This is a genomic window from Rhizobium sp. P1_B8, from assembly GCF_056406515.1.
The window spans coordinates 115,344-171,320 of sequence record NZ_JBFTZZ010000009.1 but is presented as its reverse complement, the minus strand read 5'-3'; the positions used below and the strand labels follow the sequence as shown (position 1 = coordinate 171,320).

Annotated in this window: 55 protein-coding genes and 1 tRNA gene (2 of these 56 running past the window's edge); 33 read left to right on the top strand and 23 right to left on the bottom strand. The window is 61.1% G+C overall.

The window, feature by feature from the left end; genetic code table 11:
• Together AC1D2N_RS13875 and ppx are read left to right on the top strand one after the other, a co-directional pair.
• Positions 1-1,342: the 3' portion of an RNA degradosome polyphosphate kinase gene (locus AC1D2N_RS13875; RefSeq protein WP_018241493.1), read on the top strand. The gene continues 863 nt to the left of window position 1, outside the view; 1,342 of the gene's 2,205 nt are visible here — the last part of the coding sequence; its start codon lies off the left edge, out of view; it ends in the stop codon at positions 1,340-1,342.
• Between the two features lie 12 nt (positions 1,343-1,354).
• The gene (gene ppx / locus AC1D2N_RS13870) at positions 1,355-2,875 is read left to right on the top strand and encodes an exopolyphosphatase (RefSeq protein WP_018241494.1); all 1,521 of its coding nucleotides are present in this window, start codon (positions 1,355-1,357) and stop codon (positions 2,873-2,875) included.
• A 102-nt stretch (positions 2,876-2,977) separates the two neighbouring features.
• On the opposite strand, the gene AC1D2N_RS13865 is transcribed toward ppx, so the two are convergent.
• Positions 2,978-4,336 carry an esterase-like activity of phytase family protein gene (locus AC1D2N_RS13865; protein WP_130652146.1) on the bottom strand — a complete coding sequence of 453 codons (1,359 nt, stop codon included), beginning with the start codon at positions 4,334-4,336 and terminating at the stop codon, positions 2,978-2,980.
• 208 nt (positions 4,337-4,544) lie between these two features.
• The gene (locus AC1D2N_RS13860) at positions 4,545-5,606 is read right to left on the bottom strand and encodes an adenylate/guanylate cyclase domain-containing protein (RefSeq protein ID WP_130652147.1); all 1,062 of its coding nucleotides are present in this window, start codon (positions 5,604-5,606) and stop codon (positions 4,545-4,547) included.
• 255 nt (positions 5,607-5,861) lie between these two features.
• Here AC1D2N_RS13860 and AC1D2N_RS13855 point away from each other — a divergent pair, with 255 nt between their 5' ends.
• Positions 5,862-6,974 carry a hypothetical protein gene (locus tag AC1D2N_RS13855; protein ID WP_425375833.1) on the top strand — a complete coding sequence of 371 codons (1,113 nt, stop codon included), beginning with the start codon at positions 5,862-5,864 and terminating at the stop codon, positions 6,972-6,974.
• Between the two features lie 72 nt (positions 6,975-7,046).
• On the opposite strand, the gene rnd is transcribed toward AC1D2N_RS13855, so the two are convergent.
• Both rnd and AC1D2N_RS13845 read right to left on the bottom strand, forming a co-directional pair.
• The gene (gene rnd / locus AC1D2N_RS13850; protein ID WP_018241497.1) at positions 7,047-8,192 is read right to left on the bottom strand and encodes a ribonuclease D; all 1,146 of its coding nucleotides are present in this window, start codon (positions 8,190-8,192) and stop codon (positions 7,047-7,049) included.
• Positions 8,193-8,367: 175 nt separating this feature from the next.
• Complete coding sequence (locus AC1D2N_RS13845) at positions 8,368-9,759, bottom strand: multicopper oxidase family protein (protein ID WP_130652149.1); 1,392 nt, start codon at positions 9,757-9,759, stop codon at positions 8,368-8,370.
• Between the two features lie 253 nt (positions 9,760-10,012).
• Between AC1D2N_RS13845 and aspS the strand changes: the two genes are divergently transcribed.
• Positions 10,013-11,803 (top strand): aspartate--tRNA ligase, encoded by a 1,791-nt coding sequence (aspS, locus tag AC1D2N_RS13840; RefSeq protein WP_130652150.1) that lies wholly within the window; start codon positions 10,013-10,015, stop codon positions 11,801-11,803.
• Positions 11,804-11,866: 63 nt separating this feature from the next.
• Here the strand turns inward: aspS and AC1D2N_RS13835 are convergent, their stop codons facing one another.
• On the bottom strand, positions 11,867-13,036 hold the full coding sequence (locus tag AC1D2N_RS13835) for a serine hydrolase domain-containing protein (protein WP_130652151.1): 1,170 nt from the start codon (positions 13,034-13,036) through the stop codon (positions 11,867-11,869).
• 66 nt (positions 13,037-13,102) lie between these two features.
• Here AC1D2N_RS13835 and AC1D2N_RS13830 point away from each other — a divergent pair, with 66 nt between their 5' ends.
• Positions 13,103-13,744 carry a TetR/AcrR family transcriptional regulator gene (locus AC1D2N_RS13830; protein ID WP_130652152.1) on the top strand — a complete coding sequence of 214 codons (642 nt, stop codon included), beginning with the start codon at positions 13,103-13,105 and terminating at the stop codon, positions 13,742-13,744.
• A gap of 104 nt (positions 13,745-13,848) precedes the next feature.
• On the opposite strand, the gene AC1D2N_RS13825 is transcribed toward AC1D2N_RS13830, so the two are convergent.
• Complete coding sequence (locus AC1D2N_RS13825) at positions 13,849-15,036, bottom strand: YdgA family protein (protein WP_018241503.1); 1,188 nt, start codon at positions 15,034-15,036, stop codon at positions 13,849-13,851.
• Positions 15,037-15,271: 235 nt separating this feature from the next.
• Between AC1D2N_RS13825 and parC the strand changes: the two genes are divergently transcribed.
• Both parC and AC1D2N_RS13815 read left to right on the top strand, forming a co-directional pair.
• Positions 15,272-17,527: a DNA topoisomerase IV subunit A gene (gene parC / locus AC1D2N_RS13820; RefSeq protein ID WP_018241504.1), complete on the top strand. Its 2,256-nt coding sequence runs from the start codon at positions 15,272-15,274 to the stop codon at positions 17,525-17,527.
• A gap of 211 nt (positions 17,528-17,738) precedes the next feature.
• A complete protein-coding gene (locus AC1D2N_RS13815; protein ID WP_018241505.1) occupies positions 17,739-18,197 on the top strand; it encodes an SRPBCC family protein in 459 nt (152 codons plus the stop codon).
• On the opposite strand, the gene AC1D2N_RS13810 is transcribed toward AC1D2N_RS13815, so the two are convergent.
• The 6 genes from AC1D2N_RS13810 to hemB form a co-directional block, all read right to left on the bottom strand.
• On the bottom strand, positions 18,181-18,522 hold the full coding sequence (locus tag AC1D2N_RS13810) for a type II toxin-antitoxin system death-on-curing family toxin (protein WP_245484457.1): 342 nt from the start codon (positions 18,520-18,522) through the stop codon (positions 18,181-18,183). The genes AC1D2N_RS13815 and AC1D2N_RS13810 overlap by 17 nt on opposite strands.
• Positions 18,523-18,558: 36 nt before the next feature.
• Entirely contained in the window at positions 18,559-18,780 is a 222-nt protein-coding gene (locus tag AC1D2N_RS13805; protein WP_018241507.1) for an AbrB/MazE/SpoVT family DNA-binding domain-containing protein, read from the bottom strand.
• 57 nt (positions 18,781-18,837) lie between these two features.
• The gene (locus AC1D2N_RS13800; protein ID WP_130652154.1) at positions 18,838-19,725 is read right to left on the bottom strand and encodes a DMT family transporter; all 888 of its coding nucleotides are present in this window, start codon (positions 19,723-19,725) and stop codon (positions 18,838-18,840) included.
• A complete protein-coding gene (locus AC1D2N_RS13795; RefSeq protein ID WP_018241509.1) occupies positions 19,726-20,502 on the bottom strand; it encodes an arginyltransferase in 777 nt (258 codons plus the stop codon).
• 206 nt (positions 20,503-20,708) lie between these two features.
• Positions 20,709-21,167 (bottom strand): RDD family protein, encoded by a 459-nt coding sequence (locus tag AC1D2N_RS13790; RefSeq protein WP_018241510.1) that lies wholly within the window; start codon positions 21,165-21,167, stop codon positions 20,709-20,711.
• 281 nt (positions 21,168-21,448) lie between these two features.
• Positions 21,449-22,462 carry a porphobilinogen synthase gene (hemB, locus tag AC1D2N_RS13785; protein ID WP_018447467.1) on the bottom strand — a complete coding sequence of 338 codons (1,014 nt, stop codon included), beginning with the start codon at positions 22,460-22,462 and terminating at the stop codon, positions 21,449-21,451.
• A 148-nt stretch (positions 22,463-22,610) separates the two neighbouring features.
• Between hemB and AC1D2N_RS13780 the strand changes: the two genes are divergently transcribed.
• The 7 genes from AC1D2N_RS13780 to AC1D2N_RS13750 all read left to right on the top strand — a co-directional run bounded on the left by AC1D2N_RS13780 (position 22,611) and on the right by AC1D2N_RS13750 (position 29,171).
• The gene (locus AC1D2N_RS13780) at positions 22,611-23,048 is read left to right on the top strand and encodes a DUF6163 family protein (protein WP_018447468.1); all 438 of its coding nucleotides are present in this window, start codon (positions 22,611-22,613) and stop codon (positions 23,046-23,048) included.
• 128 nt (positions 23,049-23,176) lie between these two features.
• Entirely contained in the window at positions 23,177-23,692 is a 516-nt protein-coding gene (gene ldtR / locus AC1D2N_RS13775; protein WP_018241512.1) for a transcriptional regulator LdtR, read from the top strand.
• A gap of 441 nt (positions 23,693-24,133) precedes the next feature.
• Entirely contained in the window at positions 24,134-25,435 is a 1,302-nt protein-coding gene (locus AC1D2N_RS13770) for a L,D-transpeptidase family protein (RefSeq protein ID WP_018241513.1), read from the top strand.
• A gap of 215 nt (positions 25,436-25,650) precedes the next feature.
• Positions 25,651-26,949, top strand: coding sequence for a serine hydroxymethyltransferase (gene glyA, locus AC1D2N_RS13765; protein ID WP_003547182.1), 1,299 nt, complete (start codon positions 25,651-25,653; stop codon positions 26,947-26,949).
• Between the two features lie 9 nt (positions 26,950-26,958).
• Complete coding sequence (nrdR, locus tag AC1D2N_RS13760) at positions 26,959-27,435, top strand: transcriptional regulator NrdR (RefSeq protein WP_003547190.1); 477 nt, start codon at positions 26,959-26,961, stop codon at positions 27,433-27,435.
• Between the two features lie 3 nt (positions 27,436-27,438).
• On the top strand, positions 27,439-28,560 hold the full coding sequence (ribD, locus tag AC1D2N_RS13755) for a bifunctional diaminohydroxyphosphoribosylaminopyrimidine deaminase/5-amino-6-(5-phosphoribosylamino)uracil reductase RibD (protein WP_018241514.1): 1,122 nt from the start codon (positions 27,439-27,441) through the stop codon (positions 28,558-28,560).
• Complete coding sequence (locus AC1D2N_RS13750; RefSeq protein WP_026188350.1) at positions 28,560-29,171, top strand: riboflavin synthase; 612 nt, start codon at positions 28,560-28,562, stop codon at positions 29,169-29,171. Before ribD ends, AC1D2N_RS13750 begins: the two co-directional genes overlap by 1 nt.
• A 31-nt stretch (positions 29,172-29,202) precedes the next feature.
• Here AC1D2N_RS13750 and AC1D2N_RS13745 read toward each other — a convergent pair whose 3' ends face one another.
• The 3 genes from AC1D2N_RS13745 to AC1D2N_RS13735 form a co-directional block, all read right to left on the bottom strand.
• Positions 29,203-29,718: a GNAT family N-acetyltransferase gene (locus AC1D2N_RS13745; protein WP_028733637.1), complete on the bottom strand. Its 516-nt coding sequence runs from the start codon at positions 29,716-29,718 to the stop codon at positions 29,203-29,205.
• A 27-nt stretch (positions 29,719-29,745) separates the two neighbouring features.
• A complete protein-coding gene (locus AC1D2N_RS13740) occupies positions 29,746-30,267 on the bottom strand; it encodes a cupin domain-containing protein (protein ID WP_130652155.1) in 522 nt (173 codons plus the stop codon).
• Positions 30,268-30,475: 208 nt separating this feature from the next.
• Positions 30,476-30,835 carry a hypothetical protein gene (locus tag AC1D2N_RS13735; RefSeq protein ID WP_028733638.1) on the bottom strand — a complete coding sequence of 120 codons (360 nt, stop codon included), beginning with the start codon at positions 30,833-30,835 and terminating at the stop codon, positions 30,476-30,478.
• Between the two features lie 347 nt (positions 30,836-31,182).
• Here AC1D2N_RS13735 and ribH point away from each other — a divergent pair, with 347 nt between their 5' ends.
• The 3 genes from ribH to AC1D2N_RS13720 all read left to right on the top strand — a co-directional run bounded on the left by ribH (position 31,183) and on the right by AC1D2N_RS13720 (position 34,461).
• Positions 31,183-31,638, top strand: a complete 456-nt coding sequence (gene ribH, locus AC1D2N_RS13730; RefSeq protein WP_018241519.1) for a 6,7-dimethyl-8-ribityllumazine synthase — start codon at positions 31,183-31,185, stop codon at positions 31,636-31,638.
• 3 nt (positions 31,639-31,641) lie between these two features.
• Positions 31,642-32,124 (top strand): transcription antitermination factor NusB, encoded by a 483-nt coding sequence (gene nusB, locus AC1D2N_RS13725; RefSeq protein ID WP_018241520.1) that lies wholly within the window; start codon positions 31,642-31,644, stop codon positions 32,122-32,124.
• Positions 32,125-32,322: 198 nt separating this feature from the next.
• Positions 32,323-34,461 (top strand): sodium-translocating pyrophosphatase, encoded by a 2,139-nt coding sequence (locus AC1D2N_RS13720; protein ID WP_130652156.1) that lies wholly within the window; start codon positions 32,323-32,325, stop codon positions 34,459-34,461.
• Positions 34,462-34,663: 202 nt separating this feature from the next.
• Here AC1D2N_RS13720 and AC1D2N_RS13715 read toward each other — a convergent pair whose 3' ends face one another.
• Positions 34,664-35,197: an outer membrane protein assembly factor BamE gene (locus AC1D2N_RS13715; protein ID WP_003547220.1), complete on the bottom strand. Its 534-nt coding sequence runs from the start codon at positions 35,195-35,197 to the stop codon at positions 34,664-34,666.
• Between the two features lie 136 nt (positions 35,198-35,333).
• Between AC1D2N_RS13715 and AC1D2N_RS13710 the strand changes: the two genes are divergently transcribed.
• The 6 genes from AC1D2N_RS13710 (at position 35,334) to AC1D2N_RS13685 (ending at position 39,812) form a co-directional block, all read left to right on the top strand.
• Positions 35,334-35,975, top strand: coding sequence for a ubiquinol-cytochrome C chaperone family protein (locus AC1D2N_RS13710; protein ID WP_018241524.1), 642 nt, complete (start codon positions 35,334-35,336; stop codon positions 35,973-35,975).
• 11 nt (positions 35,976-35,986) lie between these two features.
• Positions 35,987-36,541, top strand: coding sequence for a YceD family protein (locus AC1D2N_RS13705; RefSeq protein WP_018241525.1), 555 nt, complete (start codon positions 35,987-35,989; stop codon positions 36,539-36,541).
• 98 nt (positions 36,542-36,639) lie between these two features.
• Positions 36,640-37,686, top strand: a complete 1,047-nt coding sequence (plsX, locus tag AC1D2N_RS13700; protein ID WP_020397442.1) for a phosphate acyltransferase PlsX — start codon at positions 36,640-36,642, stop codon at positions 37,684-37,686.
• Positions 37,687-37,706: 20 nt separating this feature from the next.
• Positions 37,707-38,678, top strand: coding sequence for a beta-ketoacyl-ACP synthase III (locus tag AC1D2N_RS13695; protein ID WP_047621648.1), 972 nt, complete (start codon positions 37,707-37,709; stop codon positions 38,676-38,678).
• 105 nt (positions 38,679-38,783) lie between these two features.
• Positions 38,784-39,122, top strand: coding sequence for an integration host factor subunit alpha (locus AC1D2N_RS13690; RefSeq protein WP_018241528.1), 339 nt, complete (start codon positions 38,784-38,786; stop codon positions 39,120-39,122).
• A gap of 150 nt (positions 39,123-39,272) precedes the next feature.
• Positions 39,273-39,812, top strand: coding sequence for a MerR family transcriptional regulator (locus AC1D2N_RS13685; RefSeq protein ID WP_130652158.1), 540 nt, complete (start codon positions 39,273-39,275; stop codon positions 39,810-39,812).
• Between the two features lie 8 nt (positions 39,813-39,820).
• Here the strand turns inward: AC1D2N_RS13685 and AC1D2N_RS13680 are convergent, their stop codons facing one another.
• Entirely contained in the window at positions 39,821-40,168 is a 348-nt protein-coding gene (locus AC1D2N_RS13680; protein WP_018447482.1) for a response regulator, read from the bottom strand.
• 273 nt (positions 40,169-40,441) lie between these two features.
• On the opposite strand from AC1D2N_RS13680, the gene AC1D2N_RS13675 reads away from it, so the two are divergent.
• Positions 40,442-42,088: an ATP-binding protein gene (locus AC1D2N_RS13675; RefSeq protein WP_018447483.1), complete on the top strand. Its 1,647-nt coding sequence runs from the start codon at positions 40,442-40,444 to the stop codon at positions 42,086-42,088.
• A 39-nt stretch (positions 42,089-42,127) separates the two neighbouring features.
• Here the strand turns inward: AC1D2N_RS13675 and AC1D2N_RS13670 are convergent, their stop codons facing one another.
• Positions 42,128-42,442, bottom strand: coding sequence for a DUF1236 domain-containing protein (locus AC1D2N_RS13670; RefSeq protein WP_018070485.1), 315 nt, complete (start codon positions 42,440-42,442; stop codon positions 42,128-42,130).
• A gap of 323 nt (positions 42,443-42,765) precedes the next feature.
• On the opposite strand from AC1D2N_RS13670, the gene bcsN reads away from it, so the two are divergent.
• The 7 genes from bcsN (at position 42,766) to AC1D2N_RS13635 (ending at position 52,815) form a co-directional block, all read left to right on the top strand.
• Positions 42,766-43,746, top strand: a complete 981-nt coding sequence (bcsN, locus tag AC1D2N_RS13665; RefSeq protein ID WP_047621649.1) for a cellulose biosynthesis protein BcsN — start codon at positions 42,766-42,768, stop codon at positions 43,744-43,746.
• 60 nt (positions 43,747-43,806) lie between these two features.
• Positions 43,807-45,999 carry a UDP-forming cellulose synthase catalytic subunit gene (bcsA, locus tag AC1D2N_RS13660; RefSeq protein ID WP_130652159.1) on the top strand — a complete coding sequence of 731 codons (2,193 nt, stop codon included), beginning with the start codon at positions 43,807-43,809 and terminating at the stop codon, positions 45,997-45,999.
• The gene (locus tag AC1D2N_RS13655) at positions 45,996-48,446 is read left to right on the top strand and encodes a cellulose biosynthesis cyclic di-GMP-binding regulatory protein BcsB (RefSeq protein WP_130652160.1); all 2,451 of its coding nucleotides are present in this window, start codon (positions 45,996-45,998) and stop codon (positions 48,444-48,446) included. The genes bcsA and AC1D2N_RS13655 overlap by 4 nt, the downstream gene beginning before the upstream one ends.
• On the top strand, positions 48,443-49,489 hold the full coding sequence (locus AC1D2N_RS13650) for a family 8 glycosyl hydrolase (protein ID WP_130652161.1): 1,047 nt from the start codon (positions 48,443-48,445) through the stop codon (positions 49,487-49,489). The genes AC1D2N_RS13655 and AC1D2N_RS13650 overlap by 4 nt, the downstream gene beginning before the upstream one ends.
• Complete coding sequence (locus tag AC1D2N_RS13645; RefSeq protein WP_130652162.1) at positions 49,486-51,858, top strand: cellulose synthase; 2,373 nt, start codon at positions 49,486-49,488, stop codon at positions 51,856-51,858. Before AC1D2N_RS13650 ends, AC1D2N_RS13645 begins: the two co-directional genes overlap by 4 nt.
• 113 nt (positions 51,859-51,971) lie before the next feature.
• Positions 51,972-52,640 (top strand): HAD family hydrolase, encoded by a 669-nt coding sequence (locus AC1D2N_RS13640; RefSeq protein WP_130652163.1) that lies wholly within the window; start codon positions 51,972-51,974, stop codon positions 52,638-52,640.
• 98 nt (positions 52,641-52,738) lie between these two features.
• Positions 52,739-52,815, top strand: a tRNA-Pro gene (locus AC1D2N_RS13635).
• Between the two features lie 187 nt (positions 52,816-53,002).
• Here AC1D2N_RS13635 and AC1D2N_RS13630 read toward each other — a convergent pair.
• Positions 53,003-53,635: a class I SAM-dependent methyltransferase gene (locus AC1D2N_RS13630; protein ID WP_018241538.1), complete on the bottom strand. Its 633-nt coding sequence runs from the start codon at positions 53,633-53,635 to the stop codon at positions 53,003-53,005.
• Between the two features lie 550 nt (positions 53,636-54,185).
• On the opposite strand from AC1D2N_RS13630, the gene AC1D2N_RS13625 reads away from it, so the two are divergent.
• Positions 54,186-54,404, top strand: a complete 219-nt coding sequence (locus AC1D2N_RS13625; protein WP_018447490.1) for a hypothetical protein — start codon at positions 54,186-54,188, stop codon at positions 54,402-54,404.
• A 6-nt stretch (positions 54,405-54,410) separates the two neighbouring features.
• Here the strand turns inward: AC1D2N_RS13625 and AC1D2N_RS13620 are convergent, their stop codons facing one another.
• Positions 54,411-54,656, bottom strand: coding sequence for a DUF982 domain-containing protein (locus tag AC1D2N_RS13620; RefSeq protein WP_018241540.1), 246 nt, complete (start codon positions 54,654-54,656; stop codon positions 54,411-54,413).
• Between the two features lie 179 nt (positions 54,657-54,835).
• Between AC1D2N_RS13620 and AC1D2N_RS13615 the strand changes: the two genes are divergently transcribed.
• Entirely contained in the window at positions 54,836-55,051 is a 216-nt protein-coding gene (locus AC1D2N_RS13615; protein WP_018069423.1) for a hypothetical protein, read from the top strand.
• 3 nt (positions 55,052-55,054) lie between these two features.
• Here AC1D2N_RS13615 and AC1D2N_RS13610 read toward each other — a convergent pair whose 3' ends face one another.
• From AC1D2N_RS13610 to AC1D2N_RS13600, 3 genes are all read right to left on the bottom strand, one after another.
• Positions 55,055-55,204, bottom strand: coding sequence for a hypothetical protein (locus tag AC1D2N_RS13610; RefSeq protein WP_018241541.1), 150 nt, complete (start codon positions 55,202-55,204; stop codon positions 55,055-55,057).
• 58 nt (positions 55,205-55,262) lie between these two features.
• Complete coding sequence (locus tag AC1D2N_RS13605) at positions 55,263-55,556, bottom strand: helix-turn-helix domain-containing protein (RefSeq protein ID WP_130652164.1); 294 nt, start codon at positions 55,554-55,556, stop codon at positions 55,263-55,265.
• Positions 55,557-55,641: 85 nt separating this feature from the next.
• On the bottom strand, positions 55,642-55,977 hold the end of the coding sequence (locus AC1D2N_RS13600; protein ID WP_018241543.1) for an ROK family transcriptional regulator. Its footprint extends 846 nt past the window's final position; only the last 336 of its 1,182 coding nucleotides appear in the window; the start codon falls outside the window, past its right edge — the gene reads right to left on this strand; the stop codon is at positions 55,642-55,644.

The window sequence follows — 55,977 nt, the reverse complement described above, 5'->3', positions numbered from 1 at the left end:
AATGCCGGCCTCGCTGCGTCAGTTCGTCGTTCAGGCGCTCAATATCCCTGATAATCGCGTCGCCGTTCTGCCGGGCCTTCTGGCGTTGAACACCCTGTCCGAGATCACCAAGGCGCCGCGCGAAGATCTCAGGTTTGCCCCCTACAATGCGCGATTTCCCGAGCGCGTCCGCGAACATGCCGGCGACTGCTTCGCCGCCATCCGCGAAAAGGACATGGTCGTCCATCACCCCTACGAATCTTTCGACGTCGTGGTCCAGTTTCTTCTCCAGGCTGCGCGCGATCCTGACGTCCTGGCGATAAAGCAGACGCTTTACCGCACCTCCAACGACAGCCCGATCGTCCGCGCGCTGATCGACGCCGCCGAAGCCGGCAAGTCGGTGACGGCGCTGGTCGAGCTCAAGGCCCGCTTCGACGAAGAGGCGAACATCCGCTGGGCCCGCGATCTCGAGCGCGCCGGCGTGCAGGTCGTCTTTGGCTTCATCGAGCTCAAGACCCACGCCAAGATGTCGATGGTCGTTCGGCGCGAGGAAGGCAAGCTGCGAACCTATTGCCACCTCGGAACGGGCAACTACCACCCGATCACCGCGAAGATCTATACAGACCTGTCCTATTTCACCTGCAATCCCGTCATCGCCCACGACATGGCGAACATCTTCAACTTCATTACCGGCTACGGCGAACCGGAGCAGGGCATGCAGCTCGCGATCTCGCCCTATACGATGCGCCCGCGCATCCTGCGCCACATCGAGGAAGAGATTCAGCATGCCAGGAACGGCGCGCCGGCCGCGATCTGGATGAAGATGAATTCGCTTGTCGACCCCGACATCATCGACGCGCTCTATCGCGCCAGCCATGCCGGCGTCGAGATCGACCTCGTCGTGCGCGGCATCTGCTGCCTGCGTCCGCAGGTGCCCGGCCTTTCGGAAAAGATCCGCGTCAAGTCGATCGTCGGCCGCTTCCTCGAGCACAGCCGCATCTTCTGCTTCGGCAATGGCCACGGCCTGCCGTCCGACAAGGCGCTGGTTTACATCGGCTCGGCCGACATGATGCCGAGAAACCTCGATCGCCGTGTCGAAACCATGGTTCCGCTGACGAATCCGACCGTTCACGAGCAGGTCTTGTCACAGATTATGCTCGGCAACGTGATTGACAATCAACAAAGCTACGAGATATTGCCCGACGGTACGTCGCGACGCATGGAAGTGCGCAGGGGCGAAGAACCGTTCAATGCGCAGCAGTATTTCATGACCAATCCGAGCCTGTCGGGCCGTGGTGAAGCTCTGAAGTCCAGTGCGCCGAAGCTGATCGCCGGCCTGCTCGAAGGCCGTAACAACAAGTAAAACTGGACCTAAATGGTTGAATCTGAAGCCCAGGGGCGCCTTCCGGGGATCGCCCCGGTCTCCGTCGTCGATATTGGATCGAATTCGATTCGTCTTGTCGTCTACGAAGGCATGTCCCGTTCGCCAACCGTCCTGTTCAACGAAAAGGTCCTCTGCGGCCTCGGCAAGGGCGTCGCCCTTACCGGCAAGATGGATGAAGACAGCGTCGCGCGGGCTCTGGCGGCGCTGCACCGTTTCAAGGCTCTGTCCGACCAGGCGCGCGCTGCCACCATGTATGTGCTGGCGACGGCGGCCGCGCGCGAGGCGAGCAACGGTCCCGATTTCATCCATCAGGCAGAAACCATCCTTAAGCGCAAGGTCCGCGTACTCTCGGGTGAGGAGGAGGCGAAATTCGCCTCGCTCGGCATCATCAGCGGTTTCTACAATCCTGACGGCATTGCGGGCGACCTCGGTGGCGGCTCGCTGGAACTGATCGATATCAAGGGCAAGGAGTTCGGCAAGGGCATCACGTTGCCGCTCGGCGGCCTGCGCCTGTCGGAATATGCTGGCGGATCGCTCTCCAAGGCCCAGACCTTTGCCCGCAAGCAGTTGAAGACGGCAAAGCTGCTGTCGAAAGGCGAGGGGCGCACCTTCTACGCCGTCGGCGGCACCTGGCGAAACATCGCCAAGCTGCACATGGAAATCACCCACTATCCGCTGCACATGATGCAGGGCTATGAGGTGTCGTTCGAAGGAATGATGCAGTTCCTCGACCAGGTGGTGACCGCGCGCGACTCCAGGGAGCCAGCACTGCAGGCCGTTTCCAAGCACCGCCGTTCGCTGCTGCCTTTCGGCGCCGTCGCCATGAAGGAAGTGCTGAGTGCAATGAAGCCGTCGCTGATTTCCTTCTCGGCGCAGGGTGTGCGCGAGGGATATCTCTATTCGCTGCTGTCGGAGGCCGAGCGCCGCGCCGATCCGCTGCTTGCCGCCGCCGGAGAACTGGCAATTCTGCGTGCCCGTTCGCCGGAGCATGCCCGCGAGTTGGCGGAATGGACCGGCCGCATGATGCCCCTTTTCGGCATCCAGGAAACTGAAGAGGAAAGCCGCTACCGCCAGGCCGCCTGTCTGCTTGCCGATATCAGCTGGCGCGCCCATCCTGACTATCGCGGCCTGCAGGCGCTGAACGTCATCGCCCACTCTTCCTTCGTCGGCATCAGTCATCCCGGCCGCGCCTTTATCGCGCTTTCCAACTATTACCGTTTCGAAGGCCTGCATGACGACGGCGCCACCGGTCCGCTGGCGCAGATTGCCACGCCCCAGCTCATCGAGCGCGCCAAGCTGCTCGGCGGCATGCTGCGCGTCGTCTACCTCTTCTCTGCCTCGATGCCCGGCATCGTCAAGAACCTGACCTTCCGCAAATCGTCGAGCCCGGACCTCGACCTCGAATTCGTCGTGCCTCCCGAATATCGCGATTTCGCCGGCGAGCGCCTTGACGGCCGCCTGCAGCAGCTGTCGAGGCTGACAAACAAGCGGTTGGCGTTTCGGTTTGAATAGGTCTGTGCCACGGCACGTCGTCAGGAACGCAACCTAAGCAGCCAAGAACAAAAAGGGCGGCGCCTTCGCGCCACCCTCTGCATTTCACACCAGAACGCCGAATTACTTCGCGTTCAGGAACTCGCCGACTTCGAGCAGGCTGAACTCGTTATTGTCAGCCTTGTCGACGGCGCGGCCGGCCGAGAAGGGCAGGTTGTTGTCGTTGCCGATGATGATGTGCGTGGCGTCGACGCGGTCGACGTTTTCGATCGTCACGAATGGCATGTCGTAGACGCCGTCCTTGCTGCCGGCCTTCTTCTTGTTGTCGGGGTCCTGGATGTTCAGGAGGTCGATATAGCCGATCTTGCGGACCGCCTTGCCGACATTGGCATCGTTGTACTCGATCTTGTAGACGCGCTTCAGCACGGCCGGAGCTTCGAAACAATCCGGCTTCGGCTGCTTCGGATCGGCGCAGGCCTTGTCCGTCGTGCCGGCGCCGTTATCGCGCTCGATGACGAGAGCGGTGGTGTCGTCGAGCATGTTGAAGTCGCCGATCGATACCCCCTTGTCTTCGAACGGATAAAGCCAGCTGCGGCCGGTCCACTTCTTGGAGGCGACATCGAATTCGATGACGCGGATGGCGGTGTGGCCATCGATGGTTTCCACAGTGCCGTCATCCTTGTAGATGGCCCCTTCGAGCAGGCCGTAGAGCTTGGCGCCGTCCTTCGACATAGCGAGGCCTTCGAAGCCGCCGGAGCGCTTCAGGTTGAAGACCGGCATCTTGGCGGCCGGGTTTGATGGAACCGAGAGAAGCGGATTGTCGGGCGAAAGCACCGGCTTGCCGTCGAGCGTCGTCGGAATGACGTCGGTGAGGCGGCCAGCGGTGTCGAACTTCAGGATGTAGGGACCGAATTCGTCGCCGAGCCAGAAGCCGTCGGCAACCGGCTGGATCGATTCGATGTCGAAGTCGGCACCGGTGAGATAGCGCGTGTCAGTACCTTCAAGCACGATCGGGAACGGAGCAATCTTGTTGGGGTCGGAGAGGAAGAGGTTCTTGACGACCTCAGCCTTGTTGCCGGCCCAGTCAAACTTCATCTGGTGCAGGAAAAGCATGGAGTCCGACGAGTTGGACTTCGCGCCGAAGCCGTTGTCGGAGAGCGTCCAGAACGTGCCGTCGGTCATCGTCTTGACGCCGGAGAATCCCTGGATCGGCTGGCCGTCGAAGGGAAGCTTCAGATCGGTGACACGGGCGCCGTCCTTACCGGGAACGGTGCCGAGCGCTTCGGTGCGCTTGCGGTCAGGCGTCGTAAACTTGCCGGCATGCTTGAGGAATTCGGGGGCATCGGCCGGTGCCAGAACCATGGTGTTGGCAGGCAGGATCGCCTGGCCGGCGAGCTTGGCCGGGAACTGCTGCTGGTCGGCCGAAGCGGAGCCGGCGACCAGGATGAAAAGCGATACGGAAGCAAAAAGGACGTTCTTCATAATATCCCCGTGGAACGGATTGCAAAGGCCTTCCGCTTAGCAGGGCTTTAATGTCAGCGAATTGACGGTTGGGTGAAGCTTTGGTGACGTACTTACAGCGCAGCGCGTCTCCTCTGACGCGCAAAGGACGCTGCAACACTTTCAATTCTCGCATCGTGCTTTCCGAAAATCGATTCCGATTTTCGGGCCGATGCGGCAGAGCCCTTGCTCAGCCGTGCAGAATGACCGCCGGCGTGTTCAACACGGTGACTGCGCGCGAGGAAAGCGCCATCACGCCGAGCGCCTGGCCGCGCCCCTTCACGGCGTGAGTGCCGAGATCCTCGCAGCTGACGTCGTCGGGAAAGTTCATGCGCCGGGCAAGCTCAGTGGAGATCAGCACCGGCCGGTTCAGGCTGCGGCAGAGCGTCTCCAGCCGGGCAGTGGTGTTCACCGTGTCGCCGAAATAGCTGATCTTGTGATGGTCGACGCCGATTTCGGCGGTGATGATTTCGCCTCCATGAAGGGCGGCGCGGAGCTTCGGCACCTGCCCATAGCTTTTCCGCCAGCCGGCGGCATTGGCTTCGATATCGCCGAGGATATCGAAGATGCAGCGCACGCAGCGCGCATTTTTGACGCCGCGGGCAAGCGGCCAAGTGATGATCGCCGCATCGCCGACATAGTCGTTGATCATGCCCTTGTGGCGCCTGACCGGTTCGGCGAAAGTCGCAAACAGCGAGCTCAGCAGCTGCTGCGCCCGGAGGTCGCCGTGCTTTTCGGCAAAGGCCGTCGAATCGACGAGATCGATGAACAGGAAGACACGCTCTTCCCTAACCGGGTTGCGGTAGCGGCTAATGAGCATGCTGAGGAAAACCTCGCGGCCGAGCAGCTCTCGCACGCGCAAGACGAAGATCAGCAGCGCGCAGACCGCCAACGCATAGAGGAAGACCTCGAACGGCATGATGACGAGATCGAGGAGCGATGCCGGCTTCAGCATGGCGAACGACCAGAGCAGCAGGCCGGCGCAGGCAAAGCCGATGCTCATCAGGATCTCGTAGATCACCAGCTCGGTAATGATGAAGGCGAAAGTCGGCAGCTTCTGGATGCGCCGGTAGAGCGTGCGCAGCAGCACTTTGCGCTCGAAGGCCAGGATCGGCATTCCAATGAAGAGCGCGAAGATCGCCCCGATAACGGGCGTCTGATTGGAGTAGAACATCAGATCATAGATGACGCCGCTGGCCGCAAGGACGATCGCGATCAGGATCCAATTCTGCGTCGGAGATATTTCCCGCATGCCGCCTCTTCGTCATGATGTTTCCGCCGGCCATTGTTTCAGGCCGGAAAAAAGCGTCAAGCGAATTCGAATCTACAGCGCCGCGCGTCTTTTAGAGGCGGCGGCGCTTGTTCCGAAGCCAATTCGCCGACTTTGTTGGGCCACGTGATTGCCTCTGCAACACCTTGTCAATCTCAGGCCTCCGCCTTATTGCTATCAATAGTTGTGGGCGCCTTCCTGCACAGGAGTATCATGTACAGATTGATAGTTTTCTCAGTGATCACGATCGCGGCTGGCTCCGCAAATGCGAGCGGGGTTCCGTTTTTCACCAGTCCTGATGTGCCCGATTATTCCGCAAAGATGATCGTGCGTGATACCTATAATGACAAAGGGGGCCGCCAACGGGTCGTCCAACATCACAACGGCTGGACGCATGTTGAAGAGGACAGACGCGAAGAAACGAACATTTATTACGGACACTTCTTCAAGAACGTTGTTCTGAGGGCAACCAGGAAGAATGGTGAGATCTCGTCAATCGAGGTCAGGCAGGTCGAACCGTCTCAGGACCATAACGGCATCACGGAGGTCAAGGAAACCGATGATGTCGAGGCCATCGGCGGTGAGCAGTGTCGTTGGCGGGAGATTGTTCGGAAAATGAATGAGGACGGGTCCGGGCCTGTTTGGTTAACTTGCCTGACCGGCGACGGAATAGAGGTCGCGACGAAAGTACTTTTCTCCACTCGAGAGGTGATGTCCGAGACGCGGTTGGTTGAACTGCAGCGCGGGCCTGTGCCGGGGGCGGCGGTACGACCACCTATGCAGCTTTTTGAAGCCGGTACCTGGCTCAAACCATTGCCAAGCTATGACGATTACACTCCAAATGCTGGAGACTTTGAGGCGAAGCTGGTCAGCCACAGATCCGAAGAGAGGCTGTTGCGTCATTATCCCTGGTGGCTCCGACAGCGTGACGGCGAGGATGGATCAATCCTGATCACCGTCTGGAACGAACTCGAAGACCAAGGGCTCCAATATTCCGCATCCAAGGGTGAGCGCAGGTTCGAAGCTATCCGCTCCTCCTCGAATCCCGGGCCGTTCTCCAAGAGATTCGACAGGGTGTCTGGGATGGTCGACATGAGAAAACAGGATCGGCTGCTCGGCGAAGACTGCGCATGGTATAACCGGACACCAGATTCCGCTGATGCAGGTCTGATGCAGTGTCTGACTTCGGACGGTATACCGCTGATCGATGAACACTGGTCCGGCTGGGGTGACGGCGAGATATTCAAAATAGTGGCGTTAACGCGCCGGCCTGTGAGCATGGATGAAATGCAACCACCTCGTGATTACCTCGAGCCTGCTGCCTGGGGATTTATCAAGCCCCAATACTAGAGAGATAAGGTAGTAGCCTAAAACAAGGCAATGGCTTAGCCGCGAACGGCTAAGCTTTGATATACAGCCGTCTCAGAGGCTGACGGTTTCGACCTTCCGGTCGACGAAACGCAAGGCGATTGCGCCCTGGATCAGCTGCAGTGCCGGCTCTCCGAAAAGATCGCGCCGCCAGCCGTGCAGGGCAGCAACTTCGGCCTTCTCGCCCTCGGCGGCGATCCTGTCGAGATCCTCGCTGTTGGCGATCACCTTCGGCGCCACGCCGTGTTTTTCCGAAATCAGCTTCAGCAGCACCTTCAACAATTCGACGGCAGCAGCGGCCCCTTCGGGCGCCTGCGCCTGGCGTGGCACATGCGGCATATCGGCCTTCGGAAGAGCAAGCGCCGTGTTGACGGCCTCGATGACCGCTGCGCCGGAAGTCGAGCGCTCCCAACCCTTCGGAATGGTGCGCAGACGGCCGAGCGCCTCGGTATCCTTCGGCTGCTGCTGGGCGATCTCGTAGATCGCATCATCCTTCAGCACCCGCGAACGCGGCACGTTGCGGGCCCTCGCCTCGCGTTCGCGCCAGGCGGCGACATATTTCAGGATCGCCAGCTCCTGCGGCTTGCGCAGACGCATCTTCAGCCGCTGCCAAGCATCGTCGGGATGCATGTCGTAGGTTTCGCGCGACTCGAGAATGTCCATTTCCTCGGAGAGCCAGGAGGTGCGGCCCTCGCGATCGAGTTCCGCCTTCAGCGACAGGTAGACGTCGCGCAGGTGGGTGACGTCAGCCAGCGCATAATCCAGCTGTTTGTCCGAGAGCGGCCGGCGGCTCCAGTCGGTGAAGCGTGACGACTTGTCGATATGGACGTTCTTGATGCGGCTGACCAACTGGTCATAGGAGACGCTGTCGCCGAAGCCGCAGACCATGGCGGCGACCTGCGTGTCGAAGATCGGATGCGGAATGAGATTGCCGCGATTGAAGATGATTTCGATGTCCTGGCGCGCCGCGTGAAAGACCTTCAGCACCTTCGGATCGGCCATCAGCTCGAAGAAGGGGGCGAGATCGATGCCCTTGGCCAGCGGATCGACGAGAACTTCCGTCGTCGGGCTTGCCATCTGGATCAGGCAGAGCTCCGGCCAGAAGGTCGTTTCGCGCAGGAATTCGGTGTCGATGGTGATGAAGTCGGACTTGGCCAGCTCTTTGCAGGCGGCCGCCAAATCGGCGGTGGTTTCGATCATATCATTTCATTCGCAAGGAAAAGGTCGGTAAACCTTCCTTCTCCTTTCGGTTCGATATGTCAATACAACAGCATACGCTTCGAGCATTGCTGGCGAAGAATCACGTCTAAACTGAGGCATGGCGCCAACGCCGGCGCGAAGCAAAGCTGCAATCGCGGCGAAAGCGCGGGCTGTCTCAGCTTACCCTGAGATAGCTCGTCATCCCCGTCTTCTGATGCTCGATGATATGGCAATGCAGCAGCCAGTCGCCGGGATTGTCGGCGACGAAGGCAAGCTGCACCTTCTCGTCCGGCTGAATGAGATAGGTATCGGACACCAGCGGCATCACCTCGCGCGTCGAGGAGGAGACCACCGTGAAGCTCATCCCGTGCAGATGAATCGGATGGGCATGCGGCGTAGTATTCTCCAGATTGAAGACATAGCTCTTGCCGAGCTTCAATTCCGCAAGCGGCGCCGTCGGATCGGGCGTATCGCCTGGCCACGGCACCTTGTTGATTGCCCAGAAACTGTAGCCCAGCGTGCCGCAGATGCTTTCGACCGCGGCATTCTCGGCGGTGGCGCTCAGTATCAACGGGATCTGCTCGGCAGCGGTTAGATCGGCCTTCGGGACGGGATTCTCGACAAGCGGCCCGAGATCGCCGATATCGCGCTTCAGCGATGATCCGACCGCGCGCAGGCTGGCGATCGTCTTCGGCGTCGTGCCGCGGATATCCTCGAGCGTTGCGACCGCACCTTCACCATCCGGCATGCGCACGGCAAGATCGAGCCGTTGACCCGGTCCGATCTGCAGGAGGTCGAGGGAAAAACGCGTCGGCACCGGATTGCCGTCGATCGCAATCACGGTCGCATCGGCGCCTTCCATCTTCAGCGAGAAGATCCGCGTCACGTCGGTCACGGCAATGCGCAGCCGCACCAGCCCGCCGGCCGGCGCGTCATATCGCGGTTCCTGGTGCCAGTTGGCGGTGCGCACCGTGCCGTAGGTGCCGGTCTTGGCAGCATCGCGTGGCCGGAAGGGAGCGATGAATTGCCCGTCGCCGCCGAGCCGCCAGTCACGCAGGTTCAGCACCACCTCGGTATCGAACTTCGGATCGGCTGGGTCCTCGACGACGATGATGCCGGTCATGCCGTGCCCCATCTGTGTCAGCGTGTTGCAATGCGGATGATACCAGAAGGTGCCGGCATCGGGCGGCGTGAAGGCATAATCGAAGCTGTCGCCGGTATAGATGTAGGGCTGCGTCATGAACGGCACGCCGTCCATGCGGTTATCGATGCGAAGCCCGTGCCAGTGGATCGTCGTCGGTTCGTCGAGCCCGTTTTTCAGCCGCGCCGCATAGGGTCGCCCCTTTGTAATCCTCAGAACCGGCGGCATGCCGTCATGACCCCAGCTCATGATATCCCTGGTCGGTCCCGCCTCGGTCAGCATGGCTTCGGTCTTCACTGCCGTCAGCAGCTGCGGCTCGGGAGCTGCCTCGGCAAGCCCGAATTTACCGGCAATGCCGATGCCGACGCCATAAGCACCCGCGACAGCGGATGCCTTGAGAAGGTTGCGGCGGCTAAGGAGAGGCATGCGGAGGCTCCACGATGAGAATGCCGATCCTTGTAAAGTTGACCGACATCTTCATCAATACAGGAAACGCGGCCAAACTGCCGCAGCATACCGGTCGCAGCCTCGCCATAAACGCGTGCCAAACGCCCGGCCGCGTGCGCCAAGCCTTGACAAATCGGAGCGTCCATGCGCTTTTCCGCCCGATTTTCTTGTCGGCGCTTGAGGGTCGTGGAACCCTTGTGCCGTCTTAAGCCACATGCCAGGATTTGAGATCATGCATCGCTACCGCAGCCACACATGCGCCGCCCTCCGCAAGACGGATGTCGGCTCGACCGTCCGTATTTCCGGCTGGGTTCACCGCGTTCGCGACCATGGCGGCGTTCTCTTCATCGACCTTCGCGACCATTACGGCATCACCCAGGTCGTTGCCGATCCCGACAGCCCGGCCTTCAAGATGGCGGAAACCGTGCGTGGCGAGTGGGTCATCCGCATCGACGGCCTCGTCAAGGCCCGCACCGAAGACACCGTCAACAAGGCCATGGCAACAGGCGAGATCGAGCTCTACGCGCAGGAGATCGAAGTTCTCTCCGCCGCCAAGGAACTGCCGCTGCCGGTCTTCGGCGAGCCGGATTATCCGGAAGACGTCCGCTTGAAGTATCGCTTCCTCGATCTTCGCCGCGAAACGCTGCACAAGAACATCGTCAGGCGCACCCAGGTGATCTCGGCCATGCGCCGCGAAATGGGCAATGTCGGCTTCACCGAATATACGACGCCGATCCTGACGGCCTCCTCGCCGGAAGGCGCACGCGACTTCCTCGTGCCGTCGCGCATTCATCCCGGCACCTTCTATGCGCTGCCGCAGGCGCCGCAGCAGTACAAGCAGCTGCTGATGGTTGCAGGCTTCGACCGCTACTTCCAGATCGCGCCCTGCTTCCGCGACGAAGACCCGCGTGCCGATCGCCTGCCGGGCGAATTCTACCAGCTCGACCTCGAAATGAGCTTCGTCACCCAGGAAGACGTCTGGGACACGATGGGTCCGCTGATGACCGGCATTTTCGAAGAGTTCGCCGAAGGCAAGCCGGTCACCAAGGAATGGCCGCGCATCCCCTACGACGAGGCGATCCGTAAATATGGTTCGGACAAGCCGGACCTGCGCAACCCCATCGTCATGGAAGCGGTCACCGAACATTTCGCCGGCTCCGGCTTCAAGGTTTTCGCAGGCATGATCGCCTCCAACCCGAAGGTCGAGATCTGGGCTATTCCGGCCAAGACCGGCGGTTCCAGAGCGTTCTGCGATCGCATGAATGCCTGGGCGCAGTCGACCGGTCAGCCTGGCCTCGGCTACATCTTCTGGCGCAAGGAAGGTGACAAGCTCGAGGGCGCCGGCCCGCTTGCAAAGAACATCGGCGAGGAGCGCACCGACGCGATCCGTACCCAGCTCGGCCTCGATGACGGTGACGCCTGCTTCTTCGTTGCCGGCGATCCGGCGAAGTTCTACAAGTTTGCCGGTGAAGCCCGCACCAAAGCCGGCGAAGAGCTGAACCTCGTCGATCGCGACCGTTTCGAACTCTGCTGGATCGTCGACTTCCCGTTCTTCGAATGGAGCGAGGAAGAAAAGAAGGTCGATTTCGCGCACAACCCGTTCTCCATGCCGCAGGGCGGCCTCGATGCGCTGCAGAACCAGGATCCGCTGACGATCAAGGCGTTCCAGTATGACGCCGTCTGCAACGGCTTCGAAATCGCCTCGGGCTCGATCCGTAACCAGTCGCCGGAAACCATGGTCGCCGCCTTCGAGAAGGTCGGCCTCAGCCAGCAGGATGTCGAAGACCGTTTCGGCGGCCTCTACCGCGCCTTCCAGTACGGCGCGCCGCCGCATGGCGGTGCTGCTTTCGGCATCGACCGTATCGTCATGCTGCTCGTCGGCGCGAAGAACCTGCGCGAAATCTCGCTCTTCCCGATGAACCAGCAGGCCCAGGACCTGCTGATGGGCGCGCCGAGCCCGGCAACGCCGACGCAACTGCGTGAGCTCTCTATCCGGCCGATCCCGCCGGTCAAGAAGGACTGAGATCGTCTGATCCCGAATGCAAAAGCCCGGCAAATCGCCGGGCTTTTCGTTTGGTTCGGTCGCTCACAATGCCGCGTAGATCGCCTCGCGAAGATCGACTGTGAACTTGCCCCACATGCCCTCCAGCGTCGTGTTGGTCAGCGCAACGACGGTCAGCCCGTTGACGGGGTCGATGAACCAGCTATGGCCGTAGACGCCGCCCCATTTCAGCGTGCCCTTGGGGAAGGGGACGCCTGCCTCGGCCGGATTGGTGATAACAGACCAGCCGAAGCCAAAGCCGGAGCCTGGTTCATGCTGCTGGCGGCGCCCGCCGGCTTGGTCAGTCATCATCATCCCTACGGTTTCGGTCGAGAGTAGCGGCGCGCCACCCCTACGGATGGTATCGAGTATGGCCAGGACGTCACCCGCCGTTCCCGCCATGCCGGCGCCGCCGGAATGATAGGAGGCGGGGTCGAAGATGCGGTTCGGCGCGAAGCGGATGGGACCCATCAGCGACATCACCAGCGCATTCTCGCCCATCAGCGCCGGCTCCGGCGAGGCATTCATATAGGCCGCGGCAAGCCGACGGCGGTCGCGCACGGAAAACGCGGTATCGGCAAGGCCAAGCGGTTTCGTCACCAGATCAGCGACGGCATCGCCCAACGGCACTCCCGTTTCCGCCTCGATGATGCCGCCCAGAACATCCATGGCGACGGAATATTGCCAGTCACTGCCCGGCGCAAAGCGCAGCGGCACGCTGGCGATCCGCCGCAGGTTCTCGGCCAGCGGCAGTCCCGGTTCGGCAAGGCCGTCGGAAACGCCGGCGCTGGCATAGGGACCGCCGTCCTCTTCGGAGAAGCTATAGCCGAGACCGGACGTATGGGTCAGCAGGTGGCGAATGCGAATGGTTGCTTCGGTGCCGTCAGGCAGCCTCGGACGGAAATCCGGCAGCCATCTCGTCACGGCGTCGTCGAGCCCGATTCTTGCCTGCTCGACGAGCCGCATCGCGGCGATGGTGACGATCGGCTTGGTGATGGAGGCAAGCCTGAAGATGGTGTCCTCGCGCATCGGCAGACCGCTTTCGCGGTCGGCAAGGCCGTCGGCGTGGTGATGGACGATCTCTCCGTCGCGGGCAACGAGTACCACCGTCCCCACAAGCCGTTTGTCGTCGAGCGCGCTTGTGATTGCCGCATCAACCGCTGCGGCAAGGGATGAATTCCTGTCGGCGTCTGCCATTTCGAGGGGAAGACTCATCAGATTAAACCTTCTATAATCACAATGACCGTTCCTGAATATAGAAAGCCGTTTTGAATTTCTAGAGTGATCATTGTGAAAAATAGCACTGACATGAAAAATCCTGCCACCCGCCGCCGCGGCCGTCCGCCGGCCTTCGACCGCGAGACTGTGCTGTCGGCGGCGCGCGAGACCTTCTGGGCGCATGGATATGAGGGCGCCTCGATCGCCGATCTCACTGCCGCTATGGGCATCACGCCGCAAAGCCTCTATGCCGCCTTCAACTCGAAGGCCGATCTCTATCGCGCCGCGCTCGAGCAATACCGAACGCTGGGCTCCGACACGTTTTCCGCGCTCGGCGATCCGATCGACACCGTCTCCGCCTTCGAGTGCATATTGCGGGGCTCGGCCGAGATTTTCTCGGCTCCCGAGCATCCTAAAGGCTGCATGATTTCGACGGCTGTGCTGAATTGCGCCAGCGAGAACGACGTGATCGCCGACCATGTTGCGGCGATGCGTCGTCGGTCGCTGGACGCTTTCACGGCAAGGATCGAGCGTGGCATCCGCGAGGGTGATATCAAGGCCGGGACGAACCCTCGCGCACTCGCACGGTTCCTCGGTGCCATCATCCAGGGCATGTCGGTGCAGGCGAGGGACGGCGCATCTCTTGAAGAATTGCTTGATATCGCAAGCTTCGCCATTTCTGAAGTCGCCCGCCACCACGCCTGAAAACGAAAAGGCCCGGCAGTCCGTGAACTGCCCCCGAAAGTTGGACGTCAACCTTTGGGGGCAGTTCACGGACTGCCGGGCCTTTCATCGCAAGATCGAAGCGATCAGTCGTTGGCGGTAACCTTGACGCCGAGCACTTGCGGCAGTGTGTTCGGAGCACCCATGGCGGCGCCCACGATCGTCGGGAACGGCACCGGCTTTTCGGGAGCGGCCTTGACGGTCAGGCTCTTCGGATCGTCGAGGAAGGTGTTGACGGCAGCCGAAACGGCGTTCTGCAGTTCCGGGATATTGAGCTGCGCCAGCATGATCGGCGTCATCGCTTTCAGCGAATCCGCCATCTGCTTGCCCGACATGTTCTGCTGTGAACCGGCATAATCCAGCGCACGCTTGGTGATCGAGGCATCTTCGAAGCGCACCTGTGCTGCCTCGAAGGACAGCTGCTGCATCAGGCCGAGCATGGCAAGGCCGAGCGCCTGCTGCGATTCTTCCTTGTTCGCACTGGCTTCGGATTGCTTCATCGCATCCTGCAGCGACTTCACGAAGGCCATCGTATAGCCCGAGATCTTGAAGCCAAGGTTCAGCTTGCCGATGTTGGTGAAGTCGAAGGCAAATTCCGAAATGTCGATCGTGCCGGGGGCAAGTTCCCAGGCGCCCTTCATGGTGATGTCGCCCTGGATGTGCTGCAGGGCAAGCTTCTCGATCGCGTCTTTGCTCTGCGGATCCTCGGCTTTGCTGAGATCGGCCTTCATGCTTTTGAAGGCGCCGTCGAAATCGAAGCCGGATTCGTCTTCGCGCAGTGTCAGGTTGACGTCGCTTTCGAGCACCGAGAACATTTCCGCGCCGTCCTTGACCACCTTCAGCGGGCCGGTATGGGCGGTTTCGTAGAGCATCATGGTATCGAGCGTGTCGCCGCCCGCCGTTGCGGGGATCGAGATGCCGCCGAGCGTCAGCTCCTGCGCCGTTACCGTGACGCCGTCTTTCGTGGTGTTGATATCGGGGAAGGCGGCCTCTTCGATGTAATAGCCGCCATCCTCGTCTTCTTCGACGCCGGAAAGGGTGACTTCGCCGACGGCCAGGCTTTCGCCGCCGGCCGATTTGACGGTGACATTCTTCAGCGTCGCGGTCGTGCCGTCGATATCGACGGCGTCAGCCGAAATCGTTCCGCCCTGGACGGCATAGGCGGCGTTGAGCTTCTTCAGCAGATCGGCGCCGTCGAGAGCGAAAGCCGAACCGGCGAGCGAGAAAAAGGCGGCGCCCGACAGCATCAGCCGCGTTGTCCGGGAAAAGTTCATGGGGTGTTTCCTCTGGTGGCGTGGTGGCGGTTGGAAATCTGCAGTTACGCTACTACGGATTGGGCCAGCTTTATATTTGCGGATCTCTAAATTTCTGTTGAGAGGAACGGCAAACGAAGTCCAAATTGCGGCGGAACGTTTGTCTCATCCTTTGATGTCAGTCCCAAGACTTCATCCACAGCCGTAATGGCCCGGATTCCTTGCCCGCCGGCCGCTTCTGAGCTAGTCAGGACCTATGGGACAAGAGATTTTGCCGCCTTCCGGCGGAGACGACGATCATATCCAACCGGTCGACCTCAAGGCGGCGCTCGAGCAGCGTTACCTTGCCTATGCGCTGTCGACCATCATGCACCGTGCCCTGCCTGACGTGCGCGACGGGCTGAAGCCCGTTCACCGCCGCATCGTCTATGCGATGAACGAAATGGGGCTGAGGCCGAACTCGGCCTTCAGAAAATGCGCCAAGATCGTCGGCGAGGTGATGGGTAACTACCATCCGCACGGCGACCAGTCGATCTACGACGCGCTTGCCCGTCTCGCCCAGGATTTCTCGCAGCGCTACACGCTGGTCAACGGCCAGGGCAATTTCGGCAATATCGACGGCGACAGCCCCGCCGCCATGCGTTACACCGAATCGAAGATGACGGCGGTCTCCGAGCTGCTGCTTGAAGGCATCGATCAGGATGCCGTCGATTTCCGCGACACTTACGACGAATCGAATTCCGAGCCGGTCGTCCTTCCCGGCGCCTTTCCGAACCTGCTCGCCAACGGCTCCTCCGGCATCGCCGTCGGCATGGCGACCTCGATCCCGTCGCACAATGCCCACGAGCTTTGCGATGCCGCCCTGCATCTGATCAAGCATCCGGATGCGACCGTCGAAAAACTCGTCGAATTCATTCCCGGCCCGGATTTCCCCACCGGCGGCATCATCATCGACAGCCGCGACAGCATCATCGAGAGCTACCGCACCGGCCGCGGCGGTTTCCGCGTGCGGGCGAAATGGCAGACGGAAGATCTCGGTCGCGGCGGCTACCAGATCGTCATCACCGAAATTCCCTTCCAGGTGCAGAAATCGCGGCTGATCGAGAAGATCGCCGAGCTGCTGATCGCCCGCAAGCTGCCGCTGCTGGAAGATATCCGCGACGAATCGGCCGAGGACATTCGTGTCGTGCTGGTGCCGAAGACACGCAGCGTCGATCCGACGATCCTGATGGAATCGATGTTCAAGCTGACGGAGCTCGAAAGCCGCTTCCCGCTCAACATGAACGTGCTCTCCATGGGCCGCATCCCGCGGGTCATGGCGCTGAACGAGGTGCTGAGGGAGTGGCTGGACCACCGCCGCGAAGTTCTGCAGCGCCGCTCGCGCTTCCGTCTCGCCGCGATCGACAGACGCCTCGAAATCCTCAGCGGCCTGCTGGTCGCCTACCTCAACATCGATGAGGTCATCCGCATCATCCGCGAGGAGGACGAGCCGAAGCCGGTCATGATGGCGCGCTGGGATCTCACCGACAATCAGGTCGAGGCGATCCTCAATATGCGGTTGCGCGCCTTGCGCAAGCTGGAAGAGTTCGAGATCCGCAAGGAATTCGACGAACTCACCAAGGAAAAGGGCGAGATCGAGGCGTTGCTTTCCTCCGACGACAAGCAATGGCAGACGGTCGCCTGGGAAATCGGTGAGGTGAAGAAGAAATTCGCCAAGGCAACGGAGGTCGGCCGCCGCCGCACCCAGTTTGCCGACGCGCCCGAGACTGACGAGGAAGCAATCCAGCAGGCGATGATCGAGAAGGAACCGATCACCGTCGTCATTTCCGAAAAGGGCTGGATCCGCGCATTGAAGGGCCATATCGCCGATACGGCAACGCTGACCTTCAAGGAAGGTGACGGCTTGAAGATCGCCTTCCCGGCGCAGACGACGGACAAGATCCTGATCGTCACGACAGGCGGCAAGGCGTTCACGCTCGGCGGCGACAAGCTGCCGGGCGGCCGCGGTCATGGCGAGCCGCTACGCATCATCGTCGATATGGATAACGACCAGGCGGTGCTGACCGCTTTTGTCCATGATCCCTCGCGCAAGCAGCTGATCGTCTCGACCGCCGGCAACGGCTTCGTCGTGCCTGAAGCCGAACTGGTCGCCAATACGCGCAAGGGCAAGCAGATCATGAACGTCGGGCTGCCCGAGGAAACGCAGCTGCTCGTGCCCGTCAGCGGCGACCATGTCGCCGTCGTCGGCGAAAACCGCAAGCTGCTGGTATTCCCGCTGGCGCAGGTGCCGGAAATGTCGCGCGGCAAGGGCGTGCGTCTGCAGCGTTACAAGGATGGCGGCATTTCCGACGTCCGTTGCTTCGCGATATCAGACGGCCTCGTCTGGGAAGACAGCGCCGGCCGCACCTTCACGAAGAACAAGGATGAACTTGCCGAATGGCTGGCCGACCGCGCCACCGCCGGCCGCACCGTGCCAAAGGGCTTCCCGCGCAGCGGTAAATTCGCCGGCTGAGGCACGAGAGCACCGCGCGTCTTTTCAGACGCGCAAAGAACGCTGTAAAACTTAGATGCAGTAAATTCCGCGCCCGAGTCTTGGCGGGCGCGACAATTCCTCTATTTCAATCCTGTTAGCAAAAATATGAGCAGGCCGGCTCCGGAGGCGGACGGAATGGCCGCAGGCCGCGCACGGGAGGAGTGCGCGCGCCATTACCGGAGGAAAATAGATGCCCGCCAGCACCATCAAACTGCATGTCAGCCACACCTATAGGGTGCCGCCCGCCGTTGTCTACGACGCCTGGCTCAACCCCGAAATCGCCCGCCGCTTCCTGTTTGCGACCGATGACGGTCACGTCATCCGCGCCGATATCGATCCGCATGTCGGCGGCCGTTTCTTCGTCGTCGACCGCCGCCCGACCGGCGACGCCTTCCACCAGGGCGTCTTTTTGGAACTGAAGCGCCCGCAGCGCATGGTCTTCAGCTTTTCCGTCGAGGAACACGACCACAATTGCGACCGTGTCGAAATCAACATCGAGCCTCTTGGCGGCGGCAGTCGTCTGACGCTGACCCACGAAATGTGCGCCGAATGGGCCGAACACGAGGAAAAGACCCGGCAAGGCTGGGCGCATGTGGTCGAAGGGCTTGGCAGGGAACTGGAGCAGCAGCAGTTCAAGGCGACGGGTTGAGCGGTATGCTGAAATCTCGAAGGAAGCGGGTCGCACCTTCCTCGTCGATCTCGCCTGCGGCTACCTCTAGTACAAATACAATGACCTGCGCTTTATCGGCATTGATGACATAGCGGTTGATGTAGAGAAACGTAAACGCCGCGAGATAGCCGGTACGCTTGTTTCCATCCGCGAATGGGTGGTTTCTAACAATGGCATAGAGATAGGCTGCGGCGAGTACGAAGATGTCGGTCTCGCCGTATGCAGCCTTGTTAAGCGGGCGCGCTAAGGTTTCCAATGCATTGGCATCCCGCAGGCCAGGCAGACCGCCATGCTCATCGTGCATATTCAATCGCTTGGCGGCTCAGCCACTGAAGCCGTATCATTTCCCGAGTTCACGGAGTGCCACCCGATATTTTTCCATACCGATGCGGGCCGCCCGCATTTGCTCGGCAAGATCCGCCGATTCCGGTACAAGCTGAATATTACCCTCGATCTCTCGCAGTTCGAGGCTGTCGCCGCTGCTCAGGCCCAACCGCTGCAGCACCTCTTTAGGGATGATAATACCCTCGGAATTGCCGATCTTGCGGATTGTGACGTTCATCGTTTTATCCTCTGTGATAGCGGCGTTATAACATGAGGCCGAGCAGGCGAGACCGTCCTAGCCTGCCATTTGAACGATGCTTTTCCTCCGCACCATCCAGACGGAATGGGCTGCGATCGCCGCCACCAGGATGCCGCCGCCGACCAGTGTCATGGTCGTCGGCGTTTCCGCAAAGATCAGCCAGACCCAGATCGGTGCGAGAACGGTTTCGAGCAGGTAGAACATGCCGACCTCAGGCGCAGAGAGGTAACGCGGCCCGGTCGCCAGGCACCAGAAGGCAAGCGGCATCATCACCGCGCCGTTGAAGAGGATCCAGGCGGGATGCTCGATCGAAAAACCGCCGGCTGGCATGACCGAGATCAGGCCGACCGCCGCCGGCAGCACCGTCGAAAGCAGGGAGACGAAGCCCATCTCCCGGCGCGAGGCGCGGCTGATGGTGATGGCGGCGGCAATGATGAAGGCGGTCAGCAGCGCCATGATATCGCCGAAGAGATGGCCGCCCGAAAGCCCGTCCCGCACGATCAGACCGACGCCGACGATCATCGCTGCCATGGCGATCAGCGTAGCTAGCGCCGGCCGCTCCTTGAGGAAAATCCAGGAAAGCAGCGCGGCGAACATCGGATTGAAGGCGACGATGAAAACGACATTGGCCGTCGACGTGTTGAAAACGGCAAGAAGGAAGACCACCGTCGTCAGCCCGTAGAGCAGGCCGGTGACGAGGCCCGGCCACCCCGGCACGAGCACTGGCCATCGCCCCTTGGCGATCCTGAGCACTGTGGCTACCAGAAGCGTCACGCCAAGGGTCGCGATGCTTCTCGCGGCAAGGATCGACCACAGCTCGCCGTCGGCGAGCCGCATGAGCGGGATATCCACGGAAAGCGCCAGCCCGCCGATCGCCGTCAGCAGCAGGCCCTTCCGATGGTCGGAAAGAGCGGTGGGGAACATTCAGTCGTGGGTGCTCTCGGGCATGGACGAGGGATCGAAGCGTTCCCAGCCGCGCGGGGTCAGATGCTCCTGCGGCTGGAAGCGCGTCTTGTAGTCCATTTTCCGCGACCCTTGAACCCAGTAGCCGAGGTAGACATGCGGCAGTCCCAGCGCTTTTGTGCGCCTGACATGGTCGAGAATCATGAAAGTGCCGAGCGAACGCCGTTCAAGCGCCGGATTGAAATAGGAATAGACCATCGACAGCCCGTCGCTCATCGTGTCGGTAAGGGCGGCAGCCAGCAACTCGCCCTTTGGTCGCTGCTCCAGTCCGGAGCCTTCCTCGCGCCGGCGATATTCGATGATTCTCGTATTCACATGCGTGTCTTCCACCATGATTGCATAGTCGAGCACGGTCATGTCGGACATGCCGCCCTGCTGGTGGCGAAAATCGAGATAGCGTCGGAAGAGCGAATATTGTTCGCTGGAAGGTTGGGCTGCGAATTCGGTGGCGATGACGTCGGAATTGGCGCCAAGCACCCGCTTCATCGATTTCGTCGGCTCGAACTCCTGGGCGAGAATTCGCACGGAAACGCAGGCGCGACAGGATTCGCAGGCCGGGCGATAAGCGATGTTCTGCGAGCGGCGGAAACCGCCCTGCGTCAGGATGTCGTTCATCTCGGCGGCGCGCGGGCCGACCAGATGGGTGAACACCTTTCGCTCCATCTCATGCGGCAGGTACGGACACGCAGCCGGAGCCGTCAGATAAAACTGCGGTGATGGCGTCGTCTGCGTATTCATTTGTCGCGGAAATTTCCTTGTCGAGACCGTGCCGTTTCCTGACAGCATGACCTAAGAATAAAAAACGTCAACAGCGGGGCGTTTTTCGCCCTTCATATCAGTCTTCTAATTTTAAATATGGAGCGCTGGCGCCCGTCCGCAAAGAGAAGGCGGAGACTTTATTTCGTCTCCGCCCCGGGATCGCATTTAGGGTTTCAGCCAAGGTATCAGGCTGTGCGCACCGTCGCCGTGCCGACCAGCAGGTCGTGGACGAGACGGCTGCGCTCGATAAACAGGCCGGCAAGCAGGATGAGCGGCGTCAGCACCGAGTTGAGGATCCAGAACAGCGCCAGATGCACGATCGCCGTCATGAAATCCATCGGCCGTCCATCGATGCGCACGATCGCGATACCCATCGCGCGCATGCCGAGCGAGGCCTGGCTCGGCCCGCCCACAGTCAGGCCGAAGTAAATGCCGGCGACGATGACGAAGAGGGCAGGGTAGAGAAAGAAGCCGAGCCCCAGCGTGACGATCGACAGGAAGAACAGCACGATCGCCGCGGGAATGCAGAGCAGCGCCACGATGACATAGTCGAGAATGAAGGCGAAGACCCGGCGGCTCAACACGCCGCTATAGGCGCGCCAGTCCTCCGGGGCGGCATAAAGCGGATTGGGGTTGTAGCTCATCTCAATCTCCTCAGGAAAAGCGATGCCGCTGATATGGTATCGGCAGGGCAAAATGCAATAATCTGCCCCAGATGCGAATGGTTTTAGGCCGGATCGGCCCAAAACCATCCGCATCTAAATTAAAGAAATGGAGCATGATGTCGTCCGAAAACCGCGGACCCTTTTCGGCATCATGCACTACAACGCCGCGCGTCTTTTGAGATGCGCGAAGGACGCTGTAGCACTTTGAATCGCTGCATAATTTTATCCTTAAATCGATTCCGATTTAAGGAATTATGCAGTCACCGCTTTGCGAGAATTTTCGCCACTTCGACCGCGAAATAGGTGAGGACACCGTCGCATCCCGCCCGCTTGAACGACAGCAGCGTTTCGAGCATCGCCCGCTCGCCATCGATCCAGCCGTTCATCGCCGCCGCCTTGATCTGCGTATATTCGCCGGAAACCTGGTAAGCGAAGGTCGGCAGGCCGAAGGCCTCCTTCATCCGCCAGCAGATATCGAGATAGGGCAGGCCGGGCTTGACCATCAGCATGTCGGCGCCTTCTTCGACGTCGAGGGCCGCGTCGCGGATTGCCTCGGTGCCGTTGGCGGGGTCGATATAATAGGTCTTCTTGTCGCCTTTCAGCAGCCCGCCCGTCGAGATCGCCTCGCGATAGGGACCGTAGAAGGCGGAGGCGAATTTCGTCGCATAGCTCATGATGCCGACGCTCTGGTGGCCGGCCGCATCGAGCGCCATGCGGATCGCGCCGATGCGCCCGTCCATCATCTCCGACGGCGCGATGATGTCTGCGCCGGCATCCGCCTGCATGACGGCGGCGCGTGCGACCTGGTCAACGGTCTCGTCGTTGACGATCTCGCCGCCCCTGAGAATGCCGTCATGGCCGTGGCTGGTGAAGGGATCGAGCGCGACGTCGGTAATGACGCCGATATTGGGCACCGCCTTCTTGATCGCCGCCGTCGTCTGATTGATCAGATTGTTGGCCTCGAGGCTGTTCGAGCCGGTCTCGTCACGCAGTTCCATCTCGATATTCGGAAAGGTGGCAAGCGCCGGAATGCCGAGGCCGGCCGCTTCGCGCGCGGCTTCCACGGCCTTGTCGATGCTCATGCGGTTGACGCCCGGCATGGCCGGGATCGGATCGATGATGCCGGAACCCGGCACGATGAAGATCGGCCAGATCAGGTCATCGACCGTCAGCCGGTTCTCCTGCACCAGCCGGCGTGTCCAATCCGCCTTGCGGTTGCGCCGCATGCGGCGATGACCGGTGATGTCGTCGACGAGATGCGTCCTGTCCTGCATGATATCTGTCCTTGGCCCCGCATAACCCGAAAATCGAAATGGATTTTCGGGTTATGCGCCAACTCGATGTTATAGAGCGTCCCTGGCGCGTCGTGTCAGACGCGCGGGCGCCCTTGTGAAGATGCAACCCCAAACCGATGTCTGCGCTATGGAAACCGAATCCCCGACGATACCGAAACGCACACTGGCGGATATCCTCTTCATTCTCTTCCTGAGGCTGGTTGCCGTATCCTGCTTCTGGTTTGGCCTGCAATATTGGGCGATGCTCGTCGGCTATTCGCTGGTCGGCGCCGGCCGCTTCGATCTTTTGAGCCTGCCGTGGAAGGTGGCGAGCACCAGCCTCGCCGTGCTCTTCCCCGTCGCCTCCCTCGGCCTCTGGCTCACCGTCTCCTGGGGACCGGTCATCTGGGTGCTGGCCGCCGGCGGGCAGATCCTCATGTATGGCCTGCTGCCGGATATTTTCGGACCCAACCAGCTGATCATCCTGCTGCATCTCATGGTCGCCGTCGTCTACTGGATTTTCCGCCTGCTGCTGTGGCTGGAAAAGCGCCGGCACCGCCGCCAGGTAAGTGTTGATTTACCCTGAGACAACGTGGGGTTAGCGGTAAGGCTCCGTTAAGCCTGCGGTTTAAGTCGAATTTTATATGTATTCGATAGGGTCTCACTCAAGGCGGGAAGAAAACACACCGCCAAACAAACAGTGAGGCAGTCAATATGAACACGAAAATTAAGCCGCAGGCGGTATCGAACTTCCGTGACCAGCAGGATCATGACATCCGTGATCTTTACATGGAATCCCTTCACCTCGTTGAACGTCTGCACCGTCGTCTTCTCGACGTCATCAAGGACGAATTCGACCGTCAGGGTCGCAGCGATGTCAACGCCATCCAGGCGCTGCTCCTTTTCAACATCGGCAACTCCGAGCTGACCGCCGGCGAGCTGCGCTCGCGTGGCTACTATCTCGGCTCCAACGTCTCCTACAACGTCAAGAAACTGGTCGATCTCGGTTTCATCAACCACCAGCGCTCGCGCATCGACCGCCGCTCGGTCCGCATCAGCCTGACCGAAACCGGCCAGGACATCGCCGAAACGGTGGCCAAGCTCTACGAACGCCACATCGCCTCGATCGACAAGGTCGGCGGCATCGGCACCGACGAGTTCACGCAGATGAACAAGCTGCTCCAGCGTCTGGACCGTTTCTGGAACGATCAGATCCTGTACCGTCTCTAAGACCCCTGACCTCCTTCCAGGGTTGCAGAAAATCGGACGTGTCCCTGCACGTCCGATTTGCCGTTTGATCCGCGTGGCATCTTTGCAACGCATGGCAGGCAAGCGCAAAGCCCGGTATTCAAGCCGTTTTTTAGCCGTTATTAACCGGCACGCTTTACCCCGTCATATGGTTCGTTGTGTCGTGTTTCCGGTAGCCGGCAGTCCTTCTACCCACCCGGCAACACGAATTGGCCATATTGGTGTGGCAGCGGAAGGCTTAACAACCGGCGCTTTCAATGGACCGATCAGGAATGCTGGCTGTCGCATCGCAATCTTGTGATGGGGCAAGCGGAATTTTTTGATGCGCCGGGACAACGAATGGACTGGGATCTGCGTTAAAGCGCAGTGATATCGCAAAGAGCCCGCGGCATCTCTTTATCGCCGCAGTCAGTGGTTGGGACTATGTCGAAGAAAAACGGAATTGAAGCTCTCTCGCGCCGCGCATTCCTTGCGTCCGCGGCAACGGTTGGCGCCAGCGCGATTGCTGCGCCGGCATTCGCGCAATCGGCGCTCGATACGCTGATCAATGCGCCGCGCCGCGGCAACTGGGACGACCAGTTTGACGCCAAGGCGGCTTCGCGCACGGCGACCGCCATGGTTTCCAACACGCCGATCCTCGGCCCGCAGTCGGTTGCGAGCGCGCAGCAGGCGATCATGCAGTATCAGCAGATCGCCGCAGCCGGCGGCTGGCCTGAGGTCAACCCCGGTGACCAGCGCCTGCAGCTCGGCGTTAGCTCTCCTTCCGTCCAGGCGCTGCGCCAGCGCCTTGCGATCACCGGCGACCTGCCGCGCGAAGCCGGCATGTCCAACGCCTTCGATTCCTATGTCGATGGCGCCGTCAAGCGCTTCCAGGCCCGCCACGGTCTGCCGTCCGATGGTGTTCTCGGCGAATTCACGCTGAAGGCGATGAACATTCCTGCCGATGTCCGCCTGCAGCAGCTGAACACCAATCTGATCCGCCTGCAGACCTTCCCCGAAGACATGGGCCGCCGTCACCTGATGGTCAACATCCCGGCCGCTTATGTCGAGGCTGTCGAAGACGGCAGTGTCGCGACGCGCCACACCGCGGTTGTCGGCCGCTTGAGCCGCCCGACGCATCTCGTCAATTCGAAGATTTACGAGGTCATCCTCAATCCTTACTGGACGGCGCCGCGCTCGATCGTCGAAAAAGACATCATGCCGCTGATGCGCAAGGATCCGACCTATCTCGAAAAGAACGCCATCCGCCTGATCGACGGCAAGGGCAATGAAGTCGCCCCCGAAACCGTCGATTGGAACGGCGAGGCGCCAAATCTGATGTTCCGTCAGGACCCCGGCAAGATCAACGCCATGGCCTCGACGAAGATCAACTTCTACAACAAGAACGGCGAGTATATGCACGACACGCCGCAGCAGGGCCTGTTCAACAAGCTGATGCGCTTTGAATCGTCGGGCTGCGTCCGCGTTCAGAACGTCCGCGACCTGACGAACTGGCTGTTGCGCGAGACCCCCGGCTGGAGCCGCCAGCAGATGGAGCAGGTGATTGCAACCGGCGTCAACACGCCGATCAAGCTCGCTGCGGAAGTTCCTGTCTATTTCGTTTACATCTCTGCCTGGGGCATGCCCGACGGCATCGTCCAGTTCCGCGACGACATCTATCAGATGGACGGCAATGCCGAGCTGGCGCTCGACACCACGGCGGGCATGGAACAGCCGGTCCAGTAAGCGGCGACCTTTGCATCGTGATTTGAGAACCGCGCTTTCGGGCGCGGTTTTTTTATGTCCGAGGAGACGCTCCTCGATGTCGTCGCCAAGGATCGGCCGGTGCGACCACAAAAGAGCGAGAGCGCGCGCTTTGCTCAGCAAATGTCGTTCTTCGTATTGCCCTCGCCACGGCGGAAGGCTAATACCTCAGCGCATTCCAGTTGAGGAGCCCGCCCATGACCAATGCTTCCACCGAATCCTTCTTCAATCGCTCGCTTGCGGACGTCGATCCCGACATTTTCGGCGCGATCGGAAAGGAACTCGGTCGCCAACGGCACGAGATCGAACTGATCGCTTCTGAGAACATCGTCTCCCGCGCCGTGCTGGAAGCCCAGGGCTCCATCATGACCAACAAATATGCCGAGGGTTATCCCGGCAAGCGTTATTACGGCGGCTGCCAGTTCGTCGATATCGCCGAGGAACTGGCGATCGAGCGCGCCAAGAAGCTGTTCGGCGTCAATTTCGCCAATGTTCAGCCGAATTCCGGCTCGCAGATGAACCAGGCGGTGTTCCTGGCGCTGCTGCAGCCGGGTGACACCTTCATGGGTCTCGACCTGAATTCGGGCGGCCACCTCACGCATGGTTCGCCGGTCAACATGTCCGGCAAGTGGTTCAATGTCGTCTCCTACGGCGTGCGCGAAGGCGACAACCTGCTCGACATGGATGAAGTGGCCCGCAAGGCCGAGGAAACCAAGCCGAAGCTCATCATCGCCGGCGGCACTGCCTATTCCCGCATCTGGGACTGGAAGCGTTTCCGCGAGATCGCCGACTCGGTTGGCGCCTACCTCATGGTCGACATGGCGCATATTGCCGGCCTCGTTGCCGGTGGCGTTCATCCGTCGCCATTCCCGCACTGCCATGTCGCGACGACGACGACCCACAAGTCGCTGCGCGGCCCGCGCGGTGGTGTCATCCTCACCAATGACGAGGATCTGGCCAAGAAGTTCAATTCGGCCGTCTTCCCCGGTCTGCAGGGTGGCCCGCTGATGCACATTATCGCCGCCAAGGCTGTGGCCTTCGGCGAGGCGCTGCAGCCTGAATTCAAGGATTATGCCGCCCAGGTCGTCAAGAACGCCAAGGCGCTGGCCGAAACGCTGATATCGGGTGGCCTTGACGTCGTCTCCGGCGGCACCGACAACCACCTGATGCTGGTCGACCTTCGCAAGAAGAACGCCACCGGCAAGCGCGCCGAGGCAGCGCTTGGCCGCGCTTACGTCACCTGCAACAAGAACGGCATTCCCTTCGATCCGGAAAAGCCCTTCGTTACTTCGGGCGTGCGCCTCGGCGCACCGGCCGGCACGACCCGCGGCTTCAAGGAAGCTGAATTCCGCGAGATCGGCAATCTCATCGTCGAGGTCCTCGACGGGCTGAAGGTCGCCAATTCCGATGAAGGCAACGCTGCCGTCGAAGCCGCTGTGCGCGGCAAGGTGGTCAACCTCACCGACCGCTTCCCCATGTACGGCTACATGGGATAAGGAGTAGGGATGCGCTGCCCCTATTGCGGTTCGGAAGATACCCAGGTCAAGGATTCGCGCCCGGCGGAGGACAACACGTCCATCCGCCGGCGGCGTATCTGTCCGGATTGCGGCGGCCGCTTCACCACGTTCGAACGTGTGCAACTGCGCGAGTTGATGGTCATCAAGAAGACCGGACGCAAAGTGCCCTTCGACCGCGACAAGCTGGTGCGCTCCTTCGAGGTGGCGCTGCGCAAACGCCCGGTCGAGCGCGATCGCATCGAGCGCGCCGTCTCCGGTATCGTCCGCCGGCTTGAAAGCTCCGGCGAGACCGAGATCTCCTCCGAGCAGATCGGCCTGCAGGTGCTGGAAGCCATGAAGAGCCTCGATGATGTCGGCTTCGTGCGCTATGCCTCGGTCTATCGGGATTTCTCGCTTGCCGAGGATTTCGAGAAGGTTATTTCCGAAATCAACGCCAAGATCGCCCGCGACCCGCTGGACAGGTGAGCCATGAGCATCACGCCGCATGACGAACGTTTCATGGCGGCGGCGATCCGTCTGTCGCGCTGGCATCTCGGCCGCACCGCCACCAATCCTTCCGTCGGCTGTCTGATCGTCAAGGACGGCGTCATCGTCGGCCGTGCCGTGACCGCCCTCGGCGGCCGCCCGCATGCCGAGACGCAGGCGCTCTCTGAAGCCGGCGCGCTCGCCCGCGGCGCTACCGCCTATGTGACGCTCGAACCCTGCTCGCATCACGGCAAGACGCCGCCCTGCGCCGAGGCGCTGATCGCCTATGGTGTTGCCCGCGTCGTCATCAGCGTCACCGATCCCGATCCGCGGGTCTCCGGCCGCGGCATCGCCAGGCTGCGCGAAGCTAGCATAGAGGTGGACGCCGGCGTGCTGGAGGCGGAGGGCAGGCAGTCGCTTGCCGCCTATCTCACCCGCCAGACGAAGAACCGGCCCTATGTGACTCTCAAACTTGCCGTTTCCGCCGATGGCATGATCGGCCGCCAGGGGGCAGGGCAGGTGGCGATAACAGGCCCGGAGGCCCGCGCCCAGGTGCAGGCGCTGCGCGCCGAAACCGATGCCATCCTGGTCGGCATCGGTACCGCGATTGCGGATGATCCGCTGCTGACTGCGCGCTCGCCAGGTCTTGAATCACAATCGCCGATCCGCATCGTCCTCGATCCTTCCTTGGCATTGCCGCTGACCAGCAGACTCGTCGGGACGGCGCGGGAGGTGCCAGTCATCGTGGTTACGAGTGAGGAAGGATCATTGTCGCAGGCAGAGGGTGATATCGCATCCACAGAGATGGAATCTTGCCGCGCAGCCCTCGAGGCCGCCGGCGTCGAGGTCGTCCATTGCAATCCCTACCATCCGGAAGTCCTGCTGCCGGCACTCGCGACGCGCGGTATTTCCTCGCTTCTGGTCGAGGGCGGTGCAAAGACGGCGCGGCTTTTCCTCGAGGCTGGCCTCGTCGATCGCATCCAGCTTTATCAGGCGCCTGTTATGATTGGCGAGGGTGGTATTGAATCCCCGCTTGATGCAACCGACATACCATCGGGTTTTGCCCATACGGGCACGCTGATGTTCGGCGGCGATCGCCTGGACGAATACGAAAGAGGGCTTTGATGTTCACCGGAATAGTCACCGATGTCGGCACGGTCGAATCCGTTTCCCCGCTGAAGGAAGGTATCCGGCTGCGGGTCGCGACCGCCTATGATCCCTCAACCATCGATATGGGCGCCTCGATCTCTCACGCCGGCATCTGCCTGACTGTCACTGGACTTCCGACCGAGGGAAGCAACGGCCGCTGGTTCGAGGTCGAGGCCTGGGAAGAGGCGCTGCGACTGACGACGATCGGCAACTGGCAGGAGGGCAGCCGCATCAATCTTGAACGGTCGCTGAAGATCGGGGATGAACTCGGCGGTCACATCGTTTCCGGCCATGTCGACGGCAAGGCGGAAATCCTCTCGGTAACAGCAGAGGGCGACGCCACGCGCTACCGCCTGCGCGCGCCCGAACATCTGGCGAAATTCGTCGCCCCCAAGGGGTCGATTGCACTCGACGGTACTTCGTTGACGGTCAATGCCGTCGACGGCACGGATTTCGACGTGCTGCTCATCCGGCACACGCTTGAGGTCACCACCTGGGGCGAGCGCAGGGCCGGTGATTTCGTCAATTTCGAAGTCGACACTATGGCGCGTTATGCCGCCCGGTTGGCTGAGTTCCCCAGCACATAACCGTCGAAAATCGGAATCGACGTCCGACGCTCTAACGCGAAAATTGAATGATATCGCCGTTGTACTGGGTGCGCGCCGTCTCGCGGAAGCCGAGCTTGGCCGCAACCCGCAGCGAGGCCTGGTTCTCGGGGCTGATGATGCAGCTCATCGGTTTACCCGGGAAATGCGTTTCCGCCCAGCCGATCAGGACGGTCAGCGCCTCGGTGGCATAACCGCGGCCGTGCGCCGAGGGCATCAGCGCCCAGCCGACCTCCATCGTCCCCTCGATCGAGGGTTCCATCTCGCGCCGGGCTTCCAGGAAGCCCGCTTCGCCGATGAACCGGCCGCTCCCCTTTTCGACGATCGCCAGAAAACCGAAGCCCATATGATGCCACATGCCGGCAACGCGTAGCATGCGGCTCCAGCTCTGCTCGCGTGTCGATGGCACGCCGGTGATGAAGCGCACGACATCCTCGTCCGCCCATAGTGCCGCATGCGCGTCGAAATCGTCGAGGCGGTGAGGGCGAAGCGTCAGCCGCGCCGTTTCGAGGGTTGGAATGTCGGTCACATCGGGTCCTTGTGAAATAACGTGTCCTCAGGCGCCGGGCTCGCCGTCCCAATAGTCGAGATCGCCTTCCGGCCGTCCGATATGACGGAAGCGCTTGGTTTCTGTATTGTCCCTGTTGGTCTTGGCTGCCCAGTTCGTTTTGGCAAGGAACTTTCCGGAATCGGGATATTCGACGATCTCGGTCCTCGCCATTGTCGAAATGCCGAGATAGACGAGTGTCGCCGTGCCGGTATTGATGATCTGGTGCGCCGTTTCAGGCCCGCCGGCCGGCGCGCCGAGCACGTCGCCCGCCTTGATAACATGGCGCGCGTCGCCGAAGCGATATTCGCCAGAGCCCGCGATCACATAGAAGAGCTCGTCTTCGACATGGTGGTTGTGGAAGGGGCAGCCTGATTTGCCGGGAGGTACCTCGTTGTAGCTGACGCCGAGGCTGGCCAAGCCAAGAAGCGCACCGAAAGAGGTGTCGGTGCTTTCATAGAGCTCGCCCTGTTTCCAGTGGTCGAGCTTGAGATCGGCGGGATTGATCACCGCCTTCGGTTCCGTTGCCATGACGTCCTCCTGTTTCAGCAAGAGAAGCCGTCATCCCAGGAAAATTCAATGCTTATCTCTGATATCCCCAGCATGGGCGGAGAGGAGACCGCCGCCCATGCTTCGAGCGCCGTGCGTCGAATAGGACGCGTGAAGGACGCTCTATCACTTCGACCCACGCATACCCCCCGAAGATCGTTCCGATTTTCGAGGTTATGCGCTGGAGCCGTCAACGAACGTAGAAGGTTATGCTTCCATCGGCCGCCTGCTCGGCGTTGACCACATTGCGAATGTTGACACCTTCATTGTTGAGACGGTGGGCAAGCGACCTGTTGGCATCGATCGACGCCTGGATGCCACGGATAGCCTCGCCGGAGCGCAGCGGTGCCGAGTGTGGGCCGCTCGTCTCGTCGTCGAAGTTGCGCCAGTTGTAAACCTCCTGGACATTGAAATCATTGCCCTGGAAACCCCTGAGCGTCTGTTCGATGCCTTGAGGGGTGTTCATTCCGAGGCTTTCGGCCCGGCTGACGCCGGCAAAGGCGAGGGAGGAGAGGGCGGCAGCGAGGGTGATGGTGAGAACGCGGTGCATGATTTGTATCCTTTCATCTGCTTAGACGGTCGGCTGTCGTTGCAGGGGATCGTCTGCGTCACGACATGGAATTGGCGCTCTCCCTTCCGCGATTCAATGGGTTAAGCCACTGAAAATACGTTAAGAATTGTTCATGAAAACTGCCTTCGAATTGCCGCTTTCGAGGCATCGCGGAAAGTCGGTTTTGGAAGCTTGCCCAGCTGTGGATCCGTGGTGGTGCTATCCCCTTGCAGATATTTCCTCTTTCGTATTGCGGCATCGGGCGAAATTGCTTGCCATTCGGACGAAGGCATGTTTTGACCGCGGGCTGCCGAGTGGGAAAATGTCCCGCCAACCGAAGGTGAACCATGTCGAGAGAGACCGCTCCCCATATTTTGATCGTTGAGGCCCGCTTCTACGACGACATGGCCGACGCCCTGCTCGAAGGCGCGACCTTCGCATTGACAGAGGCCGGCGCCACCTTCGAGGTCGTCACCGTCCCCGGCGCACTGGAAATTCCGGCGGCGATTGCCATGTCGCTCGATGGAGACGACAATGGCGGAACGCATTATGACGGCTATGTCGCCCTCGGCATGGTCATTCGCGGCGAGACGTATCACTTCGATATCGTGTCGAATGAATCCTCGCGCGCCTTGATGGATCTCGCGGTCAGCGAGTCCCTTGCCATCGGCAACGGCATCCTGACCGTCGAAAACGACGAACAGGCATGGGCGCGCGCGCGCCGCTCGGACAAGGACAAGGGCGGATTTGCCGCTCGTGCAGCTCTGACCATGATCGAGCTGAAGCAGAAACTGGGTGCATAACGAATGAACGACGACAAGACGGAACGGCCGGTCAAGACTGCAAACCAGCGGGGCGCTGCCCGTCTTGCTGCCGTTCAGGCACTTTATCAGATGGATGTCGGCGGCACCGGCGTTCTGGAGATCGTAGCCGAATACGAGGCGCACCGTCTTGGCCAGGAACTCGACGGCGCGACCTATCTGAAGGCCGATGCCGCCTGGTTCCGTTCCATCGTCTCCGGCGTCGTGCGCGATCAGGTCCGCCTCGATCCGCTGATTGCCGCAGCCCTGCAGGATGATTGGGCCTTGTCGCGCCTCGACAGCACCGTGCGCGCCATCCTGCGCGCCGGCGTCTTCGAGATCACCGACCGCAAGGACGTTCCGGTGGCGGTCATCGTTACCGAATATGTCGAGATCGCCCAGGCTTTCTTCGATGACGACGAGCCGAAGCTCGTAAACGCCGTGCTCGACCGCATCGCAAAGCAGGTTCGCGGCGAGGCGAAGAAATAAGTCTTTCGCCGCCAAATAGTCCTCCCGCTTCTTTCTTCGCACCGCAATGGTTTTCGCCCGTTGCGGTCTTGACGCCACGTGATCGACCACGCAATCTCCGCAACGCTTAGCTGTGGCATTTCTGTGGAGAGGAAGGCGATTCGGCGGCGTATCTGCCGGAGAAGGAGTGATCTCCGGCCTATGGGAGGAAAGAGCGAAATGACGATTCTTTTATGCGTAATCGCATGCGGTCTGCTCTCGGTGGTTTATGCCGCCTGGGCAACCCGGTCGGTGCTTGCCGCCGATCAGGGCAATAGCCGCATGCAGGAGATCGCGGGCTATATCCGCGAAGGCGCTCAAGCCTATCTGACGCGCCAGTACAAAACCATTGCCATTGTCGGCGTTGTTGTTTTCGTTTTAGCCTGGCTGCTTCTTTCCGCCGAGGCCGCGATCGGCTTCCTGATCGGCGCCGTGCTTTCCGGTGCTGCCGGTTTCATCGGCATGCACGTTTCCGTCCGCGCCAATGTGCGCACCGCCCAGGCGGCTTCCGTCAGCCTTTCCGCCGGCCTCGACATCGCCTTCAAGTCGGGTGCGATCACCGGCATGCTGGTGGCTGGCCTGGCGCTGCTCGGCGTCTCCATCTACTATACGGTCTTGACCGTCGGGCTCGGCCATGAGAGCGGCTCGCGCGAAGTCATCGATGCGCTGGTGGCGCTCGGCTTCGGCGCTTCGCTGATCTCGATCTTCGCCCGTCTCGGCGGCGGCATCTTCACCAAGGGCGCCGATGTCGGCGGCGATCTGGTCGGCAAGGTGGAAGCCGGCATTCCCGAAGACGATCCGCGCAACCCGGCAACGATTGCCGATAACGTCGGCGACAATGTCGGCGACTGCGCCGGCATGGCCGCCGACCTTTTCGAGACCTATGCGGTCTCAGTCGTCGCTACCATGGTTCTCGCTGCGATCTTCTTTGCCGGCGCGCCGATCCTCCAGTCTGCGATGGTCTATCCGCTGGCGATCTGCGGCGCCTGCATCATCACCTCGATCATCGGCACCTTCTTCGTCAAGCTCGGCTCGAACGGCTCGATCATGGGCGCTCTCTACAAGGGCCTCATCGTCACCGGCCTACTGTCGATCGTCGGACTTGGTGCTGCCACTTCGCTCACCATAGGCTGGGGATCGATCGGTTCCGTCGGAGGCGCCGACATATCAGGCGCGCACCTCTTCTTCTGCGGCATCGTCGGCCTCGTCGTCACTGCGCTGATCGTGGTGATCACCGAATATTATACCGGCACGGGCAAGCGTCCGGTCGTCTCGATCGCCCAGGCCTCGGTCACCGGTCATGGCACCAACGTCATCCAGGGCCTAGCCGTCTCACTGGAATCGACGGCGCTGCCGGCGATCGTCATCGTCGGCGGCATTCTCGCCACCTACCAGCTCGGCGGCCTGTTCGGCACCGGTATTGCGGTCACGGCGATGCTCGGCATCGCCGGCATGATCGTCGCGCTCGACGCCTTCGGACCGGTGACGGACAATGCCGGCGGTATCGCCGAAATGGCGCATCTGCCGCCGGAGGTGCGCAAATCCACTGATGCGCTCGATGCCGTCGGCAATACGACCAAGGCCGTCACCAAGGGTTATGCCATCGGCTCCGCCGGTCTCGGCGCCCTGGTTCTCTTCGCTGCCTACTCCTACGACCTCAAATATTTTGCAGCGAATGGCGACAAGTTCCCTTATTTCGCCGGCATCGGCGAAATTTCCTTCGATCTTTCCAACCCTTACGTGGTGGCGGGATTGATCTTCGGAGGTCTCATTCCCTACCTCTTCGGTGGCATCGCCATGACCGCCGTCGGCCGTGCTGCCGGCGCAATCGTCGAGGAAGTGCGCCGTCAGTTCAAGGAAAAGCCCGGCATCATGCAAGGCACGGAAAAGCCGGATTACGGCAGGGCGGTCGACCTTTTGACCAAGGCCGCCATCCGCGAGATGATCGTGCCGTCGCTGCTGCCGGTGCTGGCGCCTATCGTCGTCTATTTCGGCGTTCTTCTCATCTCCGGTTCCAAGGCCTCCGCCTTTGCCGCCCTCGGCGCATCGCTGCTCGGCGTCATCATCAACGGCCTCTTCGTCGCTATCTCGATGACATCGGGCGGCGGCGCCTGGGACAATGCCAAGAAGAGCTTCGAAGACGGGTTCGTCGATAAGGACGGCGTGCGCCACATGAAGGGCTCGGATGCACACAAGGCCTCCGTCACCGGTGATACCGTCGGCGATCCTTACAAGGATACCGCCGGCCCTGCCGTCAACCCGGCGATCAAGATCACCAACATCGTCGCGCTGCTCTTGCTTGCCGTTCTCGCCGGATAAACAACGCCGCCTTGGCGTGGTGCACTTCACGCCGAAGCAGAGGCCATTACAGCGCCGCGCGTCTTTCTAGACGCGCAAAGGACGCTGTAACACTTTGAATGGCTGCATGATGTTATCCTTAAATCGACTCCGATTTAAGGAATCATGCAGTAAAAAACCCGCCGGAGCGATCCGGCGGGTTTTTCGTATGAGGCGTGTCCGATCAGCGCAGGCTGCTTGGGTTCTGCGGCGTGCCGCCGGCGCCACCGCCGAACAGGCTGCGGGCAGCACTCGCGGCGCTGCCGCCGGAAAGCATCTGTTGCAGGAAGGTGAGCTCCTTGCCGCCGGTCGGTGTGACGCGTCCGATCGTGTCGAACACCTTGCCGTCCTGCAGCGCATAGTTGGCGCGGCGGCTGACGACGCCGTCCTTGTCGAAATAGATCGCCAGAACGCTCTGATCGACGACCTTCAGCTTCTGGAAGGCGACGGCACGCGTGCGCCGCTGCGAGATGTAATAGAAGACTTCGCCGTCGAAGGTCGCCGTCGTCGACGGGGTGCCCAGCGAAAGCAGCACCTGCTCGCGGCTGGAGCCTTCCGGAACGAGGTTCAGCGACTGCTGGTCGGCGACGTAGCCGCCATTGAGCACGGTGCTGGTCTGGCAACCGGAGAGAGCGGTGGTGGAGGCGATTATGAAGGCAATGGCCGCGCTGCTGAAGAATTTCACGTCAGACTTGAAATACCGTTTATTCAACGACATCTACTCCCTTGAGTGTCGATAGCAGCCATTTGGGGCCTTGCACGCTTTCCTCCTGCAAAACCATTGTGGCCATTCCGGGTCGAATTTCCCGAATTCGCTTCGCTGACGCATCGAAGGCGTCGTCCCGAAACAGGCCATGATCGGCATTGCAATTCGCGCCTGCTTCGGTAAACCAGCTTTCGAAATCATGCAACAAGGCCAGACGCCGGCCGGCATGAAGAATGAGGCATTTCCGGAAAAAACAATGATCTTCGGGCTCTTCCGCAAGAAAAACAACAATCAGGCGATCGTCGACAGGCAATATGCGGCCCTGACGGCCGCCGCGCGCATGCCGGAGATCTATGAGCGGCTCAATGTGCCGGATACGGTCATGGGCCGTTTCGAGATGCTGTCGATTGCGATGATTCTGTTTTTTCGCCGCACACGTGCTTCCGCCACCAGCGGCCAGGAGATCGCCCAGGAGATCGTCGACGCTTTCTTCCAGGATATCGACTATTCGATCCGCGAACTCGGCATCGGCGACAACAGCGTGCCAAAGCGCATGAAGAAGCTCGCCGGCATGTTTTACGGCCGGCTCGAGGCCTATTCGAAGGCGATGGACACAGGCGATGCCGAAGCCCTCGCTGTCGCTCTTCAGCGCAATATCTACCCCGAAACCTCGGCGCCTGCCGATATGACCGGCCTCGCCGGATGGATGATGGCCGCAGAATCGCATCTGTCCGCCGTCCCCGAAGAGGTGATCACCACCGGATCGGTAACGCTCCCGGCGGTCGCCTGAAGGAGGAAACGATGAAGAACGCTCGGGACGATGTTCCCTTCTCCTATCAAGTAAAGGTCGGCCACATCTCGGCCAACCCCGTCGAAGTCCATGTCGAGGCCGACACCAGCGAACTGAAGGCGCTTGCCGAGACCTGGAACGTCGTCTCCGTCGACGATCTCAGCGCCGATCTGCAGATTGCCCGCTGGAAGCGCGACGGTGTGCGCATCAAGGGCCGCGTGCAGGCGAAGATCGTCCAGTCCTGCGTCGTGACGCTGGAGCCGGTGGAATCCGCCATCGACGAGAGCTTCGAGCAGATCTTCGTGCCGGAGGGTTCCAAGCTTGCCCGCCAGGCCGGCAACGACGCCGGCGAGATGCTGCTCGATCCCGACGGTCCTGATCTGCCTGAGACCTTTGTCGGCGATACGATCGATGCCGGCGAGGTGGTTGCCGAATTCGCCGCTCTCGCGATCGATCCCTATCCGCGCAAGGAGGGCATTGAGTTCGACGGCCATATCGAGGATAGCGGCGAGAGGGACAAAAAGCCCTCGGCTTTCGCAGCCCTCAAGGACTGGAAAAAGGACTGAAGCTCCTCTGGCATTTGACACAATTCAGTTGTAAGCGACGCCAAAACCGGTATTTTGGCCGAAATTTCGCCCTCGGCGGAAAGAAGGATCAGGGACGCGTGATCAGAATATCTCTCGACCTCATGGGTGGCGACTTTGGTCCCCAAGTTGTCATCCCTGGCGCCGCCAAGGCGCTGGATCGGCATCCGGATATTTCCTTCGTTCTCTATGGTCTCAAGGAACAGTGCGATCCGGTTCTCGCCAAGTTTCCGAAACTCAAGGAAAAATCGCTCTTTCACGACTGCGAGCTTGCCGTCGCCATGGATGAAAAGCCGAGCCAGGCGCTGCGCCGTGGCCGCTATATCTCCACCATGTGGCGCTCGATCGAGGCGGTGAAGACGGGTGACGCCGATGTCGCGGTCTCGGCCGGCAATACTGGCGCACTGATGGCGATGGCGAAATTCTGTCTGCGCACCATGGCCAATATTGAGCGTCCGGCGATCGCTGCGATCTGGCCGACGCTGAAGGGTGAGAGCATCGTGCTCGATGTTGGCGCGACGATCGGCGCCGACGCGCAGCAGCTGATGGATTTTGCCCTGATGGGCGGCGCCATGGCGCGCGCGCTTTTCGAGGTCGAACGGCCGACGGTCGGCCTTCTGAACGTCGGCGTCGAGGAGATGAAGGGCCAGGAAGAGGTCAAGGAAGCCGGCCGGCTGTTACGCGAGGCGAACATCGATTCGCTCGAATATTCCGGCTTCGTCGAGGGCAACGACCTTGGCAAGGGCACAGTCGACGTCGTCGTCACCGAAGGATTTTCCGGCAATATCGCGCTCAAGACCGCTGAAGGCACCGCCAAGCAGATCGGCGAATATCTGCGTGCCGCCATGTCGCGCACGCTGCTGGCCCGCATCGGCTACCTGTTCGCCAAAAGTGCATTCGACATGCTTCGCGAGAAGCTCGATCCGAGCAAGGTCAATGGCGGCGTGTTTCTCGGGTTGAACGGCATCGTTATCAAAAGCCATGGCGGGGCGAATGCCGAAGGCATCGCCGCCGCCATTGAAGTCGGTTACGACATGGCCAAGAACGGCCTCAATCAGAAAATAGAAAACGATCTTAAGAAATATCACGCCAAGCGGCTGCCCCCGATGGGCCCGGAAGCGGCATGAGCGATGGGGTTCAATCAAAGATGATCCGTTCAGTGGTTCGCGGGTTCGGAGCAGCGCTTCCGAAGCGCGTGATAACCAATCGTGACATGGAGGCCATCGTCGACACATCGGACGAATGGATCGTCCAGCGCACCGGCATCCGCCAGCGTTATGTCGCCGGCGATGACGAAACGACGGCGTCGCTCGGCGAGGCCGCCGCACGCGCAGCCCTTGCCAATGGCGGCCTGACGCCTGCCGATATCGATCTTATCATCTGCGCCACCTCGACGCCGGACAACACGTTTCCCGCAACGTCGGTCAACATCCAGAACCGCCTCGGCATGAGCCATGGCTTCGCCTTCGACGTCCAGGCCGTCTGCACCGGTTTCGTCTATGCGGTTACCACAGCGGATGCCTACATCCGCGGCGGGCTTGCCAAGCGCGTTCTGGTCATCGGCGCCGAAACATTTTCGCGCATTCTCGACTGGAACGACCGCACCACCTGCGTGCTTTTCGGCGACGGTGCCGGCGCGATCATACTCGAAGCGACCGAAGGCGAGGGCACCGTTGCCGATCGCGGCGTGCTGACCGCACATCTGCGTTCCGACGGCTCGCACAAGGAAAAGCTCTATGTCGATGGCGGACCGTCGACGACGGGCACTGTCGGCAAGCTGCGCATGGAAGGCCGCGAGGTCTTCAAATACGCTGTCGGCATGATCACCGACGTTATCCAGGCGGCATTCGATTCGACCGGCACCACCGCCGATGACCTCGACTGGCTGGTGCCGCATCAGGCCAATCGCCGCATTATCGACGGTTCGGCGAAGAAGCTGAACATCGATGCCGCGAAGGTGGTCATCACCGTCGATCTGCACGGCAATACGTCGGCCGCCTCGATCCCGTTGGCACTTGCGACCGCTGCCGGCGACGGCCGCATCAAGAAGGGCGACCTGGTGATGCTCGAAGCGATGGGCGGCGGCTTTACCTGGGGTGCGGTTCTGCTGCGCTGGTAGGCACGAATCCTAAAAAACTGGCGGCGAACAAGAGCTTGACCGTAAGGCGCAAGACAAATACTCTTCGTGCGATTTCACAAAATATTTTGTATGGGCGGGGAAACCATGACCGGAAAGACAGTGACGCGAGCAGACCTGGCGGAATCCGTTTTCCGAAAGGTCGGGCTGTCCCGGACCGAATCTGCCGAACTGGTCGAAACCGTCATCGACGAGATCTGCAACGCCATCGTGCGTGGTGAAACCGTCAAGCTTTCTTCCTTTGCCACCTTTCAGGTGCGCGACAAGAACGAGCGAATCGGCCGCAATCCGAAGACCGGCGAGGAGGTTCCGATTTCCCCCCGCCGGGTCATGACCTTCAAGGCGTCGAACGTGCTGAAGACGCGCATCCTCAAGGCGCATGTCGCTCGCAAGATCAAGCTGAAGCCTCTGAATCCGGCTCCCTGATATCGGCATCTCGTTTCGGAACGGCGTTTTTTTCTCTCTCGCACTGTCCATCCTTGTGCGCAACGTCGAGACATGACTTGAATTGTCGGCGCCAAACCGTTGAAATATGATGAGTCGCCGTTGGATCGAGCCGCGAGGTCGCGTAGCAGTATGACGTTGGACAAGAGCCCCGATGCCTTTCGCACTATCAGCGAAGTCGCAGACGATCTTGATCTGCCGCAGCATGTGCTGCGCTTCTGGGAGACGCGTTTCCCCCAGATAAAGCCGATGAAGCGCGGCGGCGGCCGTCGCTACTACCGGCCGGAAGATGTGGATCTCCTCAAGGGCATCCGGCATCTGCTCTATGATCATGGCTATACGATCAAGGGTGTGCAGAAGCTTCTGAAGACCAACGGCAACAAGTTCGTCATATCAGTCGGTCATGGCGACCTCGCCAGCGTCGAGGCGCTTGCGTCGGGCGTGCAGGATACGGCTGGCGGGGAACCGCGCGTCGGCATGGCCGACGAAGACCAGATTGTCGGCCGCGCCAAGCCGCCGATCACCCGCCGGTTCTTCAATTTCGTCGCTGGAGACGGCGAGCAGGAAGTCTCGATCGGCAAGTCGAGCGTCGGCAAGGAAGACAGGGCGCTGCTGCAGGAGGCGCTCTACGACCTCCTGGAATGCAAGCGTCTGCTCGATCAGGTGCGCTGAACAGGAGCTCAGGCTTCGGTAAGCCGCTTCATCGCCTGTTCGAGTTCGCTGAGCTGGAAGGGTTTTTGCAGCACGGGCAACGTGCTTGGGCTGCTGCCATCAGGTGCAGTGCCATATCCCGTCGCGTAGAGATAGGGTTTGCCGCGTTCGTCGAGCAGCTTTGCGACCGGCAGCGAACTCTGCCCGGCAAGCGAGACGTCGAGGATTGCAGCGTCGAACTCCGTATCCCTGGCGGTTGCCAGCGCCCGCTCCAGATCGGGCGCGCTGGCGCAGACCCGGTAACCCAGATCGGCAAGCATGTCCTCGAGCAGCATGGCAATCAGCGCGTCGTCTTCGACGATGAATATGTCTTTCATGATCCCGTCCACCCATTTCCCCTCGCCGGGYATGGAGATTTATGTGGACCGCTTGCACCGCTCGTCAAGACGTCGTGCCCGGCACTGCAAGAAACAGCATATTGCCCGGTGAAATTTGATGTGCAAAAGCTGGGATGCCGTCTCCGCAACGGCGACTGCATAATTCCTTAAATCGGAATCGATCTATGGATAAAATTATGCAGTAATCCAAAGTGTTACAGCGTCCTATGCGCGTCTGAAAAGACATGGCGGCGCTGTAAGAAGGGGTGTCGAATGGATTTGCTGAGTGCCACGGATTGGCTGCGTCACAGGCCGGGTTTTACCTATCCGCTGGCCGTTGCCTTCGTTGGCCTGACCTTTCTTCTGAGGCTTGCCGCCAGCGACACTCTCTCCGGCTTTCCCTTCCTCAGCTTCCTTCCGGCGATATTGCTGGCGAGTTTCATAGGCGGGGCCGGGCCGGGTCTGGTTGCGGCCTTGCTTGCCGCTTTCATCGTCCAGCAGTTTTTCGTCGAGCCGCACAACATCTTCTGGCCGGTCAGCGCCGGGCAATGGGTCGGTCTTTCCACTTATCTCGTCAATGCCGCGATCATCGTCGGCCTGATGGAGATGATCATTATCGCACATGAGCGGCAGAGCCGCCTTCGCAGTGAGCTCAACAGCTTCAACACGCGCCTCGAAGAGACAGTCGTCCAGCGCACTGCCGAGCTCAGGCACGAGATGGAAGAGAATGCCGCCGCTCAGGCGCAGGTCCGCCAGTTGCAGAAGATGGAGACGATTGGTCAGCTGACCGGCGGCGTCGCTCATGACTTCAACAACATGTTGGCGATCATCATCGGCAACCTCGACCTCGCCCAGCGGCGCCTGAGCGGCAGCGAGGATCCCCGCCTGCTTTACTCCATCCAGAATGCCAAAGACGGCGCGCAGAGGGCGGCGGTACTGACCGCGCGTCTTCTCGCTTTCTCGCGCCAGCAGCCGCTCGCCCCTGAGGTGATCGACCTTAACAAGCTGGTCGGCGGCATGTCTGAGCTATTGCGGCGCACGCTCGGTGAGCAGATCCGGATCGAGACCGTGCTTGCCGGCGGTCTGTGGCCGAGCTTTGCCGATTTGAGCCAGCTCGAGAATGCCATCCTGAACCTTGCCGTCAACGCTCGCGACGCTATGCCGGGCGGCGGAAATCTGACGATCGAGACCGCCAATACCGAACTCGACGAGCGATATTCGCGCATGCATTCGGAGGTCGAGGCGGGCCAATATGTAATGGTCAGCATAACTGACACTGGCACCGGCATGTCGCCGGAGGTGATCGAGCGCGCCTTCGACCCTTTCTATACGACCAAGGGACCCGGCAAAGGCACCGGCCTCGGCCTCAGCCAGGTTTACGGCTACATCAAGCAGAGCGGCGGCCACATCAAGATCTATTCAGAGATCGACAGGGGCACGACGGTGAAGATCTATCTTCCCCGTCATGTCGGCGCGACGGACGCCCGGTCGGGCGCCGCCGGCACCCAGCCGATTCCTCACGGCAGCGTCAATGATACGATCCTGGTGGTGGAAGACGACGAGCACGTCCGCACCATGACGGCCGAAAGCCTGCATGAACTCGGTTACACCGTATTGCAGGCGGCAAGCGGCATAGAGGCGCTTCTGTTGCTCGAAGAAAATCCGGCAGTCGATTTGATCTTCACCGATATCGTCATGCCGCAGATGAGCGGACGCCAGCTTGCCGATGTCGTCCAGGAAAAATGGCCGACGATCCGGATCCTTTACACCACGGGTTACACCCGCAATGCCATCGTCCACAATGGTGTGCTCGATCATGGCGTTTCCCTGCTCGCCAAGCCCTTCAGCCTGGAGCAGCTGGCTCATAAGATCCGCGAACTTTTGAATGTACCGGCGAGGGTGGGAGACGAGCGGACGTGAAGCCGGAATACGGCCGCACGTCCACAATTCCCGATCGTGTTATTCCAGCACCTGGATGATACGGTGGGTCTTCGGCTCGACGATAACGCGCCGCTCATTGACGACTGTATAGCCGTAACCGTCCATGTCAGGCACGGTGTGCACTTCGACGGTATCGGGCAGCGTCGTGCCAACCACGATATCGCCGTCATAGACGACGGACGGCGTGTTTTGCTCCATCACATAGGTGCGCACTTCGCCGGGCAATACGACGGAGCCGGTCGGTGCGGGATCTGTGACGATGACGGTGCTCTGCGCGAAGGCGGCGGAGCTGATGGTCAGTATGGCGGCCGCAGCCAGCATGGTCTTGCGCATGGGATGTTCTCCTTTTCCTACCCCAGACATCAAGGCAACGCCGGCCATGCGGCATAGTTCCCCACGGGCTTTTCGCCCAGCGGAAGACAGGCGCAATCAAAGCAATTAAGTTGCTGCTAAATTGATTTCCACATCATTGGGTTGAGTTGTCCGAATAACGTTCAGTGAGAGTTCGTCCGGTGACATCAGCGGCCGGTTCTTTACTCTTCGTTAACCATGTAGGCGATTTATGTCGGATGAACGGCCAGGTGGTCGTTGATTCGAAGGTCCGTCGCGTTTCGGTTTGCGAATGGATATCTGAAAAGGCGATTGCGGCTCGAGACATGCGCTTGCGGAAGACGATATCGCTGGTGGCGGTGGCTGGCATGATGGCCGGCTGCACATCGACGGGCGGTGTGCGCCAGCCTTCCGGGCCGGAAACCGTGGCGCCGGAAAAAGCGCTGGTCCTGCCGCCGCCGGGCGGTCCGTCGATCGTCAGTGTTGTCGAGCGCAAGCGTGGAAACGGCGTCGAGCAGACGATCTCGCTGTTTACGTCATCCTCCGTGCCTGGTCAGAATTTCCTGAAGGTCCAGTTCTTCGGCGCCTCCGGGGCCAACCCCGGCACCGGCAATGCGGGCTTCAGCATGATCAACGAGAGCGGCATTGCCCGCGAGGTGGCCCGTTCGGCCCCTAGCGTGCCGATGGCGACGTCGGCGACCTTCCTGCAGAACGCCTATGGCCCCTTCGGTTACGCCTCCGGCCGCAGCCGGGCCGGCGACACCTGCGTCTATGCCTGGCAGCAGATCCGCTCGAGCACTGCTGCCAATACCCAGGCGCGCAATTTCGGCATGATCCAGCTGCGCCTGCGCCTTTGCGATGCGAGGGCGAGCGAGCGCCAGCTGCTCGGCATCGTCTATGGTTACACCATATCAGGCACCTTCGATGGCGTGGTCTGGAACCCTTACGGCAATCCGCCGTCCGCCGACGGTGCGCTCGGACGCACCGGCGAGCCGATCTATCCCGACAAGGGCGGTTATCGCGCCAGCCCGATGCCGATCGGCTACGAGCCGGCGCCGGCCATAGTCAGCCGGCCGCGGGCAGCTGCCGTTCGCAGCGCCTCGACCTCGCAACCGGCTCAAGGCGTCGCATCGGTGCCTGCACCCATCGGCCCGCGCGTGCCGCTGCCGGGCGAGCCGCCGCAGACGAGCGCAAGGCCGGATGCGGCCGCCGCGCCAATCGAACAATCGGTAAGGGCGATCGGCGTCACCGTGCCTTCGCCGGACTGCATAGGCGACGCGGCCATGACGGCTGCCTGCCGGAGATAGAGCATGCATGCCCGCGGGCGCCAGTTGGTGCCCCGGTTGAGCAATTTCGAAGGAACGTCAATGCGCAAAGCCCGCAGTGTCATCATATGGGCCGTGGTTTCGCTCTGCATGATCGTGCTGATCACGTTGCCGGTCAACCTGCAGACCCAGCTCATCACCAGCATCACGGTCGTGACTGTGATGGCGCTGATCAAGGTGCTGAAGGGCGAGGGGACGTGGCGCCTGGTGGCGCTCGCCTTCGGCACATCGATCGTGTTGCGCTATGTTTACTGGCGCACCACCAATACGCTGCCGCCTCTGAACCAGCCTGAGAATTTCATTCCCGGCCTGCTGCTCTATCTTGCCGAAATGTATAGCGTTGCGATGCTGGCTCTCAGCCTCTTCATCGTCGCGACGCCGCTGCCGTCGCGCCCCTCGCGTGCCGCCAAGAATGAGCGTTTCCCTCATGTCGACGTCTTCGTGCCATCCTACAACGAGGATGCCGGCCTGCTGGGAAATACGCTGGCCGCCGCCAAGGCCATGGATTATCCGGCCGAGAAGTTGCATGTCTGGCTGCTCGACGACGGCGGCACCTTGCAGAAGCGCAACTCCGGCAAGCTGCTCGAAGCCCAGGCTGCTGCTGCCCGCCATATCGAGCTGAAGCAGCTCTGCGACGATCTCGACGTCAGCTACCTCACGCGCGACCGCAACGAGCATGCCAAGGCCGGCAATCTCAACAACGCCATGAAACTTTCGACCGGCGAACTCATTGCCGTCTTCGATGCCGACCACGCGCCGGCCCGCGATTTCCTGCTCGAGACCGTCGGTTACTTCGAGGACGATCCGAAGCTTTTCCTTGTCCAGACCCCGCACTTCTTCATCAATCCCGACCCGCTGGAGCGCAACCTGCGCACCTTCGACAAAATGCCGAGCGAGAACGAGATGTTCTACGGCATCATCCAGCGCGGCCTCGATAAGTGGAACGCCGCCTTCTTCTGCGGCTCGGCCGCGGTTCTGAGCCGCAGGGCGCTCGAATCCCAGAACGGCTTCAGCGGCATCAGCATCACGGAGGATTGCGAGACGGCGCTGGCGCTCCATGGCAGCGGCTGGAACAGCATCTATGTCGACAAGCCGCTGATCGCCGGCCTGCAGCCGGCCACCTTTGCAAGCTTCATCGGCCAGCGCAGCCGCTGGGCGCAGGGCATGATGCAGATCCTGCGTTTCCGCTTCCCGCTGCTGAAGCGCGGCCTGACGATCCCGCAGCGCTTCTGCTACATGTCCTCCACGCTTTTCTGGCTCTTCCCGTTCCCGCGCACGATCTTCCTGTTTGCGCCGCTCTTCTACCTGTTCTTCGATCTGGAGATCTTCACCGCCTCCGGCGGCGAGTTCCTTGCCTATACGCTCGCCTATATGCTCGTGAATCTGATGATGCAGAACTACCTCTACGGGTCGTTTCGCTGGCCCTGGATTTCCGAGCTCTACGAATATGTCCAGACCGTGCATCTGCTGCCGGCTGTCGTCTCCGTCATGCTCAATCCGAGGAAGCCGACCTTCAAGGTCACCGCCAAAGACGAATCGATCGCCGTCAGCCGTCTGTCGGAGATCAGCCGCCCGTTCTTCGTCATCTTTGCGGTGCAGATCGTCGCGCTCATCATCACCATCTACAAGATCTACGCCGAGCCCTATAAGGCCGACGTCACGCTCGTCGTCGGCGGATGGAATCTCATCAATCTGATCATGGCCGGCTGCGCACTTGGTGTCGTGTCGGAGCGCGGCGAGCGCGCCTCGTCCCGTCGCGTCCGCGTCAACCGGCGCTGCGAATTCGGCGCCAACGGCAAGTGGTATACGGCCTCGATCGAGGATGTTTCCGTCCATGGCGCAAGACTGCACATCTTCAACAAGCATCTCGACGAGATGCTGGTCGGCGCCGTCGGCGAAATTCGCTTCCGGCCCTATAGCGGCGCGGATCTGGAAACCCTGCCGCTCATCGTCCGCAACATCGAGCCGTCGGGCGACATCAGCAATGTCGGTTGCCAGTATGTGCCGAAAAGCGCGCTCGACCATCGCCTGATCGCCGATCTGATGTTTGCCAATTCCGATCAGTGGACCCAGTTCCAGGCCTCGCGCCGCCGCAATCCGGGCCTAATCCGCGGCACCATCTGGTTTCTCGGCATGTCGTTCTACCAGACGAGCCGCGGCCTCGTTTACTTCTTCCGCAGCATGCGGCCGGAGCGAGAAGCCCAGCAGCAGGCGGCAAAGGTCAACGCCGGATGAGAAGGATCGTCGCCGCCTCGCTTCTCCTGCTGAATGTTTCCGCCTTCGCCCAGGCGCAGACGGCACCCTTCGACATGTCCGGCGAACGGCCGCCCGGTGCGCCCGTTACCCCGAGGTTGACGCCGCCCACGCCGTCCGCAGCCACCGCGTCTCCGGTTTCCGTCTTACCCGCACCTGCAACCCCGGCTGCTCCTGCTCCTGCTCCCGTTCCTCCGCCGATCGCCGTCCAGTCACCGCAGTCGCAGCCACCCGCGCTCCAGCCAGCAGCGGCGGCAAACAGCGCTGCGCCGCCGCGTGCCGGCGATGTCCGTCGCTTTGTCGTGCCCTTTTCGAAACTCGGCCTCGGCGGTGAATACGATCGCCGGTCATGGTCTATTTATCTGACACCGGAGCAGGCGGCGGCCAAGGCAAGCTTCACTTTCGCCTACCAGAATTCGATCGTCGTCGCGCCTGAGGCCTCGGCGCTGACCGTCTATCTCAACAATCGCCCGATCGGCCAGCAGCGCGTCGGCTCACCGGATGGCCCTTCGACCGTCACCTTCGAGGTTCCAACTGGTCTGCTGCAGCCGGGCGCCAATCTCGTCACCTTCGAAGCCGGCCAGCGCCACCGAACCGATTGCAGCATTCAATCCACTTATGAACTGTGGTCGAATATCGATCCGGCCGGGACCTATCTGAGCTTTGCCGGCATGGACGTTTCCCAGCTGGCGAGCGCCGACGCAATCCGCGCCATCGGCGTTGACGGCGCCGGCAAGACGGAGTTCGACATCGTTGTCCCCGCGTTGGAGCAGCCGGGAACCACCAAGCCGCTGCTGCGGCTGGCGCAGGGCCTGTCGGTGCTGAGCAGCATGCCGAACCAGATCTTTGCCTTCAGCACCGCTTCGCTTCCGGCCGCCGGCCCTGGCAAGCTCAGTGTGCTCGTCGGCACCGCGGCGGAACTGCGGCCGCTCTTTCCTGGCCTGCCGCCCGGCGCCGAAAGTGCGGCACTCGCCGCTTTCGTCACCGACCCGCGCAGCGGCTCGCCGCTACTTCTGATCAGCGGCCCCTCCTGGCAGGCGGTCTCCTCGGCGATCGATACCATCGTCTCGCCGACAGACCGGTCCTCGGATGTTCGCCGCGACGTGCTGACCACCGAGCGCTGGAGCGCGCCGAACGCGCCGCTGGTCTTTTCCGATACGAATATCGCCCTGTCTCAGCTCGGTGTGAAGACCACCGAATTCTCCGGCCGGCGGTTGCGTACGAGCTTCAATATTGCCGTGCCGGCGGATTTTTATGCCAATGCCTATGGCGAGGCGAAGGTGCTGCTCGACGCCGCCTATACTGACAACGTGCTGCCCGGCAGCCACATCGATATCTACGTCAACGACAACATCGCCTCCACCGTGCCGATCACCACGACCACTGGCGGTATTCTCCGCCATCTGCCGATCCGCGTGACGATGCGGCACTTCAAGCCGGGTCTCAATTCGGTGGCGATCGAGGCGATCCTGATGACCAAGGACGATGCCGCCTGCGCGCCGGGCGCGACCGCCGGCGCCACCCCGCGCTTTGCCCTGTTCGATACATCAGAGCTGGAGATTCCGGATTTCGCCCGCGTCGGCCAGCGTCCGAATCTGGCGGCAATGGCCGGCACCGCCTATCCCTATGGTCGGGCCACGGAGCCGACGCCGCTCTTCATCGACCGCGTCGATGCTGACACGCTTTCGGCTGCCGCCACGTTGCTCGGCCAGATGGCGATTACGGCCGGCCATCCGATCGCCGTCGAAACCGTCGCCTCGCCGAACATGATCGGCGATCGCGACGCCATCTTCATCGGTTCCATCTCGCAGATGCCGGCAACTGCGCTGACGCAGACCAATATCTCTACGGCGAGCCAGGCCTCGTGGCGCCCCGTCGTCGAAACGCAGGCGGGCGTCGTCGACACCGGTACGGCCTTCGAAGAGTGGAACTCCAAGGTCAGCGGCGGTGTCCTGCGCAGCCGGATCACGGCTTTCCGCGAGTGGCTGTCGCGCAATTTCGATATCTCCCGCAGTTCGCTGCAATTCGTTCCCGGCGCCGAGGAGATCTTTACCCCGCCCAACGCCGCCACGCTCATGGTTGCCCAGGGCTCCAGCCCCGCGGGAGCCGGCTCATGGACGGTGGTGACGGCGCCGTCGGCGAAGGATTTGCGCGCGGGGCTCGAGGTCCTGACTGAGCAGTTGAACTGGCCGCAGATATCAGGCCACATCACCACCTATTCGAGCAAAACAGGCAAGATCGACACGGTGCCCGTCACCCGTTTCGATTTCGTGCCGTCCACCCCCTGGTCGATCGCCAATTACCGCCTGATCGCCGCCAACTGGCTGTCGACGAATATCCTCTCCTATGCCTTCCTGCTGGTCGTCTTTGTGCTGCTGATCGGGATCACCACCTCGGGCATGCTCAAAAGGCTGGGTCGGTCGAAATGAGACGGTTACGCGCGCTCCTGTTTGCGGCATCGGTCGCGCTCGCTCCCGCGGGAACGCCCGCCGTTGCGCAGCAGGCGATGATCAATGCCGGCGCATGGTCGGCCTACAAGGCGAAGTTTCTCGATGCGACCGGCCGCATCGTCGATAACGGCAACGGCAATATCAGCCATAGCGAAGGGCAGGGCTACGGCATGCTGCTCGCTTATCTCGCTGCAAGCCCCGCCGATTTCGAGCAGATCTGGTATTTTACCCGCACCGAACTGCTGCTGCGCGACGATGGCCTGGCCGTCTGGAAATGGGATCCAAACATCAAGCCGCACGTCTCCGATACCAACAATGCCTCTGATGGCGACATGCTGATCGCCTATGCGCTGGCGCTGGCCGGCACGGCGTGGAAACGCGAGGACTATATCCTCGCCGCCTCCCGCATGGCGCAGGCGCTGCTTGCCGAAACCGTCGTGCGCTCGGCCGGCCGGACGCTCCTGTTGCCGGGAAGCGAGGGGTTTACCGGCACCGACCGTGACGACGGTCCCGTCGTCAACCCGTCCTACTGGATTTACGAGGCTATCCCGGTGATGGCGGCGCTCGCTCCGTCGGATGCCTGGAAACAACTGTCGGAAGATGGCGTGGCGCTGCTGAAGACAATGCAGTTCGGCCCGCGCAAGCTTCCCGCCGAATGGGTCAGTCTCAGCGGCCAACCGCAGCCTGCGCAGGGTTTCGACGCCGAATTCGCCTATAACGCCATCCGCATCCCGCTCTATCTCGTTCGCGGCGGCGTCACCGACAAGGCCCTGCTGACCCGTCTGCAGCAGGGGATGTCGAAAGACGGTGTTCCCGCGACGATCGATCTGACCACCGGCCGGCCGAAGACCGTGCTGCCGGACCCCGGTTATCGAATTGTTAACGATGTTGTGGCCTGTGTACTCGACGGGACCAAGCTGCCGGGCTCGGCCCTGCAATTTGCGCCCGCACTCTATTATCCGTCCACGCTTCAGCTGCTGGGACTGGCCTATATCGGGGAGAAGCATCCGGAGTGTCTGTGAAGTCTTCTCTCGTGGCGGTATCAGCGGCAGTCGTGGTGGCGACCCTCGTCACCGGGCTGAAAGATCGTGCCGCTCTGCAGGAAAGGTTCGGCCTTGGATCTGCCGCCAAGCCGGCGCCGGAACTGATGATGATGGGCCGCATCAAGCCGACTGATGCTTCCGCCGGCAATCCCGAATTCAATGCGCAGCTGGTGGCCGACAAGATCGAGGCGATCACATCCCCGTCACCGCCAGCACTGGATACACCCGTGCCAAATGCCGCAGCACAGCAGCCTGCAGGCTCGCCGCCCGTAGCATCGCAACCGGCAGCACCTCGGACGGCCGTCCAGCCGGCGCCGGTCACGCCCCCCATCGTTTCCGAGCCACAGGCTCCACCACAGGCCGCCGCGCCGCCGCAGCCTACCGTTGATGAAAGCGCGCTTCGTTATTTCGCCAGCCGCGGCGACAAGGTGCGCCTGCAAGCCGAAATCTCCCGCCTTCAGGCGCTCTACCCGACCTGGGTTCCGCCGGCCGATCCGCTCGCCGTGCCGCAGAATGGCGACAAACGGCTCGAGGCCATGTGGCAACTCTATTCCGATGGCCGCTATGCGGAGCTGCGCAAGGCGGTCGCCGACCGCCAGGCAGCCGATGCCGGATGGCAGCCGCCGGCCGATCTGCTCGACCGGCTCGACGTCGCCGAGGCCCGTGCCCGCCTCGTCAATGCGTCGGACCTCAAGCAATATGCGACGGTGGTCGATATTGCCGCCGCAACACCGAGCCTGCTCACCTGCAGCGAGGTCGATGTTCTCTGGCGCGTCGCCGAAGCCTTCATCCAGACGGAGAGGGCGAAGCGCGGCCAGGATGCCTACACCTATATCCTGAAGAATTGCACCAATCCCGCCGAGCGGCAGGCGACGGTCGAAAAGGCCTCGACGCTGCTCGGCTACCAGCCGATGCGGGCACTGCTCACGCTCGAGCGGCCTGCCGCCGACGGCAGCAAGGAATTCGATGCGATCCGCGATAACCTCGCCCGACGATTCATGGCCGAGGGCAATGACGATCCGAATCTCGCCATCGCGCCCGATTATGTCGCCCGCCTCGAAAAACTCGCCGAGACTGGGGGGCTTGCCTCCGATGCGCTGCTGCTCGGCTGGTACCAGCTTCGCCGCAACAATGATGCCGATGCCGAGAAGTGGTTCCGCGCCGCCCGAGCCAAGCAAGATTCGGCCACTGCTTCGCAGGGGCTAGCGCTGGCGCTGATTGCCCGCAAGGCGCCTGAGGAAGCCGAGGACGTGATGTTCCGCTGGCGTGCCGATTCCGAGGATGCGACATCAACCTATCTCGCCGCCACCGCCAACCTGATGGCGTTGCAGCCGCCGGCCGATTTGGCCGAAGACGTGCTGCATCGCATTGCCGCCGAGGTCATCGCTCGGAAATACGTACCGACGGCGCAGCAGTTCGGCTGGTATGCCCGCTCCCTCAACCAGTTCCAGACCGCTGCACGGTGGTTCGAGACGGCGCTTGCCTGGAAACCAGATGACGAACCGTCCGCCTATGGCCTTGTCATCACCCGCGAGCAGCTGAGCGACCGCAAGGGCGTGCTCGACCTCCAGCGCGCCTGGGCCGGCCGGTCGAGCCGGATCACCAATCTCGAAGACACCTCCTCACTGACGCCGAATGCCGTCCCGTCGCCGCCGGGGAAGGAGGCGCTTGCCGTACAGCAACCGGCTCAACCGACACAGCGTCCCCCGACGGAGCCACTTCCGGCCGAGCGCCGCGTCACCCTGCAGCCGGGGTCGGAAGTGGTCGTTCGCGCGGCGGGGCCGGCGATGGAGACGGTGACCGTTCCGCGTGGTCGGCGCCAGACGCGCGGCTGCTCGACGACAATCGATGCGGGACAGCTCAGCCCGGCCGACGCGCTGTCGCGCGGCTGGTGCCTGATGGATATCAACCGGCCGATGGAGGCAATCTCGGCCTTCGAGGCGGCGCTGCAGAGCCCGGTCCGCAAGGTCCGTGAAGACGCAGCCTACGGCCAGAGCCTCGCTTATCTCCGCGCCGGCCTCTCCGGCAATGCCGCCATCGCAGCCACCAAAGCGCCGCAAAACCGCCAGCGTGCCGCCGAGCTTCAGGTGGCGATTCTCGCCGACCGTGCGCTTTCAGCCTTTGACGCCGGTCGTTATCGCGAAACCCTCATCTATCTCGATCAGCGCGCCCAACTGCAGCAGGAGCGTATCGACCTGATGGTTCTGCGCGGCTACTGCTATCTCAATCTCAAAATGTACGGCGATGCGACCCGCATCTTCGAAGCCGCTGCCGCGACTGGCAGCCGCGATGCTGCCCGCGGTCTGGCCGACGTTAGAAACGTCACGCATCCCGACGTCAACGACTGACGTTGACGCTGCCGCCGCTCTCCGTTACTCGCCTCTTAGCTTCAAAATGTCCCAGCGTCCTTTGCGCGTCTTCAAAGACGAGCGGCGCGCTGTGGACCCGCAAGGAAACGCCCGTGCCCACTCTCCATGACATCCTCGACAGGTCCTACGATGCCTTCCTTTTTGATATGGACGGAACGCTGCTGAATTCCATTGCCGTTGTCGAACGCGTCTGGAGCGAATGGGCAAGACGCCACGGCTTCGAGCCGGAGGTCTTCCTGAAGACGATCCATGGCATCCGCGCCTCCGACGTTATCCGCGGGCTCGGCCTGCCCGGCGTCGATCCGGCCCACGAGGCGGATCTGCTGCTCGCCGAGGAAATGCAGGATGTCTCCGGCATCGTCGAGATCCCCGGCGCCGTCCGCTTCCTCTCCGCCATCGCCGAGGGCAGGTGGGCAATCGTCACTTCGGCGCCGATCGAGCTTGCCAGGCGCCGCATGGCCGCCGCCGGCATCCCGATGCCGAAGGTAATCGTCAGCGGCCAGGAGGTCAAATCAGGCAAGCCCAGCCCCGAAGGATATCTGCTCGGCGCAAGCCGCCTCGGCGTCGATCCGAAAAAATGCCTGGTCTTCGAAGATGCCGTCGCCGGCATCCTCGCTGGCGAAGCTGCCGGCGCCGGCGTTACCGTCATCACCGAAACCCACGCCACACCCTTCGAAACACCGCATTTTTCGATCGCCAACTACCAGGCATGGCAGCCCATCCAAACCGCCGAAGGCCGGCTGAAGCTCGCCACGATCTGACCATTCCGGCAAACTGCTTCCTTTTTGTTGGAGGCGAGGTTTTTCCGCTTGCATTGCACGCGCTGAAAAACTAAACGAAGCAAGCCGTTTCGGCAGGTCGGGGCGTAGCGCAGCCCGGTAGCGCACTTGACTGGGGGTCAAGGGGTCGCTGGTTCGAGTCCAGTCGCCCCGACCATTTATCCCCTTGAAATCCCAGTCAGAATCTCATTTTTTTGCGTCCCGCTAGCGGCGGAAAAGGAACGAGACATAGGCAGAAATGCTGAAACGGGAACCGAACGTCCCGAACGACAATGTCATTTGTTCATGTTGCAGGCGAGCTATAGCGCCGCCATTGCAAACGGCGGCGGGCCTTGGGGCCGCCTTCAGTGCGGTTTCTGAGCGATCGCGATCATCGATTTCGCCAGCAACGGAATTCTTCCGACATATTCGAATTCGACGTCTTCGAAGCCAGTTTCGACCAGCAGCGTGCTGAGCGTTTCGGGAGACCAGAATTTGATATGGCCATGGTCCTTGAGGGGCATAAAATGGTCGTCCATCTTTCCGCTCACGGCCAGAGCCAGATTTTTCCAGTAGCCGTGGAAAGGCGTCGATACGACCGCGATGCCGCCAGGCTTCACCAGATCGTAAATGGTGGTCGAGAAGGCCTTGGGATCATAGACATGCTCCACCACCTCGAGACTGATGACCGCATCGAAGGTTCCATACCGGCTGGAAAGATCTTCGTAACCGGAACCGATTTCCAGCGAAAGATCAGGGTGGGCCGTTCTCGCTTTCGCGATGCCGTCCTGGGAGGGATCGACACCGACGACGTCATAGCCTTTTTCCGCAAGCACGGCGGCAGCACCGCCGGTGCCACAACCGAGGTCGAAGACTGCCGTTTCATTTGCCTCCTGGAAACTGTTCTCGAGAACATCGACAACGGCCGGCAAAATATAGGAATGGGCTGTCGCCGGCTTGGCGTGTACATAGGTAGTCGCGTCTAGTTCGATAGACATTTTACCTCCTGAAAATCTGAAGAAGTGAGCCGCCACCGCAATGGTAGGGCGGACTTTGACGGGAGTGTGGTGTCGTTGTGGTATTAAGGTGATTAACACCGAAGGCGTTCGCGGCTACTTAGGCTAAGGGAGCGCCCGCCGTTTGGCTGTCCGACTGCGCGCGACATCCTCCAACGCGCCCGACGCCCGCTCCATCGGGATCCCGAAGCTGATTGACAGGGTGCCGAGAAGATGCTGAAAACGGGCCGCATTCGGGTTTTCCGCATTCTCGTGGCCCAAGGGGCCGCTGCATCGGCTCCGGCCGCGTCGACCATTTAAAATAAATAAGGCGATGAAATACTCTTTGAGAGTGCATCGCAAATAAATCCTTTAGTTCTTTTTGGTACTCCCTCAGTGGGGGAGGCGGTATTTGTTGCCTTTTGTTAAGGCTATACCCAGATTTGAAGTTATCAACCCAATTTTGGATTGAAAAAAATCTGAAACCTCTTCGCATTCTCGCGAATATGTGTAGATTAACATTATCCCGATCACAGATAGCCTAGTCGAGCGCATGGCGGATATGAAGCACAATCTAACTTGCAGGCAGAGCCTCGCCAGCGCGTTCCAGGCACTGTCGGACGAGGCCGTCAAAGCCGGCTGGTCGGAAGGCGATGTCGCCCTCGCGCTTGCCGAACTCGCCGAGGAGCGGGTGATTGAGATTACCGCCAAGGTGATCATGGAAGGCTCCATCCATCCCCAACGAGTCGCCGCGGGCGGCCGCAACAGCTAACCCCTGTTACACCAGCAATCCTGCCGTTTTCGCTGCCGTGATAAAGGAAGTCTGTGCTGCGCGCGGGCTGCACAATCCGTCGAGCGCATCCAGGCAGTGCTGGCGCGCAACGCGATAATCGCGCCCACGCTTGCTCGGCCACCGTTTCAGATATTCGGCGGCCTCCCAGACGGTGGAAACGATCAGGCTGCTGTTTGGAGAAACGACCCGGACGGGGGAGGGAAAGCGTTTTTCACTCACATCTGCACTCATGGATTCCTGCTACAAAACGCGGCCACAACGCGTGGGACAAAATTTTGTTCCAAATTTTGTCCCACGGGAATTTGCGCAGTTGCTAAAGTTCAGGCCCTCGCGCATAATGACTTTATGACGGTTGCGGAGGGCGGCCGGCGATCCAAGCGTGGATGCGTTTGCCCTCGGAGGATTGCGGCATGATGTTACGGTCATCAATTCATCCGCATGATTTACCGCTATTTTCGGAAGATCTCGATCTGCTTTCACAAGTGCTCGACAAGGTCTGCGATGAACGCGGCCTCGTCAAAACGACGCCGGAGGCCGAGCGGATTGGTGCGGTCATCATTCAGCTCTACAGGCAGGGCGTGAAGGACGGCGGCAAACTCGCCGACCTTGCAAAAACCTATCTTTGAAGATCAGTTCTGTTCGATCGAGACACCGTTCTTACCGATGCTCATCTCGATCCCCTGCGGCTTGTTTTCCTCGTGGAAGATATAGGCGCCGAGGCCGATGACGGCGACGACAAGAACGCCGATGATGACGTAGAGTCCATTGCTGCGATTCAAGAGATTGCCCCCGATATGTTATGGGACAGCAAAACGCTCGGGCGACCGATTGGTTCCGTCAGTCGTCGTTGGCGGCGTTGAGGTTTTCCGGTCGGATGCCGTCATCGCTGGAACTGCGTGCGCGTAACCGGATGCCGGGGCCGCCTTCATCCTGATTGCCGCTCGACAGGAAGATGATGCCGTTCGCCTCGAGCGTGCTGCGCACATCGAACAGCGCGTGCGGCTCGCCCGCGAATTCGCCGTTTTCCAGCGCTTTCACGGTCTCGACCGGCAGGCCGCTGGCGGCGGCGAGCTCTTCGATGCTCATTCCGATCATGGCGCGCGCGCCGCGTATCTGCGTTGCTGTTATCATGATCGAAAATCTAGCGCATTTCCAGCGCTTCTCAAGTGGCCGCGCTGTCACGTTGGCCGGTTTCGCTTCCTAAGGCACACACTCTTCAAACTTCCCTCAATTTTACCCCAAATAGATCGTCATGCATGCGCTCGACCGCGATTCCCATTCCTCCCATGAGGGCGGCCCGGTTCCCAAAGCGACTGATCTCGATGCGCGGCGGATAAGGTGTGCAACGCGGCAGGAAACCGCGGATGGCGTTTACGAGTTCCGGTCTTGCGCCGATGCTGCCACCGGTGATTACCAGTTCAGGATCGAGTGCCGCTCCGATCGCAGCAATGGCGACTGCGACCAGCCTTGCCGTCTCTTCGATTGCGGCCACGGCGCTTGTTTCTCCCGCATTAAACGCGGCAAAGAGATCGGCCACGGTGGATGCATTACG

Excerpts from the sequence above, each read along its gene's own strand:
- ppx (WP_018241494.1), top strand. The coding sequence starts at position 1,355 with ATGGTTGAATCTGAAGCCCAGGGGCGCCTTCCGGGGATCGCCCCGGTC.
- AC1D2N_RS13865 (WP_130652146.1), bottom strand. The coding sequence starts at position 4,336 with ATGAAGAACGTCCTTTTTGCTTCCGTATCGCTTTTCATCCTGGTCGCC.
- AC1D2N_RS13860 (WP_130652147.1), bottom strand. The coding sequence starts at position 5,606 with ATGCGGGAAATATCTCCGACGCAGAATTGGATCCTGATCGCGATCGTC.
- rnd (WP_018241497.1), bottom strand. The coding sequence starts at position 8,192 with ATGATCGAAACCACCGCCGATTTGGCGGCCGCCTGCAAAGAGCTGGCC.
- AC1D2N_RS13845 (WP_130652149.1), bottom strand. The coding sequence starts at position 9,759 with ATGCCTCTCCTTAGCCGCCGCAACCTTCTCAAGGCATCCGCTGTCGCG.
- aspS (WP_130652150.1), top strand. The coding sequence starts at position 10,013 with ATGCATCGCTACCGCAGCCACACATGCGCCGCCCTCCGCAAGACGGAT.
- AC1D2N_RS13835 (WP_130652151.1), bottom strand. The coding sequence starts at position 13,036 with ATGAGTCTTCCCCTCGAAATGGCAGACGCCGACAGGAATTCATCCCTT.
- AC1D2N_RS13825 (WP_018241503.1), bottom strand. The coding sequence starts at position 15,036 with ATGAACTTTTCCCGGACAACGCGGCTGATGCTGTCGGGCGCCGCCTTT.
- parC (WP_018241504.1), top strand. The coding sequence starts at position 15,272 with ATGGGACAAGAGATTTTGCCGCCTTCCGGCGGAGACGACGATCATATC.
- AC1D2N_RS13815 (WP_018241505.1), top strand. The coding sequence starts at position 17,739 with ATGCCCGCCAGCACCATCAAACTGCATGTCAGCCACACCTATAGGGTG.
- AC1D2N_RS13810 (WP_245484457.1), bottom strand. The coding sequence starts at position 18,522 with ATGCACGATGAGCATGGCGGTCTGCCTGGCCTGCGGGATGCCAATGCA.
- AC1D2N_RS13805 (WP_018241507.1), bottom strand. The coding sequence starts at position 18,780 with ATGAACGTCACAATCCGCAAGATCGGCAATTCCGAGGGTATTATCATC.
- AC1D2N_RS13800 (WP_130652154.1), bottom strand. The coding sequence starts at position 19,725 with ATGTTCCCCACCGCTCTTTCCGACCATCGGAAGGGCCTGCTGCTGACG.
- AC1D2N_RS13795 (WP_018241509.1), bottom strand. The coding sequence starts at position 20,502 with ATGAATACGCAGACGACGCCATCACCGCAGTTTTATCTGACGGCTCCG.
- AC1D2N_RS13790 (WP_018241510.1), bottom strand. The coding sequence starts at position 21,167 with ATGAGCTACAACCCCAATCCGCTTTATGCCGCCCCGGAGGACTGGCGC.
- hemB (WP_018447467.1), bottom strand. The coding sequence starts at position 22,462 with ATGCAGGACAGGACGCATCTCGTCGACGACATCACCGGTCATCGCCGC.
- AC1D2N_RS13780 (WP_018447468.1), top strand. The coding sequence starts at position 22,611 with ATGGAAACCGAATCCCCGACGATACCGAAACGCACACTGGCGGATATC.
- ldtR (WP_018241512.1), top strand. The coding sequence starts at position 23,177 with ATGAACACGAAAATTAAGCCGCAGGCGGTATCGAACTTCCGTGACCAG.
- AC1D2N_RS13770 (WP_018241513.1), top strand. The coding sequence starts at position 24,134 with ATGTCGAAGAAAAACGGAATTGAAGCTCTCTCGCGCCGCGCATTCCTT.
- glyA (WP_003547182.1), top strand. The coding sequence starts at position 25,651 with ATGACCAATGCTTCCACCGAATCCTTCTTCAATCGCTCGCTTGCGGAC.
- nrdR (WP_003547190.1), top strand. The coding sequence starts at position 26,959 with ATGCGCTGCCCCTATTGCGGTTCGGAAGATACCCAGGTCAAGGATTCG.
- ribD (WP_018241514.1), top strand. The coding sequence starts at position 27,439 with ATGAGCATCACGCCGCATGACGAACGTTTCATGGCGGCGGCGATCCGT.
- AC1D2N_RS13750 (WP_026188350.1), top strand. The coding sequence starts at position 28,560 with ATGTTCACCGGAATAGTCACCGATGTCGGCACGGTCGAATCCGTTTCC.
- AC1D2N_RS13740 (WP_130652155.1), bottom strand. The coding sequence starts at position 30,267 with ATGGCAACGGAACCGAAGGCGGTGATCAATCCCGCCGATCTCAAGCTC.
- AC1D2N_RS13735 (WP_028733638.1), bottom strand. The coding sequence starts at position 30,835 with ATGCACCGCGTTCTCACCATCACCCTCGCTGCCGCCCTCTCCTCCCTC.
- ribH (WP_018241519.1), top strand. The coding sequence starts at position 31,183 with ATGTCGAGAGAGACCGCTCCCCATATTTTGATCGTTGAGGCCCGCTTC.
- nusB (WP_018241520.1), top strand. The coding sequence starts at position 31,642 with ATGAACGACGACAAGACGGAACGGCCGGTCAAGACTGCAAACCAGCGG.
- AC1D2N_RS13720 (WP_130652156.1), top strand. The coding sequence starts at position 32,323 with ATGACGATTCTTTTATGCGTAATCGCATGCGGTCTGCTCTCGGTGGTT.
- AC1D2N_RS13715 (WP_003547220.1), bottom strand. The coding sequence starts at position 35,197 with ATGTCGTTGAATAAACGGTATTTCAAGTCTGACGTGAAATTCTTCAGC.
- AC1D2N_RS13710 (WP_018241524.1), top strand. The coding sequence starts at position 35,334 with ATGATCGGCATTGCAATTCGCGCCTGCTTCGGTAAACCAGCTTTCGAA.
- AC1D2N_RS13705 (WP_018241525.1), top strand. The coding sequence starts at position 35,987 with ATGAAGAACGCTCGGGACGATGTTCCCTTCTCCTATCAAGTAAAGGTC.
- AC1D2N_RS13695 (WP_047621648.1), top strand. The coding sequence starts at position 37,707 with ATGATCCGTTCAGTGGTTCGCGGGTTCGGAGCAGCGCTTCCGAAGCGC.
- AC1D2N_RS13690 (WP_018241528.1), top strand. The coding sequence starts at position 38,784 with ATGACCGGAAAGACAGTGACGCGAGCAGACCTGGCGGAATCCGTTTTC.
- AC1D2N_RS13685 (WP_130652158.1), top strand. The coding sequence starts at position 39,273 with ATGACGTTGGACAAGAGCCCCGATGCCTTTCGCACTATCAGCGAAGTC.
- AC1D2N_RS13680 (WP_018447482.1), bottom strand. The coding sequence starts at position 40,168 with ATGAAAGACATATTCATCGTCGAAGACGACGCGCTGATTGCCATGCTG.
- AC1D2N_RS13675 (WP_018447483.1), top strand. The coding sequence starts at position 40,442 with ATGGATTTGCTGAGTGCCACGGATTGGCTGCGTCACAGGCCGGGTTTT.
- AC1D2N_RS13670 (WP_018070485.1), bottom strand. The coding sequence starts at position 42,442 with ATGCGCAAGACCATGCTGGCTGCGGCCGCCATACTGACCATCAGCTCC.
- bcsN (WP_047621649.1), top strand. The coding sequence starts at position 42,766 with ATGCGCTTGCGGAAGACGATATCGCTGGTGGCGGTGGCTGGCATGATG.
- bcsA (WP_130652159.1), top strand. The coding sequence starts at position 43,807 with ATGCGCAAAGCCCGCAGTGTCATCATATGGGCCGTGGTTTCGCTCTGC.
- AC1D2N_RS13655 (WP_130652160.1), top strand. The coding sequence starts at position 45,996 with ATGAGAAGGATCGTCGCCGCCTCGCTTCTCCTGCTGAATGTTTCCGCC.
- AC1D2N_RS13650 (WP_130652161.1), top strand. The coding sequence starts at position 48,443 with ATGAGACGGTTACGCGCGCTCCTGTTTGCGGCATCGGTCGCGCTCGCT.
- AC1D2N_RS13630 (WP_018241538.1), bottom strand. The coding sequence starts at position 53,635 with ATGTCTATCGAACTAGACGCGACTACCTATGTACACGCCAAGCCGGCG.
- AC1D2N_RS13625 (WP_018447490.1), top strand. The coding sequence starts at position 54,186 with ATGGCGGATATGAAGCACAATCTAACTTGCAGGCAGAGCCTCGCCAGC.
- AC1D2N_RS13620 (WP_018241540.1), bottom strand. The coding sequence starts at position 54,656 with ATGAGTGCAGATGTGAGTGAAAAACGCTTTCCCTCCCCCGTCCGGGTC.
- AC1D2N_RS13615 (WP_018069423.1), top strand. The coding sequence starts at position 54,836 with ATGATGTTACGGTCATCAATTCATCCGCATGATTTACCGCTATTTTCG.
- AC1D2N_RS13605 (WP_130652164.1), bottom strand. The coding sequence starts at position 55,556 with ATGATAACAGCAACGCAGATACGCGGCGCGCGCGCCATGATCGGAATG.